This window comes from Aminobacterium sp. UBA4987 (assembly GCF_002396985.1).
In the GTDB taxonomy this organism is placed as follows: Bacteria; Synergistota; Synergistia; order Synergistales; family Aminobacteriaceae; genus Aminobacterium; species Aminobacterium colombiense.
Map to the genome: position 1 here is coordinate 1 of NZ_DGZF01000008.1, position 57,671 is coordinate 57,671.

Below are 57,671 nucleotides of genomic sequence, written 5' to 3' on the forward strand. Positions count from 1 at the left end.
GCCAGGGATCTTTTTTTGTGCCTTCATATGTTTTCCTTTCTTTGAAGAACCCCTTTAAACTAATAAAAACCCTCCTTTCCCCTTCTTTTCTTAGCAAATGCAAGCTTATATGACGTTAGAAGATAAAAAATAGCACTAAATGTTAACTTTCCTATCCTATTCTTTGAGATCGCTTTTTTTGCATCTGAAAGACACAAATATCTATGGTATGGTCATTGTGACGTTTTTGACTATAAAATATATTTGTGGTGATGCTTATTGATTGTTTTAAATTCAGAGAATATGTGGCAAAAGTTTTATGCTCTTCTTTTGCAACATAAGGAATTTAAATTTTTCATTGAGAAAAGAAGTTCTTTTGAGATTAATATAAAAAAGCCTTTCCCACTTGCTCGCCTACTATTGCAACACTTTCCTGATAAAGAAGATGAAATCTTGTCTTGCATAAAAGCAGCGACGCAGATTCCGCAAGCTTATCTACCCTTGTTTCCTATATTTATAAAAGGTACACAGTTTTTTTCTTTAAAAGAAATGAGTGCCTTAGGGATCATTCCCATTGCCTTTTCTGAGAAGGAGAAACTTTTGGCTATCGCTCTTTTTGACCCTTTCTTCTCCAGCGACTTGAAAAAAAGATTCAAAAAAACAGGGGTAAGGATAGTTCCCTTTTTGTCACCACTTACGAGTATTCGCTCTTGCATTGACATGCTTCATCTTACCAATGCAGATGATTATGACGCAGCCTTTCCCGCAAAGGATATTGTAGATTTTGTAGATCGTATAATTAATGAGGCCGCAAAAAATGGTGCTTCTGACATTCATATAGAGGGGTTGTCGGCATGGAGCAGGGTAAGGTTTCGCATAGATGGATATTGTCGTGCTGTTTACTCCTTTTCTTTGCATTTTCATCCTGCTATAATCTCGCGAATTAAGATAATGGCATCTATGGATATTTCTGATAAAAGGCGTCCTCAGGATGGCCAATTTAACATAAAGACTGGTTTACAAGATTCTTTAGACGTACGTGTATCATCACTTCCTACCGTGGATGGCGAAAAAATTGCTTTGCGCCTCCTCGATTCTTCCAGGATTCCCGATAACATTTATCAATTAGGATTTGAGCAAAGAGACATGGAACTTCTTGAACAACTTCTTTCTCAAAAGGAAGGGCTTATATTGGTGACTGGCCCCACAGGGAGTGGCAAGTCTACCACACTGCATGCGCTGATAAAGAAAGTAAACGTCCTTACTCTTAATGTGACGACCATTGAAGATCCGGTAGAGAGATTCCACGAAGGTATAAATCAGGTTGAGGTCGATGAAAGGGCAGGTCGAACTTTTGAAGTGGTCTTACGCTCGTTACTTCGCCAGGATCCAGATATTATCCTTGTCGGAGAAATTCGAGATTCTGAAACTGCCCATCTTGTAATGCGGGCAGCACTTACTGGTCACCTGGTCCTTTCAACTTTGCACACTGACGATGCGGCTAATGCTCCTTTAAGGCTCATAGAGATGGGAGTTCCGCCTTTCTTAATTGTCTCTTCACTTAAAGCAGTTGTTTCCCAGCGACTTATTCGATTATTATGTCCACTCTGTAAAAAACCGGATTCAAACAGTCCTGTGGGGTGCTCTTATTGTGGGGGGAGGGGATTTCATGGAAGGGTGGGGGTGTTTGAATATCTCCCTATAACTGAGAGAGTGCAAGAGCTTTTGCTTCACAAAGCCCCAGTTCAAAAGATACGTACTCAAGCACGCAAAGAAGGGATGAGAACTCTCGTAGAAAATGGCATGCTTAAAGTTGAAAGGGGACTTACTACCTATGAAGAGATCTTAAGCATTTCTTCTGGAAGGACGGGGATTTAACGAGGTGATTAAATAAATGCTCTATTTCTATTCTGCTCGTACAGTTAGGGGGGAAAAGATAAAAGGGAGTTTAGAGGCTGGTTCTCAATATGAGGCCCTTTCTATGCTTTTTGAAAGGGGACTTATTGTTGTATCTCTACAGGAAAAGAAAAAAAGTGAAAACATGAGGCTCTTCCCATCAAGAAGAAAAATTCTTTCGTTAGAAGATCTATGTTTATTCTTCACCCATTTATCAGCGATGATTTCCATGGGAGGAACTTTGTCTGACTCCCTTTACATAATGGAAAGTGAATTGCCCCAGGCAACTTTGCGTTCCATTTTGCAAAAAATCCAAGATGAATTGAGAGGAGGAAAATCCTTTAGCGAAAGTCTTGGGTTGAGCGGAGACTGGCCTCCGGGAGTTTTAGCTATGGTGAGCGCAGGAGAAGAAAGCGGAGAGCTCTTAAAGATGTTGCGTTATCTTTCTTCTTACTTCATGCAAAGGAGGGTTTTTAGAAAGAAACTTATTGGCGCGTTGGTTTATCCTGCTTTTGTTGCGATTGTTAGTGTGGTTGTGCTGAACATTCTGTTCTTTAAGGTTTTTCCACAAATAGAAGCGGTTTTAGCCGATTTGGGCATAGCTCTTCCTGCCTCGACTCGTTTGTTTCTTTCTTTCTCGAAGTTTTTCCTTACCGTTGGGATAGGGACCATATGCGGCGTTTTGGGAATGCTTTCTTTTACAAATTGTTTTTTAAAAAATTCTTTGTGGGATAAGATATTTTCTAAAAATAAGCTTTGGAAAGAAGTCTTTCTCTCAAGGAGTTTTCAAACACTCGCTGCTCTCCTGAATTCTGGCGTGCCTCTTCTTGAAGCTATTAAGCTTTCGGGATCTGTGACGGGAAACAAAAAAGTAGAAAGAAGCTTTTTTACTGTAGCAGAGAATGTTGAAAAAGGCCTGTCCTTAGGTGAATCTTTGCGTTCCCAGGAAGATTTTTATAGTCCTCTTATAGTGCGCATTTTGTCTCTTTCTGAAAGATCGGGAACACTAAGACAAACTTTGCCACTTGTCAGTGATCGCCTTAAAGAGGAGGCGCAAGACAGAATGAAGAGAATAGAGGTACTCGCCGAGCCCATAATGATTTTTTCCCTTGGCGGTATTGTTCTTATCTTCGTGGGTGTGTTATTTTTCCCGTTATTAAATGCTTTTCAAAGAATCTCATTATTTTAGAAAGGAGCTGTAAGAGTGAAATTGAGCACTCGAAAAGAAAAAGGATTTTCTTTGATTGAACTGCTAGTTGTGCTTATGGTTATCGGCCTTCTTTCTGGAGGAGTGGTTATCGCAGCCACTAGAACCATTGCTTCGGCAAAAGCTGTCCGTGTCCTTTCCGATCTAAACTCGATAAGGTTTGCTTATATTATGTATTCTGTTGATGAAGAAGACCTAGACGGAGTCCTTTCAGATATAACTCTTCTCGATCCTTTTCTTGATTCTAGTCTCTTGAATGGGAAATATTCAATTTGTGAAGAAGAAGATTCAATTTATGTGGGGACAGGCCCCCTTGATAAAAAGGTACTCCTTCGACTTGCTAAACATTCATCAGAGAGCGGACTTTACAGTTCTCTAACAGCTGCTCCGCCAATAACCTCTTATGACAGCGAAACTGGGAAATGGGTATGGTTAAAGGTTCAATGATAAAAAAGTCAAAAGGTGTATCTTTGCCAGAAATCCTTACAAGCGTAATGATCGCCTTGTTTTTATTGACAGGAGTATGGCGATTTTTATATGTATTGGGAGTAACTCTCACAACAGGCAATAGATATTTCATGGCAAGTCTCGCAGCTCACTATCGAGCGGAGAGCAATTTGCCAACAGAGCTTTGTAACGGCCTAAAATTAAAAGAAGAAAGCACCCTGGAAGAGAACATAAAAACAGTTCATGTCATGGCATTGGATCCCTGTCTTCCCAATGAGGATAAGCCTATTTATGAGATTACTCTTTGGCGCGAGTAACCAGAAGGGCAAGATCGTCTTCTCGCCTGGCCGAACTCTTATAGAAGTAATAATAGCCCTTTGTGTTTCGCTTATCCTTGGAGGGATTTTTTTTCAGGGGGTACAAAGGGTAGTATTGTTAAGGTCTTACATATCCCATGGCCATAATATGGAAGTAAAAGTTTCTCATGTCTTTTCTATAATGATGCCTCAAATTCTCAATGCAGGGCAAGGCATTCCAGCTTCTCTCGACTTCGAAAAGCTCTTTGAGGAAGTCACTTCTATTGCTCATTGGGGGAGGGCGCTGAATGTGGTTCCGAATTTTGATGCAGAGATCATGAATAAAGATTGGGGAAATGAATTGAGATGTGTTTATACCCTTCCATCTCTTTTAAAAGTGATCTCAATTGCTCCCTCTCTACAGGAAGTAACCCTCTCAGGCGTGCCAAAGTCAAGCAAAGTGGAGCCTACGTATGGTGGTAAAGCGAGGAAGACTCTCAATTGGGTTGTTTTTCCAGGAGCAACGCGACCCTTTAGGGTGGCGTATATTTCAGGGACAAAGGTAAAACTTGCAGAGTCTGCACAAGACGTTGAATCAATTCCTATTGGCTCCTTTCTGCACTTTTTACGTGCATCGAGGTTCTATGTGAAAAGAGGTCCCCGAGAAGGAATGGATGCCCTTTATTTTCATGATGTTACTAAGCAGAGTGCACAGCCGGTGGTTAACGGAATTTCTCGTATGGAATTCACTTATCATAAGCAGGAAGGAGTTTTAGAAGTGTGTATAGAGATAGAAAGCAGAGGTAAAAGATCAAAGGTGGTAACGGCATTTCACGCTCGAAACATGTAAGGGCAAAAAGGGGTTTTGTGTTAATTTTTGTGCTTATTTTCATGTCTGTTCTACTTGCGTGTCTTCCATGTTTTTATACTTTAATGACAGAGAAAATATCAGTAATCCGAAACCTCGAAAGAACAGTCAGACTTCATCACGCAGCAGTTTCTGGAATAACGGCAGTTTCCAGCTGGCTAGAAAAAATTTTTCCGGAAATAGAAGGTGTAAATGAAGCAGTTGTCAATGAGCAAATGCCATCTCATATCAAAGCATTCCAGATAAATGATGTTGATGTCATAACTAATATTTCTTTCTTAATATCCTTGCAAAAAGACAGAATAATATACCTTATCAGTTCAAAAGCTTCTCTAAAAAACATCAGTTACTCGGTGGGATGCGTTATTGATTGTTTTTCAAATGCTGATAAAGAGTGGTCATTTTATTTGATCAACGAATAATAAAGGTGGGAAAGAAAAGCAATGCATAAAATTTTTTCTCAGCATTCAAAAAAGAAAATTCCCTTAGCAGGTCTGTCTGTTGAAAAATCGTGGGTCCGGTGTGTGGTTCTAGGTTGGGAGAAAGGGCATTTGAGTGTTAAAAAAAATATAGAGTATCCGGTCCCTGAAGAAGCGAGCCTATTTGAATCTTTTTTTGATTGGGTGAAGCTTTTAAAAAACCTAGTGGAAGAAGCTTCCTTTCCCAAAAATGTATTGATTAACTGTACTCTTCCCATTACCCATATATTTCTTGAAACGCTACACTTTCCAGAATTGCCACAAAGAGAGCTGGAGAAAGCATTAGAATGGGAGGTTAAACGACGTTTTAAAGTGGCATGGGACAAAATATGTTGTGATAGTTTCCGTTACGAAAGCAACGAGAGATCTTCTACCCCAAAAGTAAGCTTTCTCGTTTCAGCGGCCCTAAACCAGGTTATTAAGCGCTTTTTAAGGATATTGCATCATTCTCGCATAGGTGCTGCATGTATAGAGCCTCCCCAAGTTAGTCTTTTAAGAGGTGTAGGGGGGCCCTATGGATCAGATTACAGGCCGGTTACTCTTTTTTACGCAGACGGTACAATTCTCCACAGGCTAATGGTTTCTGAGGAAGAGTATATTTTTACAGACACAGTTTCGTCAGTTCTGGGCATGGACAATGAGAGTATTGGAATAGATAGTCTTTTACTCAAAGACAACCATTGGTTTTGGGCAGGAGGGGAGAGCGGAACTGCATTGGAAATAAGAAAAAGAATGGCTCCGGAAATGAAAGAACTCCCGCCCCTCAATCATATGTGGAATATAAAAGGCCATGCCTTGTCGCTTAAAGGGTGGGAAATCCCCTTTGGCCTGGCATTGAGAGAGTTACAATGGACATTAAATTAGATTTGCTGCGCTCTTATTATAAAGGTGGTCATGCTTCATTACTCTTCCGTATAAATAAATGGGGTTTTACAGCTTTATTGGTATGTTTCTTACTAACAGGAGGGGGGGCTATTTATTGTTGCCATCAGAAGGCAATTGAACTTGACAGTCAAATAGCGGCGAAAAGGCAAAATATAAATAAAGTTTTGTCTGTTAAAAAGAACTTGGCAATGAAACAGAAAGATCTCATTAAAACATGTTCTTTACGTCTTGAGGCATCAAGTTGCCACAAAAATAACCATTCAGAAGTGTTGCGGTTTTTGATAAATTCCATTCCAGATAGTGTTGTGTTAGACCAAATACAATTTAAAAGAGAAGAAATGCTCCTCAGTGGGGAAGGCGAGGGTAGGGAGATTTTTATTTGGGGAGAAGAGTTGTATAAAAATCTTTACCTTCAGGACATAAACTATCCGCATTTTTCTAAAAATGGAGAACGATCCAATTTTAAATTAAGATTGCTTTTCGTTAAATTGGAGGAATAGTTATGAAAAGACAGAGAATTATTTTTCTGTCCTTCTATCGTGCAGGTATCCTAGCCGTACTTTGTATAGTTATAGGGCTATGTTTTTTGTGTAACGATCTGCGTTTCATGAAAAATAAAATTACCAGGCTTTTAGAAAAAGAACAGCATATACAAAATGACGCTTCCCTTTTGCTTAAAGACAACAACCTTTTTAAGGAAGTTCTGGCCCGCCATGAAAAAGAAATAACACAGTCTTGTTTAGGAGAGAGAAAATCCTCTCTAGAGTGGTTATCTGATATCACCGATAAATGTAGCCTGATTCTTTTAGATCTGCGACAAGATTCTTCTGCAGGTGAAGTTGTTATTTTAAGTGCAGAAGGCCCTTATCGCGAGTGTGTTTCCTTTATAGAGGAACTTGAGGCTTTCAGTTCACCATTCCTCATTCATTCAGGAGAGCTCTCCAAAGGTGAAAACGGAGATCGTCTAAAACTTTATTTAGAGTGCAAAAAGAAGGACGAGAAGAATGTCTAAAAAACATTTTTTTATAAAAATTGCCATTCCAGCTTTTCTTCTAGCAGGAATTTGTTGTTTTATTTGCTGCATAAGTGTATGGTTGCCCTCTTTATCTCTTGCTCCTTACAGTGAAACACATACTTTATCTATGGACGAGACCACTTTAGCGCAGCATGAATATAATATAAAACTTGCCAGAAATTTGCAGGCAGTTCTTGAGGGAGCCCAGGTGCCTAAAAAAGATGAGGATTCTTCTTTGCTCTTTGCTGTCCCCCGCAGGAGTACTCCATTTTTTCATGATGCAAAAGAAACAGACGCCATAGAAGAAGACTTAGAGACACCTTTGATTCTTAAAGGGGTTATAGTAGGGCAAACGGGTAGATTTTCCCTTCTTGACGAGGAAGGCGGAGAAAAAGGACTCCTCGTGAAAGAAGGGGATGTTCTATATGACGGAAAAGTAAAAGTGACACATATTTCACTAGATGTTATGAATTTGGAAATAGAACAAAAATGTACCCAGAAATTGAAAATAGGAGGAACGTCTAATGAATAGAAATCGCCTCCTTCTTCGTATTTGGGGAACGTTCATATTGATAGTGCTTTTGTGCGTTGTAAAGAACAGTCAGCTTTATGGAACGGAGAAGGGAACTATGACAGGTGTATCTGTAGAGCAAGCTCAGCATGATAAGGTCACCGTTTATGTTGGGGGACAAAATTTGCCTAAACCAGAAATAGTGGAGATAAATAAACAAAAAACAATTTTGAAGTGGAGAAATGTTGTTCTTCCCTCTACCACATGGAATCGTGATTATGAAGGGCCACTTCTGTTAAGCATCAATGTCATGCAGAAAGAAGGATACATAGAAATGAGCGTCTTGCACAAAACAGGATTAAAACTTAATCTCCATAAAGCCGATGGGGAAAAGCGGTCCTCCAGTTGGTGCTTTACATTGCAAAGAGAGGGGACAGGGGAGCAAGGCTCTTATAGGGGAAAAAGACAATATCATGAGTTGCAATCAGGGGAAGGAGCATTTTTGCCTATATCCGAAAAAATGGCCTCTGAGCCTGTCTCTCTTTCTCTTCGCGATGTTTTGCTGCCTGACGCGTTTCGCCTCTTTGCCGAATATTGGGATATGAACCTTATCTTGGATGATTCCGTCCCCGAGAGAAAAACCACAATAATTTTAAAAGAAATTTCAGCCAGCCAGGCTTTTTTTTATCTCCTCCGTTCAAATGACCTCCGATTTGTTGCTTTGGGCGACAAAACTCTTTGGGTAGGAAAAAAAGAAAATTTAGGGGAAATATTAGGTTTGACAGAAACAAAATCTTTCAGGCTGGCCTACAGCGATATCGCTAGCACCGCAAAAATGGTCAAACAGGCTACTGGGGTTCAAAAAATTGTGGAAGATGAAAGATTAAACACTCTTTATGTAACTGCTGATAGAGAGCAACTTCTGAAAGTGGAGCGATACGTTGAACTTATAGACCGTCCAGGGAAGCAGGTTATGATCGAGGCCAGGATTGTTGAGATAGCAGACCGCGCCTCACATGAGGTTGCGTCGTGCCTGGAATCAATTTATAAACACTGGATGCTGGAATATAAAGGCAGAGGGACTCCTGGTCGAATAGGGTACAGTGATTCTTACAGCGAAGGGATGTTTGGTGAAGACATAACTTCCCTTTCTGGTACAGTAAAAAAATTGGACGCCTTAATATCAACCCTTGAAAAGGAAGAAAAGGGGCACATTCTTGCAGAGCCGTCAGTTATAACTATCGAGGGAACGAAGGCAAGAATACAGCTTGTTCAAAAGTATCCATACGTATCGACACGTGATGAGGCGGGCAATCCTACATATGTTTCAGAGGAAGTAGGGCCTCAACTTGAAATAACTCCTTTTGTAGGAAGGGATGAGATCATAACTATTAAGCTTGTTATAAAAACGGGTGAGGTTGTTTCATGGAGGGAGGGAGCCAGAGGCGAAACATATCCGGAGACAAGTACAAGGCAAGTGGAAACCCAGGTGCGAGTTCGAGATGGGGAGCCTTTCGTCATAGGAGGATTATTTAAAGAACTAAAAAGGGAAAACCAATATAAGTTTCCCCTTCTTGGGGATATTCCCATTTTAGGTTCGTTGTTTTCGACTCAGTATACAGAAAAAGAAAAGAACGAAGTGATTATAATTGTTATACCCCATATACTGTCTATACAGACATGATTACATGGGCCGCTTACAACGACATGTAGTCAATCCCTTGACAGAACTTAAAGAGCTCCTTATAATGTCTGAGTGCTGGCCGGGCTGGCGGAATAGGTAGACGCACGGGACTTAAAATCCTGGGGACAGAAAAGTCCGTGCGGGTTCGAGTCCCGCGTCCGGCACCACAATGTACTTAATTTGGGTTTTAGTTATGTCTATATAGATCGCGGGGTGGAGCAGTCAGGAAGCTCGTCGGGCTCATAACCCGAAGGTCGCAGGTTCAAATCCTGCCCCCGCAACCAATTTGGCGGTGTAGCTCAGATGGCTAGAGCATGCGGTTCATACCCGCAGTGTCACTGGTTCGATTCCAGTCACCGCCACCAAATATGAATTCATAGGCGGGGGACCCATCTCCCGCCATTTTTGTTTCACCTCTTTTCTGGGAGGTGGCTGAATGGTTGAAATGAAAGGTTTAGAAAAACAACTTCCATATGAATTATCACTTCCATATTTAAGGGATCAATTCTGGGCTGTAGCCAGAAAACAGGGCTGGGCAGAAAAGATAGGACCAGCTGTAGTTGCCGTTTCTGGTGGCAGTGATTCTGTTGCTCTGCTCTGGTTCTTTGTGCAATTCTGGCCTGGAAAGGTTATCGTGGCTCATTTGGAGCATGGCATTAGAGAAATAAGTTCAATAGAAGACGCGGCTTTCGTAAAAAAGCTTGCAGAGGCATGGGGTTGCGAATTCGAGATAGAGCATGTTGTTGTCCCACGCCTTTTACGCAAGGGTGAGAGTCTAGAAGAAGGAGCCCGAAGGGTTCGCTACGATTTTTTTGAGCAGATAGCGGCTTCAGAAGGAGCAACAGTTGTTGCGCTTGGCCATACAGCTGATGATATAGCAGAAACACTGTTATTCAATCTTTGCCGTGGGTCAGGTCCCTTCGGACTTGTGGGCATACCCGAGGTCCGGGGACAATTTATACGCCCCCTCTCTGGATGGTGGCGAGAAGACTTAAGGCGTCTTTTGCAGGCTCGCGGAATTAGTTGGAGAGAAGACCCTACAAACCTTGACACGACCTACGTCAGGAACCGCATCCGTCATGAAATCATTCCATTGCTTGAAAGAACAATAAATTCCTCTACGCGTCAGCATTTTGTCGATTTCGCACAGGATATGCAGGAATTCCGCCGACGTGAAGAGGAGCAGGGAGAGTTGCTTGTTCAATGGGGCAAAGAAAATGTCCCTTTCTCTATGTATGGGACGGCACTTTCATTTGTTCGTTCCCTCTCAGAGCAGGAACAGGCATGGTTTATACGGGCTATTGGAAGAAAGTTGAGTCTCAAAACATTGACAAGGAATCGCCTTACATCCCTGATTGCAACTTTAAAAACTTCTGGTCGGTGGTTATTTCAATGGGAAAATAAAGCTTTTATTTGTTGTGGTTCAGGTTTTATGGTATGGATAAATCCAAAACTCTTGTATAATACTCACGCTATATCTAAAGAGATTGTTTTTAAAGGAGACAGGGGTGTGTTTTTATGGGGCTACTGGAAGGTGCATTGGGAAAAGAAACAGCACTTTTCAGGATCCTTGACGTCTTCTACAGGAAGGTTTCAAGAGGCTTTCCCTTTGGAGCTGGGGAGCAGCCTCATTGTTTCACCTGCAGATAGTGAGTCTTCTAGCCTGAAAAATAGGAAAATGAAAAAAATACCCTGGTGGTTACAGAAAATATGGCCGGTTTTTTCAAAAAGTGAAAAATGGCAGTGGATACCTTTTGAAGGCACTTTTTCTGACAAAGAGTATCATGGAGGAGCACAGATAATTTTGAGGCTTGAGCCTGTGGCATCGGCGCTGGAGGGAGTACAATAGAATGGAATATGTTGTTTCAGACATACTTCTGTCAGATGAAGTTATACAGAGTAGGGTAAAGGAACTTGCTAAACAGATAAGCAAAGATTATGCTGGGAAAGAGCTTGTTACAATAGGCATATTGAAAGGTGCGGTTATTTTCCTTTCAGATCTTATCCGTTACATAGATCAAGATGTAGACGTAGTCATGGACTTTATGGCAGTTTCCTCCTATGGTGATTCCACCAAAACGAGTGGTATTGTTAAAATAACGAAGGATATTGATATAAACATAAGGGGAAAAAACGTGTTGATCGTAGAGGATATTGTGGATAGTGGTTTAACCTTGTCTTATCTCATTCGTATGATGGGAGAGCGAGAACCGGAGAGTATACGGGTGTGTGTGTTGCTTGACAAAGAGGAACGGCGCAAGGTACCGGTCAATGTAGATTATAAAGGATTTGACATCCCTGATAAGTTCGTGGTGGGGTATGGTCTGGACTATGCAGGGAAATGGCGGAACTTGCCATCGATCCATATGGTTGATATATATATGAATAGCCCCGAAGAGGGAAAATCAATGAGAGGCGGCGATATTTAGTGGGCCGATTGATCAAGAATCTCGGGTTGTACCTGATTCTCGTAGTACTTGTAGTAAGCCTTGTAAACGTTTTCTTATCACCAGCTCAAAGTCCACAGCAGGCGGAAGTAATCACGTACTCCGAGTTCCTGACTGCAGTAGATACAGGACAAATTAAAAGCGTTACGATAAAAGAAAACACCGTATCCGGCCGCTTTATTGACGGCAGAAGTTTTCAGGCTGAGGTTGTAGGGACAGGAGATCTTGCGAAAGAAATAGCAGGGAAAAATGTTAATGTCCAGGTAGAACCACCACAGAAAACCCCATGGTGGGCGACAATGATTTCTTCTTTCTTCCCTACGTTGCTGTTAATAGGAGTGTGGATATTCTTCCTCTACAACATGCAGGGCGGCGGGGGGAAGGTCATGAATTTCGCAAAAAGCAAGGCGAAGCTTTTTCTCGATAACCGTCCTAAAGTCACCTTTGACGACGTGGCTGGATGCGATGAGTCCAAAGAAGAACTGAGTGAGGTCATCCAGTTTCTTCGAGATCCTGGAAAATTCAGGGCCTTAGGGGCGAAAGTGCCTAAGGGAGTGCTTCTTCTCGGACCTCCTGGTACGGGGAAAACATTGTTGGCTCGCGCTGCCGCAGGAGAGGCCGATGTTCCTTTCTTCAGTGTGAGCGGCTCGGACTTTGTTGAAATGTTCGTAGGTGTTGGCGCAGCCCGAGTTCGGGATCTTTTCGAGCAGGCACGGAAATATCAGCCATGTATTATTTTTATAGACGAAATGGATGCTGTGGGCCGTCATCGTGGGGCTGGTCTTGGTGGCGGTCACGATGAAAGGGAGCAGACGCTGAACCAGCTTTTGGTTGAACTGGATGGATTTGATGAGTCTACGGGGATTATTCTCATCGCAGCCACAAACAGGCCGGATATCCTTGATCCTGCGCTTTTACGGCCGGGACGTTTCGATCGTCACATTGTCGTGGATCGCCCAGATGTAAAAGGAAGAGAAGAAATATTGGCTGTCCATGTGAGGAACAAGAAGATAGCCGATGATGTGGATCTGGGGGTGGTGGCTCGTAGAACCCCTGGTTTTGTGGGAGCGGATCTTGCGAACCTCGTCAATGAAGCGGCCCTTTTGGCAGCTAGAGCTGGCAAAAGCCTCATTACCATGGCTGAGTTTGAAGAAGGGATAGATCGTGTAATCGCTGGACCTGAGCGTAAGAGTCGCCTTGTTAGCGACAAAGAGCGAAGGATCATCGCGTTTCATGAAACAGGGCACGCTTTGGTGGCGAAGTATTTGCCCAATTGTGATCCCGTACATAAGATATCGATTATACCGCGAGGTCATATGGCTTTAGGGTATACGCTTCAGCTGCCTGATGAGGATCGTTTCCTAATGTCCAAGACGGAACTGACAAATCAGATTACAGTACTTCTGGGAGGCCGTGTGGCAGAAGAGCTCACCTTTGGTGACGTGACTACTGGTGCTGGGAACGATCTTGACAGAGCTACTCAAATTGCAAGAAGGATGGTAACGGAATTTGGCATGAGCGATGCTCTTGGTCTCGTGAAGTTAGGACATAAACATCAGGAAGTCTTTTTGGGGCGGGACATCGCGGACGATAAAAACTATAGCGATAATGTTGCATACATGATAGACCAGGAAGTAAAGGCCATTATTGACGGCTGCTACGAAAAGGCCAAGCAGATTCTGACAGAAAAGAAAGAGCAGGTCGAAATGGTCGCTGAGACCCTTCTAGAAAAAGAAGTCATTGAAGGGAAAGAACTTGATGAACTTCTGGGTTTCGTTACAGAGGAAGAGACCGAAGAGCAGGAAGAAAGATTGCTCCATGGCGACGTTAAAGAGAGCAAAAAAGAAGAGTTGAGACGAAAGGGAAGTACGAAGCCTGAAGTGGCAAGTAATCTTGCATAACAGTACCATCTGATAATCTCTAAGCGTGCCCGCTTTTGTGGGCACGCTTTTTTACTTTTCTAACGAATGATAGACTAGAGGGGTAACAAGAGGAGTTGAAACGTCATGTCTGGAATTTTTAATTTGAAAGCAGATTGGGGACCTTCTGGAGATCAGCCTGAAGCTATAGAAAAACTTGTTGAATCCCTTAAAAATGGAACACGTTTCCAAACTCTCTTAGGAGTTACGGGGAGTGGAAAAACCTTTACTGTGGCAAATGTACTGGCCCAGTTTGATCGTCCCGTTCTTGTTCTGGCTCATAATAAAACATTGGCAGCACAACTTTATACTGAGTTTAAAACATTTTTCCCCCACAATGCTGTCCATTATTTTGTAAGTTATTATGATTATTACCAGCCGGAAGCCTATATTCCCTCGAGTGACACTTATATAGAAAAAGATGCCTCTATCAATGACCGTATAGAGAAATTGCGTCTTGCAGCAACGAAAGCTCTTGTTGAACGAAGGGATGTTATTGTTGTAGCTAGCGTATCTTGTATCTATGGCCTTGGAAAAAAGGAAATGTACGAAGAAGTTATATTTCCCTTTGCTGTGGGGGAAAAATGGGATCGTAGAGGTTTTATGGAGCGGCTAATAGATAATTATTACGCTCGGAATGACATGCTTCTTGAAGCAGGAAAGTTCAGGGCACGAGGAGATGTTCTTGAAATCTATCCATCCTATAGTGAAACGGCACTCAGAGTCGCTTTTTTTGACGATGAAATTGAACGCATTGATGAAATTGATCCCGTGAGTGGCCATACACTGAAACAGCTTCCTAAAGCTTCTATTTTCCCTGCCCAGCATTATGTTACAAGTCGAGATGCCATAGATAAAGCTATGGGGCAAATACAGCAGGAACTTGATGAGCAGCTTCACCTATTGAAAAAACAGGGAAAACTTCTCGAGGCACAACGTTTAGAGATGAGGACCCGATATGATATGGAGATGCTTGCAGAAGTGGGCTACTGCTCAGGCATAGAGAATTACTCGCGATATCTTGATGGCCGCAATCCTGGAGAACCCCCTGGAACTCTTCTTGATTTCTTCCCCGATGATTTTATTATGGTAATAGATGAGTCTCACATTACCCTTCCTCAGGTGAGGGGCATGTATAACGGAGATAGGGCCAGGAAGACTACCCTCGTGGAAAATGGTTTTCGCCTCCCTTCATGTCTTGACAATAGACCTCTCAACTGGAGGGAGTTTAAAAAATATCTTCGTCAAGTTATTTTTATCTCAGCTACTCCTGGGGATTGGGAACGAGAAGTTTCCACCTGTGTAGCGGAACAGATAATTCGGCCCACTGGAGTGGTGGATCCTGAGGTAGTGGTGAGTCCTGCAACTGGACAGGTTGATGATCTCGTTGATAGACTGCGAGGTATCACAGCAAGGGGAGAACGGGCACTTGTAACGACATTAACAAAAAAATCGTCAGAAGATCTAGCTGAATACTTGGCAGATCTGCAGTTCAAAGTAAAATATATCCATTCGGAATTAAATGCTTTTGAGCGAGCAGAACTCATACGTGATCTTCGAAGCGGAGAAGTTTCTATTCTTGTTGGTATTAACCTGCTGAGAGAGGGGATGGATCTTCCTGAGGTGTCGCTGGTGGCTATCCTTGATGCTGACAGAGAAGGCTTTCTCCGTTCTCATCGGTCGCTTATACAGATCATGGGGCGAGCGGCGAGAAACACGCGGGGGCAAGTCGTACTTTATGCCGATGTGGAAACTGAGAGTATTAGGACTTCTGTACAAGAGACTCGCAGGCGAAGAGAAATACAGATGCTTTTCAATGAAAAGCATGGCATTATACCTCAAACTATTAGTAAAACAGTACAAAACCTTCTTCCAGAAGAACTTACTTCCGATGCTGTAAAATTAGAGAGCCGCAGAGGGAGAAGAACAAAAGAAGTTCAGGAATACACCCATAGTGATCTAGAACGCCTCATGTGGGAAGCAGTAGAAAAACTTGATTTTGAAAAAGCTGCGCAAATTCGTGATATATTGACAGACTCAAAAGGGAAGGAGTGGCAGCGTGTTGCATCTTATCAGCATAAGAGGAGCAAGAGAGCACAATCTCAAAAATATAAACGTAACACTTCCAAAAAATAAACTTGTGGTTATTACAGGGCCATCAGGTTCCGGGAAGTCATCCCTGGCTTTTGATACACTATATGCAGAGGGTCAGCGCCGGTATGTAGAATCCCTTTCTGCCTATGCCCGACAATTTTTAGGAATACAAAAAAAACCTGATGTGGATGACATTTCAGGATTATCTCCAGCTATTTCAATAGAACAGAAAGGTACATCCCATAACCCTCGCTCAACAGTGGGTACCGTAACGGAGATTTATGACTATCTGAGACTTTTGTATGGTAGGCTAGGAGTTCCATACTGCCCATCGTGCGGGAAGGCCGTCATTCGATATTCCCTTGATGAAATTGTGGACGTTATATTCAGGAACTACCCGGACCAGCGGCTTGAAATTCTTTCCCCTCAGGTTCGAGGGAAAAAAGGGGAGTTTAAAAATCTTTTTGCCCAAAATAGGGAGAAGGGATTCATGCGCGTAAGGGTGGATGGAACTATTTACTGGTTAGAAGAAGAGATTGCCCTTGATAAGAATAAAAGACACACTATTGAAGTGGTAATTGATCGACTGAAAGTCCTGGACGACCGGAAAGGGCGTATTAGCGAAGCTGTAGAGGCAGCCTTGAGCCTCTCTGGAGGATATGTGCTCCTTGTCACAGAGGGGGGAAAAGAGCAGCTTCTCACAGAAAACTATGCCTGTCCTGACTGTGGCATCTCCCTTCCGGAAATAGAGCCGCGGCTATTTTCATTTAATAACCCTTACGGAGCCTGCCCTGATTGTTCTGGTCTTGGCAGCCACGAACACTTTTCTGAAGAGCATGCCATAGACCCCGTCCGCTCAGTGGAAGAGGGCGCTCTTCTTCCCTGGAAAAAAAAGCACTACATGCTGAGCAAGCTGTACACTTTCTCTCAGTCGAAAGGATGGGATTTGACTCAGCCATATGGAACGCTGCCAAAGAATGTACAGAACTTTATCCTTTATGGGAGCGATGAAAGACTTCCCATGTTCTTCTCTGACCGCGGAGAACGGCATCAGTATATGGGGCGATATGAAGGGCTCCTTCCATGGTTGGAAGGGAGATGGAATGAAACGGAATCTGAGAATGTCCTAGAAGAGTTAGCCGGATATCGTGTGGAAGATATATGTCAAACATGTCATGGTTACCGTCTACGTCCTGAAGCTCTTATGGTTCAATTAAACCACCACACTATTGATGAGCTGGTGGAAATGCCTGTGGATAGACTGTTACCCGTGCTTAAAGAAATGGAATTCACTGAAAATGAACAAAAAATTATGGGTCAAGTGATGATAGAGCTTGAAAAGAGACTCTCTTTTCTTGTCGATGTGGGCGTTGGATATCTGTCCCTTATGCGTCGCGCAGATACTTTAAGTGGCGGTGAGAGTCAGCGTATTCGTTTGGCTACTCAGATAGGTTCAAAGCTCAGCGGGGTTCTCTACGTTCTTGATGAACCGACCATTGGCCTTCATTCCAGAGATACCGATCGTCTTTTGCGTACCCTTCGCTCCATTCGAGATCTTGGCAACACTGTAGTAGTCGTGGAACATGATCGTGAAACAATGCTTGCAGCTGACGCTATTGTAGAAATGGGGCCTGGTGCAGGAGAGCAGGGTGGAGAAATTGTTAATGCAGGAACAGCTGAAGAGGTGCTCAATACCAATGCTTTAACTGGTCCCTATTTGCGAGGGGAAGTTTCAGGATGTATTAGAAGAAGAGATGTGCGTAATACTTCTCATTGGCTCACATTACGGAAGGTTGCCCATCACAACCTTAAGGAAATTGATGTAGCAATACCTTCACGTGTTTTCTCCTGCATCAGCGGAGTCTCGGGATCTGGAAAGAGCAGCCTCTTGTATGATGTGCTATATAAGGGTATGAAACGTATTCTGGACAAAGATTTCAGAGAGAGAGCCGGGAAACATCTAGGCATTGATGGGGCAGAGCAATTTAGAAATGTGGTGCTTGTGGATCAAAGTCCAATTGGTAGAACTCCAAGGTCAAATCCAGCAACATACACAGGTCTCTTTACTCTCATCCGCGAACTTTTTGCAGAGCTTCCAGAATCAAAAATACGTGGATATGCACCTGGCAGGTTTAGTTTCAACGTAAGGAGTGGACGATGTGAAGCTTGCAGCGGAGCTGGATCTGTTAAAGTTTCCATGCTTTTTTTGCCCGATGTTTACGTGGACTGTGAGGTTTGCGGAGGAACAAGGTATAACAGAGAAACTCTTGAAGTTCGTTATAAAGGGAGAAACATTGCTGATGTTTTGAATATGACAGTAGATGATGCTTTTGAGTTTTTTAAGGAAATTCCCCGCATTGCATCAAAACTGGCCTTAATTCAAGAAGCAGGTCTCGGATATATTCGTCTTGGTCAATCGGCCCTCACCTTGAGCGGGGGAGAAGCACAACGGGTTAAACTTGCAAAAGAGCTGAGTAAACGCTTCACCGGTCCTACTCTGTATCTTCTCGACGAACCAACAACAGGTTTATTTTATACAGATGTGAAGAAGTTGCTTCACATTCTCCATCGCATCGTGGATCAGGGAAATACTGTGGTGACCATCGAGCATAATCTGGATGTACTTCTATCGTCAGATTATATTATCGATCTAGGCCCCGAGGGAGGAATGGAGGGCGGTTCTATAGTAACCCAGGGAACGCCAGAAGAAATAATCAAAAGCAGACAAGGGTATACTTCTGCCTATCTTCAGGAATATGCCAGGCAGCTTGAAAGGGAGGACCACTATGAGCGCAAAACAGCGTCGTGATAATAGTAAGCCAGATAGCAAAAAACCATATAGTAGAAAAATGGAGAATAAAAAGAGAGAGAATCAGAAACCATATGGCAAGAAACCTTATATCAAAATGCCAGATGTGAGGAAACAAATTGATGAAGATCTTATATGGGGACGCCAGCCAGTTTTAGATCTTCTCCAATACTCACCACAGAAATGTTTAAAAGTCTGGATCTCAGAAAGGGCCCATCCTTCCTTTTCAGGAGAAGTAATGACCCTTGCCCGTTCTGCTAAGGTCCCTTTTCAAAAAGTGGCGTCAACTTTGGTTGATGAAATGTGCCCCGGAGAGAACCACCAGGGGGCAGTGGCAAAAATAACAATGGTGGAACAACTGGATATGGAAGATTTTCTACCCACCTTAAAAACAAAGGAAGGGCCGATTCTTCTTGTAGTTCTTGATCACATACTTGACCCTCACAACTTGGGAGCTATTATACGTACGGCAGAGGCTGCTGGAGCTACGGCTGTTGTTTATTCAAAACGCCGCTCGGCCTTACCTGGCGGAACGGTAGTGAAAGTGAGTGCTGGGGCAGCGTTGCGAGTACCCATGATATCCGTAACGAATATTGCACAGACGATAACCCGGCTTCAGGAGGAAGGCTTCTGGGTGGTGGGACTTGACCATAATGCGCCCCAATCCCTTTGGGGGGCAACATACCCAGACAAGTCCTCAATTGTTGTTGGAGCAGAAGGTGAGGGGTTGTCCCGTCTCGTTGCCCAGCGGTGCGACATGTTGCTTCGCATCCCTATAACAGGGAAAACAGGTTCGCTCAATGCAGGTGTCGCTGCTGCCTTAGGAATGTTTGAGTGGGCCAGGGCAAAAGGAGTAGATGTTCATGGTGAATAAAAAAAGATGTACCATTGCTGTTATCGGAGCGGGAATGCTTGGCAGTTCTGTGGCCAGGGGATGGGTGAAGGAAAATTGCACAGTCATAGCCTACGACAAAGATAGACAAAAGGTGGAATCCCTCGAAGAACTGGGTATTTGTTATGAGGAAAGCAACGAAGCTATAGCAAGGGCAGACGTGGTGGTTTTTGCGCTGAAGCCTCATATTCAACTTCCCGTGGTGGCTTCTCTGGCGCAAAATCTGACAAACAAGCTATGTTTTTCTATGGCAGCGGGTATTCGATTAGAGCAGCTTGCAGAAGCAGCCCCCCATGCAAGATGGATTCGGGGAATGACAAATATATGTGCCGCTGTTAATGCTGCTTTTACGGCCTATACGCCTTCTGAAAATGTGACAGAAGAAGATATGAAAAAAACCAAACTTCTTTTCGGCCTTCTTGGAGAAAGTGAAGAAACAGCAGAGCCAAATCTTGACGCCATAACGGGCATTTCAGGATCAGGGCCCGCCTATATGTTTACAGTGCTTGAGGCATTGACCTACGGGGGCCTCCGAGTTGGAATTCCGAAAGATTTGGCACTAAAGGCCTCTGCCGCGACGATGATCGGGGCAGCAAAACTTGTTTTGGAAACAGGAAAACATCCAGCGGAACTGAAAGATGGTGTGGTTACCCCTGGTGGTACCACTATCGAAGGGCTTTATGAATTGGAGGAAGGAGCGGTCCGTGCGTCCTTTATCCGGGCTATTGCAGAGGCAACCCGACGCGGTAAGGAATTAGGGGAGCAAAAGACCAACAAAAAGAAGTAGGGGTTTTGATTGTCTTGCAGTTATTGACATTTCGCACTTAGACCTGTAGAATACCGAGTCGTTGGGTGGTTAGTTCAGGGGGAGAACGCTTCCTTGACGCGGAAGAGGTCAGAGGTTCAATTCCTCTACCACCCACCATTGAGAACACAAGGGTCCCGGCATAATGCCGGGACCCTTTTTTAATGCCTGAACTCCATATGTACTCATATAGGTTTGCCGTAGCAACACTTAGAAAGTATTAAAGAAGCTATAGACTTTGTACATTACCTTGTATTTTTCCCCAAAGGACACCTGACCCTATCTTTAAGTGTCTCTACATCGTAAGAATAGATCCATCCAGTAATTACAGCGGTAATAGGTGCAATCAAAACTAAGCCTATACTCCCAGCCACAGTTCTCAATATTTCTGCCGCAATCATTCTATAATTTATAATCCGTACAAAATCTGTATTCTGTCTTGCAAACAACATAAGCAACGTTAAATATCCACCAGAGTAGGCCAGCAAAAAAGTAGTCGTCATAGTTCTGATGACAGCACGCGAGAGAGATCTTTCAGAAGCCGTCTACTCCTTCCTTCTGGCAGGTGCCATTACGTACTTCCAAAGAAATACTATAAAAGATTCAGGAGCACCAACATGATACAGAGGCTCAACGAGGAGATCCGTCTAAGAGAAAAAGCTGTTCGACGATGTATCCGTTATGAGACTTATAGGCTTGTTATTCCTTGAAAAGGACGAAGAAGAACGTTCCGGAAGAACGTATCCGGACATAAAGGAATGCAGGAAGACCATTCGCTCCTGTAGAAAACTCAACGAAACGGCAGTAAAACCAGAGGCGAAGATACCCTGACGATTCAAGTTGAATAAAATTATATTTATCGAAAATGAAATTACAGTAGCCTTGAGACTTGTGTCGCTGATCAATTCTGTGAAATTTGACAAAAAAATAAATTATAGTAGTCTTACTTTAGAATCTTGATTTACTCGCAATATTAAATATTTCGACTCGAATGATGTGTTTCTATCCCTGCCTCACATCATGATGGAGTTGTTGGCGAAAATTGTATAGAGCCGTTGATGCGACTCCGTAATAATACAAGTAAAGAGACCCCCTTGCGAAAAGAGTGATTTCCAATTGCTCAAATAGAGAGTAGGTTATACTTAACGATTTGCTAACTATCACATAAACGTGGCGTGTCACGCTGACGATGATTAATTTCGTCACCGTTATGCTTGTTGATGCGCCAATAAAGGAAGGTATTGGCATGATAAGATATATTTTAAAAAGATTCATATTTGTTATCCCCGTTTTACTCGGAGCTACATTCCTTGTGTTTGCTATTATGAATTTCACACCTGGTGATCCGGCAAGAATAATTGCGGGAAATGACGCTACGGAAATTGATCTTCAAAATATTAGAGAAAAAATGGGCCTTAATGACCCTTTTTTGGTTAGGTATGGCAGATTCATTGTTAATGCGATTCGAGGGGATCTCGGCACATCGTATAGAAACAATTTGGAAATCTCCTCTCAGATAATTATAAGATTGAAAAACACCATGATACTAGCAGCCTCAGCAGTTTTTATAGCTATAATAATAGGAATACCGGTGGGGATCATCTCAGCAATAAAACAATATTCCACCTTTGATAATATCGTGATGGTAGTAACGTTATTTTTGGCCGCCTCCCCGGTTTTTTGGATGGGGTTAATCTTAGTTCTTGTTTTTTCGTTAATGCTTGGAATTCTTCCAGCCGCTGGGATGCAGACTGGTTTTCCTGGCATGTTGAAAAGCCTTATACTTCCGGCATTTACCCTTTCTACCAATACCTTAGCGGTAATAGCACGAACAACCCGAGCGTCAATGTTAGAAGTTGTGCGTCAAGATTATATTGATACAGCAAGAGCAAAGGGATTAAAAGAAACAGCCATAACTATCAAACACATGCTTCCGAATGCGTTAATCCCCATACTCACAATCATCGGAATTAATTTCGGTAGTTTACTCGGGGGATCGGTCGTTACGGAGTCAATTTTTGCGTGGCCTGGAGTTGGCAGATTTATTGTTGAGTCGATTAGTTTTCTGGATACACCTTCTATATTAGCTTCAGTCGTTATGTTGTCGGTTTTTTCCACGTTCATTAATTTATTTGTAGATTTACTTTATGCGTATGTCGATCCACGGATCAAATCACAATACAAAGCCAAGAGGTAATAGTAATGAATGCTAATATCACATTAACTAAACCACATCAATCCGAACGAGACAGAACTTTGCTTCAGCAGGCCTGGCGCCAGTTTAAGTACAATAAAAGGGCCATGGTTGGTTTATTTATTATCGCCACACTACTTTTGATAGTTGTAGCAGTCGTTGCAATAGATTTCTTTACTGACAACTCTATTTATAATGAGTACATTATTAAGCAAAATTTGAGAAATAAATTAGCGAAACCAAGCTTGCATCATATATTTGGATGTGATGAGTTTGGTAGGGATGTGTTTTTAAGGATCCTATGGGGCACGAAGTATTCGTTAATGCTTGGATTCAGTGCTGTAACATTATCATTTTTGATGGGTGGCCCGCTGGGAATAGTGGCTGGATTCTATGGCGGGAAAATAGATAACATTATCATGCGCATAATGGATATTTTTATGGCATGTCCGTTCATTTTACTTGCTATGGCAATTGTGGCAGCACTTGGCGCAAACACAGTTAACTTGTTAATAGCACTTGGCGTTTCGCGTATGGCCGCTTTTTCGCGTATTTCCAGAGCAGCTATTATGTCTGTTAAAGAAAAAGAATTTATTGAGGCAGCGCGGGCTGTAGGGGCTAACGATTTTACTATAATTCTGCAGTACATACTTCCTAATGCCATGGCTCCTATTCTTGTTCAGTTTACACTTCAGATTGGTACGTCCATATTACTTGTGGCGGGGTTGTCATATATAGGGTTGGGAATTCAACCGCCAACTCCCGAGTGGGGAGCCATTCTTACATCAGCTAAGGTTTATATGCGTCATGCATGGCACATCTCGGTTTTCCCTGGGCTTTTTTTAGTAATTACGGTAGTTGCTTTCAATTTATTTGGTGATGGACTACGCGATGCTTTAGACCCCAAAATGAAAAAATAAACTATCATAAGGTAAGGAATGAGCATTATGGGAAAAATACTTGAAATAAGGAACCTAAGAGTGAGTTATGAAACTGAAGATGGTACTGTTGAAGCTCTTAATGGGATTGATCTTGATTTAGATGAAGGTGTGACTTTAGGGATTGTTGGGGAAACAGGAGCAGGCAAAACAACGTTAGCTAAAAGCATTATGAGAATTATACCTACCCCTCCCGGTCATATTGAGTCAGGAACGATACTTTATAAAAATAAAGATATTTTAGGTATGACGAGTTCTGAAATCAGAAAAGTTCGTGGTGAACAAGTCTCTATGATTTTTCAAGACCCGATGACATCCTTAAACCCCATTATGATAGTGGGAGATCAAATAGCGGAAGCCATCAAAACGCACATGCATGTTTCATCAGCAAAGGCAACAAAGAAAGCATCAGAAATGATGGAGTTAGTCGGTATTGATCCAGTTCGAATGAGCGATTACCCACACCAATTTTCTGGAGGAATGAAACAGCGCGTTGTTATTGCTATGGCACTGGCATGTAATCCCAAGGTGCTTATTGCAGATGAACCTACTACCGCTTTAGACGTCACTATACAGGCTCAAGTTCTGGAAATGATGAATGAGTTAAAAAAGAAATTTAATATGGCTACGATACTCATAACTCATGACTTAGGGATAGTTGCGCAGACTTGCGAAAAAGCAGCCGTGATTTATGCTGGTGAAATAGTAGAGTACGGATCAGTTCATGAAATATTCAAAAACATGAAACATCCATATACCATAGGGTTGATGAATTCAATACCTAAGATTGGTATTGAAGAGAATCGTCTAAATCCAATTGATGGATTGATGCCTGACCCCATGAACTTACCTAAGGGATGCAACTTTTGGCCTAGATGTAAGTTGGCTACAGAAAAATGCAAGCATGAATCCCCTGCTGTGACTCATATTGACGGTGAGCATTTTGTTAGATGTTGGTATAGTTAGCGCATAGAGTACTAAGGTTTCAAAGGTCCCAAGATAGACAATCACGGTTAATGAGATCGATGAAATAAAGGCTAGGATGTGGTTTTATGAGTAATGACACTCTTTTAAAAGTAGATCATCTAAAAAAACATTTTTACACTCCTTACGGAACATTGTTTGCTGTTGACGATGTCTCGTTTTCTATTAAAGAAGGCGAGACGCTTGGAGTAGTAGGAGAGTCAGGATGTGGAAAATCAACACTTGGTCGCGCGGTTTTAAGGCTTTGCGAACCGACATCTGGAACGGTCTTCTTTGACGGAGAAGATGTATTAAAATTCAACAAAGCTAAGATGAAAAAAATGAGATCCCAAATGCAAATAATTTTTCAAGACCCCTATGCATCGTTAAATCCAAGGATGACGGTTAGTCAATCTATTGCGGCGCCATTAATTATACAAGGTGTCTATAAATCCAGTGAAAAGGATAAGATACAGAAAAAAGTTGACCAAACGATGGATTTAGTCGGTCTTGCCAAAAGATTTGCGAATTCTTACCCTCATGAATTAGATGGTGGAAGACGTCAACGGATTGGTATTGCTCGTGCTTTGACTTTGAATCCTAAATTTATTGTTTGTGATGAGCCAGTGTCTGCTTTAGATGTTTCTATACAAGCTCAGATTTTAAATCTGATACAGGATCTCCAAGTCCAGTTTGGATTAACATATTTATTTATCACTCATGATCTCAGTGTTGTTAAGCATTTGTCCACAAATATCATGGTGATGTATTTGGGACAGGTAGTAGAGTTAGCTGACTCTAAGAAATTATTTAAAAATCCTGTTCATCCTTATACTAAAACTCTTTTGTCTGCTATCCCTATCCCTGATCCAGATATAAAAATGAATCGAATTGTTTGCAGGGGAGAGATTACTTCTCCTATCAATGTCCCTGACGGATGTAGATTTGCTAAACGTTGTGTTTTTGCAAAAGATGATTGTGAAGCAAAAAAGTTAAGTCTAAGAGAAGTTGAACCAGGGCATTTTGTGTCATGCCATGTGTTTGGTTAGGAGTGTTTTTGGGGACCATTAATTATGAGATGGGGGGAAAAGTTTTCTACCGTTTTTTATTACGAAATATTAGGAGGGACACCTATGAAGAAATTTGTATTTATCATTTTGGCCGTTTGTATTTTGTTTGCTCCAGCCGCTTCTGTTGATGCTAGTAGTCGTAAAATCAAAGAAGAGATTGTTTTTGCTCAGAGTGCTGATCTAACTACTATGAACCCTTGCTATGGAACTCAGGAAAGAGCGTTCTCTCTTACAAACCATATGTATGACACACTCTTAACTTATGATAGTGATATGAAAGTGCAATTTGCTTTGGCGGAAAGTTATGAGTGGTTGGACGACCTTAGACTTCAGTTTAACCTTAGAAAGAACGTAAAATTTCATAATGGGGACGTGCTTACTGCGAAAGATGTTGTGTTTACCTTTGAGCAGAGAGCTATTCGCGGGGGCGGCTTTACCACCTATATAGATGTGAACAAATTGGAAATCGTGGACGATAACACCCTTATTGTCCATTTTAGCACGCCACACCCCTCGTTTATCTATCAATTAACTGATCCTGGATGGGGTATTATGCCAAAGGATTACTTTGAGGCTCATGGAGCTGAATATTTTGCGTCACATCCAATTGGTTGTGGTCCATACAAGATGAAGGAATACGTTACGGGCGATCATTATACACTTGAGCGGTTTGATGATTATTGGGGTGGACCTGCAAAAACTAAGTATCTTACAATGAAGATAGTTCCTGAAGCAGGACAGCGGACCATTTTGCTTGAAACTGGCGGGATAGATGTGGCATATGAGATTCCCTATATCGATATTGATAAGATCAAAGATAACCCTAATTTGCAATTTTTAAGTACCCCCTCCATGAAAATAGTGATGTTTTACGTTAACACTCAATCTTCTACGCCTTTAAAAAACAAGCTTGTTCGACAGGCAATGGAGTATGCGATAGATAAACAGCTTATAGTTGACAGTCTTTTGTATGGCTATGGAAAAGTGGCATACGCTGTTGTTCCAGATGTTGCCATTGAATATAAGGAAGTAAAGGTACCCCATGTTTATAATCTTGAAAAGGCTAAAGCTTTGATGGCAGAGGCTGGTTATCCTGACGGCTTTGAAACAGAAATTTGGACAAGTGCAATTCAGGATTACTCTGAACTAAGCCAGATTGTTCAGGATCAGTTGGCAGATATTAATATAAAGGCTAAAGTGCTTGTTCAAGATGCAAATACTATTGATTCACGCCTTAATGCTGGGGACGAATACGGAATGTCATTGCATTTCTACTCCTGTAATAGTGGGCATGTTGAATTTACATTATCCAACATCCTTCCCACAGGAATGCTTCGCAACAGCTCTAGGTTTAGCAATGCAGATTATGATGAAGCTTATTATAAATGGCTTGTAACTACGGATGAGGCAGAGCGTGATGTTCTGCTCACGAGAATGTTTGAAATTCAAAACGAAGAAACTCCTGTTATTCCTATATATAATGAAATAAAAGTACTTGGCGCAACAAAAAATATTGAGGGGATACAGTTAAGCAGAATTGGCGCTCATGAATACCAGAATGCTGTTGTTTATGTAGAGTAGTAAATAATAACTATAAGCCATATTGTTTTTTAGTTTAATACAGCGGGAGCCCGTGTACAATACACGGGCTCCCGCTGTTCGAGTGGTGCCTTACCTTAATGCTTGTATGATTTTTATCATGGTTTGAAATGCCACATTCGGTTTTGCTTGTTGGTTTATCGTTCCCGTTATGTAAAGCTTCTTATCGGGGACATAAAACGCTACAGAACCAGTAGAACCGCAGTGCCCAACCATATAAGGTACAGGGTGAAATGGTGAGAGGAGACGAGACAAAGAAAACTTTTGTATTCCGATGCCATATTGAAAGGGGAAAAATATATTATTCCACTTCTCCAGTTCATTTAACCTTTCTTTTTGAAAAAAATATCCGCTAAAGAATGCTTTTAAAAACGTCATTTGGTCCTTTGCAGTGGAAATAATATCATTTTGAGTAGAGTTGAGAAAATTTGGGATGTGCATTGTTGTCGATCTATGCCGAATGGGGACAAATTTTTCTGTTTTACCATTTTCATATACATACGTTTGTGTGAGTCTTAGTTCTTGAAAGAGACGGTTTAGGACTATATTGACAGGATCTCCAGTAACGGCTTCTACAATGAGACCCAAAATTTGATGGTTTGTATCGATATATTTTGCTTTGCCTTTTTCTCCTGGAGGAAAGTGTGTTTTCATCCTTTTTATTTCTTGAATGACTTTATCTATTGGCCAGGGTTGGTCGAAACCTGCTTCTAGCTCGGTCATTGCCTTTTTCCCATTGGCTTGTCTATCGAGCAGATAACAGGGGAGCCCTGAGGTTTGGGACATGAGATGGATGATGGAAAGGTCATAAGAATAGTCCTTGCCTTTGTGAATATGTAATCTCTGAATGATCTCATCTGGAAGGTATTTTGAAATTTTATCATGCAAGCTTAATTTGCTTCTCGTTACCAATCTTAGAATAATTGAGGATACAAAAAGCTTATTTATGCTGGCGATAAAATATCGGCTGTCTTCTTGTATATCTCCAGCAGCACTAATTGCGTCGATGCTGTTGTCATCAGTTGATACATAAAAAACAGCTCCGTAAATGTATTTTTGGGTAACAACAGAACTTACAACTTGATGGAGCATTGATTTGATCTGTGTATCATCCATTTCTGTTCCCCTCTCATTTCGCAAGCCACCCCTTGTGCTCCCCAAATATTTGCTATTGTAGTGATAAGATGCGGAATAATTGTCCCCTTTGTCACCACAGCCTTGGAGAGAAAAATTACATGGTTGTGTTCGTTATATGATTCACTTGTACGCAAAAAACATACTACTCCAATTATTCATAAAAGAAAAGATCTGTCTCATGAGGCTTATAAAAAATGATAGGGCTATTCATTTGGCTGCTTTTTTGTTTTATTAAAGCGAATTCTTCTGTGGCGTGGTATAAATGAATCGAAAGAGGAGGAGATCTTATATGATTAGAGGCGTAGGAGTGGATCTTTGTCGAATCTCCCGCATAGAGAGGCTCCTTCAGGATGAACACTTTTTAAAACGGGTTTTTCATGAAGAAGAGCGTGATTATGCCATGAAAAAGGCTAATCCTGCCCGCCACCTTGCGGCATCTTTCGCAGCCCGTGAAGCTTTTGCGAAAGCAGCAGGCCTTGATTTTTTTAAAGTTGTATTGCAGGGGATGTGGCTTCATAGAACCCCTGAGGGGCCTGTTCCCTGCTTTTCTGCCAACATAGAGCAGTGGATGGATGAACAGAAGTTGAAAGTCCACATCAGTCTTTCCCACGATGGCGATTATGCCATTGCCTTTGTAATTGTGGAGGTGTCTAGTCATGATAGATCTCTATGATCCCACAACGATTAGAGAAGCAGATTCCATGGCCATAGGAAAGTTCAAGGTTCCAGGTATTGTACTTATGGAAAATGCGGGACTTGAAGCCTCTTTGTGTGTCCAACGTCTTTTCCCTCAAGCAGAGAGGTTCCTTATCCTTGCTGGCCCCGGTAATAATGGGGGTGATGGTTATGTTATGGCGCGACACTTTGCAATAAGAGGGCTTCTACCAAAAGTCCTTTTAGCAGGGGCTCCTGAGAAAATAAAGGGCGACGCTTTGCGGAACCTTGAAATATTAAAAGAAATGAGCATCCCCATCCGTATCACGGAGGAAATGACAGTAGAAGAGATCACATTCCTAATGTCAGAAAGCCACGTTGTTATAGATTGCCTGTTAGGAACAGGCAGCAAGGGTGCTCCACAAGGAGAAATTCGACGGATCATAGAGCTCCTTGAAGGTCGAAATAATATAGTTTCTATTGATATTCCTAGCGGCATAAATGCTGAAACAGGGGAAGTCTATTCTCCCTGTGTGGCATCGGTTGCGACTATTACCATGCTTGCTATGAAGACGGGACTTGCTGCAATGCCGGCTGCTGCTAAAGCTGGTAAGATCGAAATCGTTTCCATAGGAGTTCCCCCTCACGAAGTGCTCCCTTCTCTTCCTTGCGCAACTCTTTGGGAGGAAGAGGACGCAATAGTTACTCTTCCTGAAAGAAAGTTGAACCTTCATAAAGGGGGGAGGGGAACTCTCCTTGTAGTGGGAGGCAGCAAGCACTATAGAGGCGCTCCGCTTTTGTCTGCTCTGGGAGCTCTTAAAAGCGGCTGTGGAGTAGTCATTGTGGCCAGTACTGATGATGTTTGCCGGGAAGGGATCTCCTTTTTGCCGGAAGCTGTTTTTCATCCAATAAAACCAGAGAATCCCCAGGATCTGCTTTGCTGGTCGGAACGCGGTACGGCTGCTGTTGTCGGACCAGGTCTTGGAAGGGACAGTCATGGTGCCTCCCTGTTTGAATGTATATGGAATGAATGGTGCCATCCTCTATTGGTTGATGGCGATGGCATCTTTTGGCTTAATGAATTAAAAAGCTCTTTAAAAAAACGCAATGATGTTATCATAACCCCTCACGAAGGAGAGGCAGCCAGATTGCTCGGTTTGACGGCGAAGGATGTAGCATCCTCACGTCTTTACGCAGCAAAGGAGCTGGCTCGGCAATGGGGTTGCGTTGTTTTGAAAGGACATGGAACTGTAATTGATACTATAAGCAGAACAGTAATAATTCGTGAGGGTGGACCAGAGCTGTCTGTCCCAGGGTCAGGAGATATCCTTTCTGGTGTGATAGGGACATTTTTAGCTCAACAAATTTCTTTAATAGACAGTGCGTCTCTTGGTGTATGGATCCATGGTAAGGCAGGACAATTTCTTGCTGAGAGAAAAGGGATAGATGGTATACTAGCGCGGGAAATAGCCATGGGAATTCCTTCAGTGCTTTGTTCTTTAAGAGAGAAGGAGAAGACGAAACATTGATTAATAAAAAGGAAGAAAAAGCGGACAGTATGGAAATTACCTCATTTTCGCCAGAACAGACGAGGCTCATCGGTGAATGTATGGCTCGTCATGTTTATTCAGGGTTGACTATTTTGCTCTATGGTGACCTAGGAGCAGGAAAAACAGTTCTTGTTAAAGGGCTTGGAGATGGTTTGGGGGCCCGGGGAGTTCGAAGTCCTTCCTTCACACTTATTAATGAATATGAAGGGCGTTTGCCCCTTGCCCATGTAGATTTGTACCGCCTCGAGAGGGGAGATGAATACGAGCTTGGTCTCTGTGAATACGCAGATGACGGCTTTGTATTGGTTATTGAATGGCCTGATCGCCTTGCGGAACAGCCAACTAAAGACCTATGGAAACTTTACTTTTGTAGAGACAGCGAAACGGTACGTCGCATTTCTTTTAAAGCTGAAGGCGAAAAAGCTGTAAAAACGATGGAACTTTTACTTAAAGATATTGGGGAGATAGGCCAATGAATTATGTTGTTTTAGGTGTTGACTGCTGTACTCGATGGACAAACATAGGTGTTTCTATTAATGGAAAAGTAGCAGCAGAGATGAATATGAACATAGGAAGAAATCAAGGGAGCAAGTTGCCCATTCTTGTTGAAACGCTCGTTTCTTCTTTGGGGATGGAGATTTCAGATATTTCCGCAGTCGCTATGACCATTGGGCCAGGCTACTTTACAGGAATTAGAGTAGGGTTGGCTTATGGCTGTGGTCTCGCAAAAGGATTGGGAGTGCCAGTTATTCCTATTTCAACACTTGAAGCCATGGGATATCTTGCTTCGAAGCTTGGACTTACTACAATTCCTTTGATTTGGGCAGGACGTGGGGGAGTGTATGGCGGTGCCTACAGAATGGAAGGTAATGTTTTTGAAGAAGTCTGGAGCCCCGCTTTTTTTACTGCAGAAGAAATCACAGTAAAATCTCGTGGATTGCAAAACAAAAAACCCTTATGCTGCATTTGTGATGATTTGGAGAGAGTGTCCGCTCTTTTTTCTGAAGGAGGAAAAACAAGCCCATTTCCTTTAGTGCAGGGAACAGTTTCGGGGGGAACTTTGGCATTGTTAGGGCATAAGTGGAAAGAGAGGGCTAAGAAATCAGACAAAATACGTCCCCTTTACCTTAGGGAGCCAGATTTTGGAACGTGTAAATTAAAACAATAGAGCGGTTTTTAATATACAAACCGCTCTTTAATGCTAGTAATATTTATCTTTTTTATTTCCTAAAAAATTAAAAAGAAAAAAGATAAATATTAATAAGAGCTTGAATAAAAAAACCGAAAACTATATGCTTGATCTGTTCGATTTTTTAAAATCAACAAATCCATTATTATGAACCCTTATCTCTTTGGGAGGTGTAGGTTTTGCCCAAAAAACATGAAGTAATTATTAATAGGGCTTGGTGCAAAGGTTGTGGATTATGCATCGAAATATGTCCTAAAAAAGTCTTAGGTTTTGACGATCAGCGTAAAGCTCAAGTCGAAAGAATCGAAGATTGTATTGGTTGCAGACAGTGTGAAAATATTTGTCCGGATTTTGCAGTGACGGTAAAGGAGGGAAAAGAGGATGCCTGAGGTTCGTTTTTGGCAGGGGAATGAAGCGTTAGCTTATGGCGCGCTAGCGGCCGGTTGTCGCTTTTTTGCTGGGTATCCAATTACACCTTCATCAGAAATAGCGGAAATTATGGCGAGTGAGCTACCACGCCTTAATGGTCGTTTTATTCAGATGGAAGATGAAATTGCAGGTGTAGCGGCTGTTATTGGAGCCTCTATCGCAGGCAAGAAAACGTTGACGGCAACATCAGGGCCAGGTTTTTCTTTAAAACAAGAGAATTTGGGGCTTGCATATATGGCAGAAATTCCCATTGTGGTAGTTGATGTAATGCGAGGTGGCCCTTCTACTGGCGTTCCTACGAAGATAAGCCAGCAAGATGTTATGCAAGCACGTTGGGGAACTCATGGAGACCACGCTACCATTTGTTATTCTCCATCTTCTGTGCAAGAGTGTTTTGAGCTGGCTATCAGAGCCTTTAACGCTGCTGAACGCTTTAGACAGCCTGTCCTTATTATGAGCGATGAAGTCTTAGGGCATATGCGGGAGAAAATAGTTCTCCCGGAGCCAGGGTCTTATCCTGTGGTAAACAGAAAGCGCCCTGTGGATGTTCCTGAGAAGTTTGTACCCTATCGCCCAGACCCTCAAGACGATTTGCCCTGCATGGCTTCCTTTGGGGATGGCTATACCTGGCATGTGACAGGTTTAACCCATAACGACTGGGGGTTCCCTACAAATAATTCAGAAGAAATAGAAAGAAAAATGCTTCGTCTTATGAGAAAAGTGGATCGTTTCAGAGATGACATCGTAGAGTATGAGACCGAAAATGTGGATGACGCCGATGTTATAGTGCTTTCCTTCGGAAGCGTTGCACGATCGAGTTTGCGCGCGGTAAGAGAGGCCCGCAGCAGAGGGCTCCGTGCTGGCTACTTTAGACCTATTACCCTTTGGCCTTTCCCTGATAAGGAGATAGAGCGCCTTGCCCGTAAAACAAGAACCATCATTGTTCCGGAGCTTAACTGCGGACAAATGGTTCTGGAAGTGGAGCGGGCAGTGCATGGGAAAGCCAAGGTGGTTCCTTTAAATCTAGTGAACGGAGAACTTTTCCACCCCGAAGACATTCTTTCTGCAATTGAGGAGGTGGCGTAGATGCCTAGTCAAGACGTTATGAGCTGGCTGAGAACGCGTTTTTTCCCTCACATCTGGTGTCCGGGATGCGGGCATGGGATTATTATGCATGCTCTGCTCCGTGCTCTTGTAGAATTAGATAAGAAAAAAAGCCAGACAGTGATTGCGTCGGGTATAGGTTGTTCAAGTCGTATGCCAGGCTATATCGATGCTTGCACAGTGCATACTACCCATGGCCGTTCTCTCGCTTTTGCCACAGGAATTAAATTAGCGAACCCTTCACTTACTGTTGTTGACGTTATGGGAGATGGGGATTGCTCTGCCATAGGAGGAAACCATTTTATTCATGCCTGTAGACGCAACATCGACATTACAGCCATTGTAATGAATAACAATATCTATGGAATGACAGGAGGACAAGCTTCTCCTACCACTCCCCAGGGAGCTTTGGCAACTACCACCCCATACGGGGCAATAGATCCGGCTTTTGATATTTGTCGGCTGGCAGAAGGCGCCGGTGCTTCTTATGTAGCAAGGGCAACCATTGCCAACCCCAAAATGGCTGAACAATATATAGCAAATGGCATAAAGAAAAAAGGGTTTGCTGTTATTGAGATCGTTTCGAGCTGCCATACTCAATTTGGGCGAAGAAACAAACGGCGTACCCCAATCGATAACATTAATTATTTTAAGGAAAACACCGTAACTATAGCGAGATCTAAAAACATGTCTTCTGAGGAGCTCGCTGGGAAAATAGTAGTGGGAGAATTTGTTAATAAAGACATTCCCGAATATACAGAGCAGTATCTCTCTCTCATAGAAAGTGTAAGGGGGAAGGATCATGAGTAGGTATGAGATTCGTTTTGCCGGTTCAGGCGGACAGGGAATAATTTTAGCTGCAGTTATAGCAGGAGAAGCTGCGGCCCTGTATGAGGAGAACCTCTATGTAGTGCAGACACAGTCTTATGGTCCTGAAGCTAGAGGCGGCAAATCCAAGGCCGAGGTTGTTATTTCTACAGTACCTATAGATTATCCAAAAGTAACAAGGCCAAATCTACAGGTGATCTTGACTCAGCAGGCTTGTGAAGAGTTTTCAGCTGATACACTTCCTGGCGGAAGAATAATTTTTGATGACAGCTTTGTCACAGATTTTCCACAGGTAGATGCCTATATATATCAGTTGCCAATTTCTAGAATCGCCCGGGAACAGCTTGGGCGTGAGCTTGTAACGAATATGGTGGCCCTGGGGGCAGTAGCTCGAGTTCTCGAGCTTGAAAATATTGTCCGGCCTGAGTCTGTAAAGAAAGCTATATTGGAAAAAGTACCGGCAGGGACAAAAGAGCTGAACGCAAAAGCTTTCGATGAAGGCTACCAGGTGTTCAAAAAAAGCTTACATTTGTAATCAACACACCCCTCGATAGAAGCAGGACTGCACGGGTTTTCCGGGCAGAATGACCAGCTGGTGAAATAATATCAGCTGGTCTTTTTCTTTTTTGATGTATTATATATAGAATTACGACCAATGTTAGGAGTGTATGCGATGCAGATGCTTGTTATAGTACTTAATAAGGTAGACAAGGTTGAAAGTCTTTTTAAGGAGTTTATTAACATCGGTATTCAAGGGGCTACAATTATTGATAGTAAGGGGATGGCACGTGTTCTTCATGAGGATATAGATAAAATTCCTCTTTTTGGCTCCATTAAGATGCTGATCAACGATCAGTATCCCTATAATAAAACCATTTTTGTTGTTTTAGAGGACGAACAAGTCCAACCGGCCATAGATGCTGTTAAAAGAGTAGTTGAAGATCTTTCTAAGCCTGATGTTGGAATACTATTTACCATACCTGTTAATTGCGTAGAGGGTCTTGCTTCCCGCCGTAACTAATCATTCATTTTGTTTTTCTTTTCTTTATGGGAGGCACAAAATATAATTTAAGGAGAGTCTATTTCTGTGCATGCATTGTATTATTTCGCCCTTGTCCTTCTTGCTGGAATTTTTATGGCTAAAGTTACAAGGAAGCTGAGACTTCCAAATGTGACAGGGTATATTTTGGCAGGAATTGTTATAGGACCTTCTCTTGGAAAGTTGATTCCCAAAGAAGTGGTGTCATCTTTTTTTATTGTTTCAGAAGTAGCTTTAGGTTTTATTGCCTATAGTATAGGCAGTGAGTTTAACTTGAAGCATATTCGAAAAATCGGGTTGTCAGTTGTATGGATTACTCTCATGGAATCCTTATGTGCGGTTTTTGCTGTGACGTTGGCCATGATATTCATTTTTAACCAACCTCTTCATTTCAGTCTAGTTCTCGGATCCATAGCGGCAGCTACGGCTCCTGCTGCCACCATTCTTGTCATAAGGCAATACAAGGCCAAAGGGGTGTTGGTAGATACTCTTCTGCCCGTAGTGGCTATGGATGATGCAGTTGCCATTCTTGCTTTTGGTGTTGCTGTGGCTTTCGCAGAATCCTTTGTTTCCAATAATTCTGCTATTCCCATGGCATCTGTTGTTTTGAGAGTCTTCAACGAAGTTTTTTTCTCATTGCTTCTTGGCCTGGTTCTGGGACTCTTCCTTTCGTTTATGTCGGGGCGCGTTAAGGGAGAGGATGCACTTCTTTCTCTGACGATAGGCTGTATTTTTTTAGGTATAGGTCTTGCGTCGAAATTCGGACTTTCGTCTCTCTTCGTAGCGATGATGATTGGGGCTGTAGTTTCAAATCTGGTTTATTCTAGTGACAGAGTCCTCTCTGTAGTAGATCGTTTCACACCTCCAATTTTTCTTGCTTTTTTTACTATCTCAGGTGCGGATTTGCAGCTGGGAATGTTGCCTAAAGTGGGTCTCATAGGGGTTGGATATGTTGTTTTTCGTGTAATAGGAAAAATTTTAGGAGCATATGCTGGAGCTCGAATGACCAATTCGCCCCCAACTGTACAAAAATATCTTGGGCTGACCCTCGTGCCTCAGGCTGGTGTTGCTATAGGCCTCTCTCTTTTAGCAGAACAAACCCTCCCTGGTATGGGGGTTGCATTGCGTAATATCATACTTGGGTCAACTGTAATATATGAACTTTTCGGTCCTGTAATCGCTAAGCAGGCCTTAGTAATGGCAGGAGAGATAAAAGAGTCCTAATAAATGCGTAGGGGAATTTAATAATGTGGCAGAGCCAGTGCCCATGTTAAGAAAAAGGAGTTTGTGAAGGATGCAAAAGTGTTGAACCAGTTTCATTCCTGCGGGCATGATGAAATAATTAACCTTAAAATTGAAACCATTAGTAGTGACGGGAGCGGCATCGCTCGACGCCCCAAAGATGGTCTTGTTTACTTTGTTCCAGGAGCCCTGCCGGAAGAAGAGATCAGGGTCAGAGTAACAAAAAAGAAGAGGGATTACGCTATTGGTGAGATACAGGAAATAATAGCACCCCATCCTCAGCGGGTTACGCCGTTATGTTCCTGGTATGGACAATGTGGCGGTTGTCAGCTTCAGCACTGTTCTTATGATAAACAACTTGAAATCAAAAGAACAATTGTAGAAGAAGCCTTTTCTCGCGTGGCACATATTCCCGTCAGAAATATTTTGGCACCTTGCATTGCAAGTCCAAAAGAATGGGGATACCGAAACAAGGCATCCTTCCCCGTGCGAAACAACGCAGGCAAGACTGATATAGGTTTTTTTAGAAGGCGCAGCCATTCTATTATTCCTATAGACACGTGCCCCGTTCTGGAACCAGCTCTTAATCATATGTTGAGTTACTTTATAGATTCTTTAGAGTGCATAAATCTGCCCCCATACGATGAAAAAAAACATTCGGGTCTGTTGCGTCACGTTATTTTCAGGTGTGGCAGTTTTTCCAAAGAATTATTAGCATGCCTTGTCGTACGCAAAAGCCTTTCTTCTTCAGAAATGAAAAGAGTAGAGCAACAGTGGCAAAGCTTTCAGTTTCCAGAGTTTTCCTTTGTAGGAATTTTAGAAAACAAGAATATCTCTCCTGGAAACACAATACTGGGGCAGAATTCGAGGAGCGTTCAGGGACGCGAGTGGCTGAGAGAGTTTCTTAATTCTAAAGAGTTTCATTTTGATGGTACGGCATTTTTTCAGGTTAACAGTTATCAGGCAGCGCAGCTTTTTACATATAGTGCCAACTGCTTTTCGGATAAAGGGCAGGGAAGGGCCCTTGAATTGTATTCTGGAGTAGGGGCATTATCTCTTTTTCTGGCCTCAAAATTTGATAATTTAGTGACAGTTGAGGATTGGCCTAGTGCTGTAGAAGCTATGAGGAAAAATCTGGAGCTTAACGATTTTCATAACGTATCTCCTCATACTGGCAGGGCTGAAGATGTTATTTTTCATTTAGACGGGCCATTTAATTCTGTGATTCTGGACCCTCCACGCAGTGGCTGCAACCGACAGGTCATTCAACGCATTTTAGAGTGGAAACCGCAACAAATACTTTACGTTGCATGTAATCCAGCTACTTTAGCCAGGGATATTGCGTTGCTTTATGAAGGGGGATACCGTTTGGAGAAACTTCAGCCTTTCGACATGTTTCCCCAGACTGTCCACGTCGAGTGCGTAGCGTTGCTGGAACATGTTGATAAGAAGTAAAACAAAAAAAGCCTTGGAAAATAGGGATTTCAGAGTAATAGCCACCCGCGGGAGCGATGCTTTAGGGTGGCTTTTTGCTGTTCGCCGGCCGTCATAAAATCTAAGCAACTTGCCCTGGTGGCTGTTATGTTATTGATGAAGTGTTTTCCCATTTTGGGGGATAGATGAAGATAAAAGTTATGGAATTACGGCATATTCTTAATTATTCGAGAAAGGGTCAGTTTCGTCTTTCTTTTAAGGTTAATACGACACGAATCATTTTAATTGGTATCATATCATAGTGGACTCATTAGCATAACGAGGTATTGCAAAAAGGGGATTACGCGTTTATAATGTCTCATCGATGGTGCGGACATAGCTCAGCTGGTAGAGCATTAGCTTCCCAAGCTAAGGGTCGCGGGTTCGAATCCCGTTGTCCGCTCCAGCTTATTTCAAAGAGAATCCCCCCAACAAACAATCCAGATAAATATAGAACGTAACCATCAGTGCTATTATTTGATGCTATTATGCCTTAAATAAATTTGATAATTTGCTAAGTTTGACACAAATTTTTATGAGTATTACAATAACTCCGGCTTTGTACCCGATTATAGCCTACGCTGATGAATACTTTCTTGTAGTGGGGAAGGGGGGTGGATGGCATGGCAACTAACTTGGCCGATGAAATCAAAAAGGCAGAATCAGATGCGAAACAGATAGTCAAAGATGCAAAGAATGAAGCGGCACGTTTGATAAGTGAAGCCAAAAATGAAGCAGAAGTTCGAATCAAAGAAACTAGACAACAGGCCTTCCGAAAATATCGTGACAATTTGCAGAAAGTCGAAGAGGAGGCTGAAGCTAGGGCGGGGGAAATAGTCCGAAAGGGAAAAGAAGGTGCTAAAGCATTTACAAATAGCCATCAGGGGCGTGTTAATAAGACCGCTGCCTGGATTGCGGAAGAGGTGATGGCTAGATATGGCCGTGGCTAGAATTAACAAACTCGAATTTTATATTCACAACTCAGTAATAGAGGATGTGCTGGCCATCCTTCAGAAAGCAGGTTCCTGCGAAATTATTTCTCGGCAGGATATGGATGATTCAGAGGATCATTCACCGTCTCGTCTACAACATATCGATAGTTTACTCAGCGAAATACGATTTCTTCTGCGTTTTTTAGAACCATATTTCAATGATAGCGTTAGCCCTATGGCACGAGCCTTGGGTGAAAGGCCAAACTATTCTGTACAGGATTTGGAAGACCTATCAAAGCAGACAGAAATAAAGAATTTTGCGGAAGAAATGCGTACACGTGAACGTAGGCTTGTAGAAATTCACTCAGAGATTACACAAATTGAGGGGGTAAAATCTATTCTTTCCCACCTTACCGAGTTGCCCTATGATTTGGATCTTTTATCTAACGGGACACAGACGGTTAAGGGTGTTGTTGGGACTATGCCTGTTGACAATGTGGCCAGCTGCAGACAGGCAATTGCAGATGTTCTTCGTGAAAATGGGGAGTGTTTTACCGCTTCTTTTGGGGAAAAAGACAAAGAGGCGTGGGTGGCAATTTTCTATCGAAGGGATCTGGAGCAGAAAGCTCTGGATATGTGTTCAAAGTTTAGTCTTTCACGCGTCGATATCCCAGGCCATCTAACTCTTAGTGTTGGGGAAGAACTTGTGAATTTTGATGCCCGGCGCGAGGCTTTAGAGCAGGAAGAAGAGAAAATCCTGGGAGAAGTTTCAAAAGTTGCGGAAGAATGGGTTCCTACAGTAAGAGCTTTAAGCGATTACTGGAACATTCTAAAATCTCGTTATGAAGCACTAGGAAGCAGCAAGTTCACAGAAAAGACAGTAATCCTTAAGGCATGGGCACCTGCAGACTCTGTTAAAAAATTAAAAGCAGAGCTTGCCCCGTACGAATCTGTCCTCGAGATGGTAGTTTCAGATCCTGCCCCGGAGGATGAACCCCCAACACTTTTAGTCAATAAGGGATGGAATCTTCCTTTTGAGACCCTTACCAAACTTTATGGAGTTCCTCAATATGGCGAACTTGACCCCACAGCATTTCTTGCCCCCTTCTTTTTTGTTTTCTTTGGCATGTGCCTGGGGGATGGAGGCTATGGGCTGGTTATGCTTGGCTTTTTCGCTTTCTTTTTGAAGAAGTTCAAGCGGATGCCTCAAGGTACTAAGCAATTTTTTAATTTATTTGTTTTATCAGGAGTTGCGACAGTCATAGTGGGAGCTTTGACAGGGAGCTGGTTTGGTGATCTGATCGATGTCTTTGGGGTATTTAAGTTTTTGCGTCCTCTCAAAAATATCCCAGTGCTGATCAATCCCATGGACGACCCAATGTCTATTTTGTTCGTTTCTCTTGCATTGGGCGTAGTCCAGCTATTCTTCGGCCTTTTCATATCCTTTTTTGACTGTCTTCGCAAAAAGGATTACATGGGAGCATTTGCTGACCAGGGCGGTTGGATTGTTTTCCTTGTTGGTCTCTTGCTTGTAGGCGGAGGGGTGAGCGGAAAATTATCCAGCAGTGTGGGCAGTATGGGCAAAACGCTAGCATTATTTGGAGCGGCAGTGCTTGTGCTTACTCAAGGAAGGGCAAAAACAAGCATAGCGCAAAAGGCCATTTCTGGTGTACTCAGCCTATACAATGTGACATCGTATCTCGGGGATGTGCTGAGCTATAGCCGATTGCTGGCTCTTGGCCTTGCCTCCGCAGCTATAGCTTCAATAATCAATATGTTGGCAGGTCTCGCTGGAGGGATTCCTTTTGTAGGGTGGATTATAGCCCTTGTCCTTGTTTTAGGGGGGCACTTGTTTAGCGTTGCAGTTAATGTGCTAGGCGCATTTGTTCACTCTTTACGTCTCCAGTACGTTGAGTTTTTTAGCAAATTCTACTCTGGTGGCGGGAGAAGTTTTATGCCGCTAACGTATAAAACTCATTTTGTTTCTATTTCAGAAACAAAAAAATCTTAATAACATATAAAGCTCATAGAATGAGGGGAGTGTTTGTAAGTATGAATCTTCTCGGAATTATGTTGTCAGTTTTTGGTGCGGCTTTAGCCGCAGGTTTTGCAGGGGCAGGATCAGCAATAGGCGTTGGCATTGCAGGTGAGGCAGGTGCTGGTGTAATGACTGAGGATCCAGGTAAGTTTGGTCTGGTTTTGTTACTTCAGGCATTGCCAGGAACTCAGGGCATCTATGGTCTTCTTATTGCTTTTTTTGCAATCTTGAAAATAGGCCTTCTTGGCGGAGCAACTGTTGATTTAAACGTGTGGCAGGGACTTGGCATCATGTTTGCGTGTCTTCCAGTTGCGATAGGTGGATATTTTTCTGCCATTGCTCAGGGGAAGACCTCTGCGGCATGTATTCAGATGATTGCTAAAAGACCTGAAGAAACCGGTAAGGCTGTTATTCTGCCTGCCATGGTTGAAACGTATGCCGTGCTTTCTCTTCTTATGAGCATTATTCTGCTCAACGGAATTCAGATTTAACCGTTGAGTCAGAGGTGAATGGTAATGTCTTTGGCTGATATAAAGGTAAAAATCGAGGCAGACGCAAAGAAAGAAGCCGAAAAAATTCTTGAGAACGCAAGACTAGAAGCAGATGAAATTCAAAAAGACGCTGATGCTGAAATCCAGAAAATCAATGCATCTTATATTGAGCGGTTTAACACAGAAAAGCCGGAAATACTCAAGCGGCGCGAAATAGTTGCTAACCTCGATGTTAAGAAAATCATGTTGGGAGCTCAGCAGGATCTTATAGCCCTTGCTTTTAACGAAGCATTGAAAACTTTAGCTTCTCTTCCTGCTGATAAGTATTTGGCCTTCTGTGAGGCTCTTCTCGAGAAAGCAGTCGAGACTGGTGATGAATTCCTTCTTGTTTCACCAAAAGAGAAAAACCTCAACGAAGAGTGGCTTAAGAGGTATAACGAAAAACATAAGACCTCTCTCTCTTTAGAAAAATCAGCATCCCCTTTTTCTGGTGGTTTTATTCTCAGGAAAGGGGATATAGACACAGACTGTGTTTTTGACATGCTGATTACGTGGAGTAGAGAAGATATCGAGGCAGACGTTGCAAAACGGCTGTTCTCAGAGTAGACGGGGGGTGAGGCAGCATGGCTACAGCAGAGCGGTATGGATATACAGTTGCACGCCTGCGGGCTATGGAAAGCCGCCTTCTCGATGATAGCGTGCTGCAGAGACTCATCGATTGTGAAGACCTTGATAGCGCCATGAAGGTTCTCGGAGAAACAGTCTATGCATCCTGGCTTGTTGAACTTAAGACAAACGCTGAATTTGATAAGGCTATAGAGTCTGAGCTGAATTATGTTTATAAAGAGGTTTCTAAATTTGCACCAGACTCTGCGTTGGTTGAGATATGCAGATTGCCTTATGATTTTCATAATGTGAAAGTTCTTTTAAAAAGCCAGATTCTTCAGCGCGAAAGTGGGGAACGTCGCTTTGAACTTTTAACATCTTTGGGAAACATTCCTACAGATGATCTCATTATGGCTGTGGAGTCAGAAGATTTCAGATTGCTGCCTTATAGCCTTCATAGTGTTTTCCCAAGAGCCCTCGCTCTCTGGGAACAGACTCGCAACATTCTTGAGGTAGAGTGTTACCTAGACGAGATACTGTTCCAGGAGATGTTGAAGATGGCACGTAAACTGGGATTCGATACTCCTCTTTTGTGGGTGCGGGGCAAAATAGACGCAGAAAATTTGCGAAATATGCTTCGCCTGAAAAGAATGGACAAAGACACTGCAACAGTTGAACCCTATCTCCACAATGGTGGCTTTGTGTCGATCGAAAGACTGTTAGCAATACTTTCTGAACCAGTGGAAGGCTGGATCAGGGTTCTTTCTTACGCTGACATTGGAAAAGTACTGTCCAATGTACAGGACGGATCAGACATGAACGCTCTTCTGGTAGAAATGGAGAAGGTTCTGGATGATTACATAACAAGAATCCTGGAGACAGCAAAGTATGGTGCTTTTGCTCCCGAAAATGTCTTAAGCTATTTATGGAGAAAAGAGATAGAAGCAAAAAATCTGAGAATTGCTCTTGTTTCTGTGGCAAATGGCATGGACATGGACCTGACGAGGAGGTTGATGCGTCGTGGCTAGAGATATGAACCAACCTATGGCAGCCATAGGCGAATACGAAACCGTTCTTCCTTTTCAGGCAGTGGGAGTCAGGCCTTTCGTTATTTCTGAAGAAGAAAGCAACACCTTTGAATCTCTTCTTCTGCGGCTGGCCAAAGAGAAGTATGCGGTTGTTTTTATACAGGAGTTTCTCTTCGTAAAATACATGTCTATGGTAGAAGAGATCAACGAGGAATACCCTGTAAGCGTGTTACCTATCCCAGGGCTTAAAGGCAGTTCTGGAGCAGGATTAGAATCTATCCGCAATAGTGTGGAACGGGCTGTTGGGATGGATATCTTTGCTGTGAAATAGACTTTTTATGCTGGAGGCGATTGATTGTGGCCACGGAAAAGGTCATTAGAGGGACCATAGAAAAAATATCCGGACCGCTCGTCGTCGCGAAGGGTATGTATGGCGCCAGTATGTACGACGTGGTACGAGTGGGCAATATAGGGCTTGTCGGTGAAATTATCGAATTAAAAGGTGATTTAGCTTCGATTCAGGCCTATGAAGAAACATCTGGCCTTATGCCTGGTGAACCTGTCGTAAGTACTGGAGAACCCCTTAGCGTCGAGTTGGGACCCGGAATTATAGAGCAATTTTATGACGGAGTACAGCGTCCTTTGAACCTCATTGAAGATGCTGCGAAGAGCCACTTTATTTCTCGTGGTATAGATGTTCCAGCCATTGATAGAAATAAGAAGTGGAAATTTGAACCTCGAGTCAAGGCCGGAGATAGAGTTCATGCGGGGGATATTCTAGGAACTGTAAAAGAAACGGTCCTTGTCGAACATCACATTCTGGTTCCCTATGGCGTAGAAGGAACAGTTTCTGAAATTAAGGAAGGCGAATTTACAGTTATAGAAACAATCGCTGTTATTAAGAATGAAAGCGGTGAAGAGAAGAACGTAGTTATGTTACAGCGCTGGCCTGTCCGTAAACCAAGACCAGTGGCTCGACGCTTGCCACCTATTATTCCTCTGACAACAGGACAGAGGGTAGTTGACGCTTTCTTCCCTATAGCTAAAGGTGGGACAGCCTGTGTTCCAGGCCCCTTTGGTTCAGGAAAGACCGTCATCCAGCACCAGCTGGCAAAATGGGCTGAGTCGGATATCGTTGTTTATGTAGGGTGTGGCGAACGTGGAAACGAGATGACAGACGTTCTCCTTGAATTTCCTGAGCTGGAAGACCCACGATCAGGGGAGCCATTGATGAAACGTACTGTTCTTATCGCGAACACTTCTAATATGCCTGTTGCAGCACGGGAAGCAAGCATTTACACAGCTATAACAATGGCCGAATATTATCGTGATATGGGGTACTCTGTGGCCTTGATGGCAGACTCAACAAGCCGCTGGGCAGAAGCTCTCAGAGAAATGTCAGGACGACTTGAAGAGATGCCTGGCGAGGAAGGTTATCCTGCCTATCTGGGGACACGTCTTGCCTCTTTCTATGAGAGAGCCGGCCGGGCTATTTGCCTTGGTTCCGACGGAAGAGAAGGATCGGTTACAGCCATTGGAGCAGTTTCACCTCCTGGCGGTGACCTTTCTGAGCCTGTTAGCCAGAATACTCTTCGCGTTACAAAGGTTTTCTGGGGTCTTGACGCAAGTCTGGCTTACCAGCGTCACTTCCCGGCAATTAACTGGCTTCTCAGCTACTCTCTGTACACTGACACTCTCGATAAATATTGGGATTCTCAGTTTGACGATGAATGGAGCGCACTGCGCGTAGAGGGCATGTCCCTTCTGGAAGAGGAAGATCAACTTCGCGAAATAGTGCGCCTCGTTGGAGTTGACGCTCTTTCCAAGGAAGAACGTATGGTTCTTGAGACTTCGAAGTCATTGAGAGAAGACTTTCTTCACCAGAACGCCTTCCATGAAGTGGACACATACGCTTCTATGGAAAAGCAGTTCAAGATGTTGAAGAATATTCTTATTTTCCATCACCTTGGCATGGATGCTCTGAAACGGGGAGCTTCAATGAGTGAAGTGTTCAATTTGCCAGTACGGGAAAAAATAGCACGAATGCGCTATATTGACGAAAAAGAGATCTCTCAGCTTGATAATCTTGATGGAGATATGAAAGCGGAGATCAACGCACTAATACCAGTGGGGGGCGATAGTGATGCTGCCTAAAGAGTATAGTACCATCACAGAAGTGACTGGCCCGCTCCTGGTTGTAGAAAAAACCAAGGATGTGCGCTATGACGAGCTTGTAGAGATAGAACTGGCAAGTGGCGAGATGCGCCGAGGCCGAGTTCTTGAAATAACGTCTGACAGAGCTCTTGTTCAGGTGTTTGAAGGAACGGACGGCATTGATATTAAGAATACGAAATTGCGCTTTCTTGGCAAGGTTCTTACCCTTCCTGTGAGCCGAGATATGTTGGGGCGTATTTTTAATGGACGCGGCGAGCCCATCGATGGGGGAGCTCCGATCCTTCCTGATGCAAAGCTGGATATTAACGGTATGCCTATGAATCCCTTTTCTAGGGACTATCCTTCTGAGTTTATTCAGACCGGAATTTCTACAATTGACGGAATGAATCCCATGGTTCGTGGACAGAAGCTTCCTATCTTTTCGGGAAGCGGGTTGCCCCATAACCGAATGGCAGCCCAGATAGCTCGTCAAGCAACAGTTATCAGTGGTCACGAAGATTTCGCAGTAGTCTTCGCAGCCATGGGTATCACCTTCGAAGAAGCGTCTTTTTTCATGGAGGACTTTAGAAGAACAGGTGCTATCCAGAGAACTGTAATGTTTGTTAACTTGGCGGATGACCCTGCAATAGAGCGTATTACCACTCCTCGTCTTGCTTTGACAGCTGCAGAATACCTTGCTTTCGAACAGGACATGCATGTTGTTGTCATCCTGACAGACTTGACGAACTATTGCGAAGCTCTGCGTGAAATATCCGCCGCACGAAAAGAAGTTCCGGGTCGGCGGGGCTATCCTGGATATCTTTACACTGACCTTGCTACCATGTATGAGAGAGCTGGCCGTCTGAAGGGCAAAAAAGGCTCTATTACACAGATCCCTATCCTGACTATGCCTGAAGACGACAAGACTCACCCTATTCCTGACCTTACAGGGTATATAACAGAGGGGCAGATCATATTAAGCCGCGGTCTTCACAGAAAAGGCATTTACCCGCCAGTGGACGTAATGCCGTCTCTTTCTCGTCTGAAAGATAAGGGTATCGGTAGAGAAAAGACAAGAGAAGACCATGCAGACCTTATGAACCAGCTTTTTGCGGCCTATGCTCGTGGAAAAGAGGCAAAAGAACTTGCTGTCATTCTTGGTGAAGGTGCTTTGACAGAAGAAGATAAAGCCTTTGCGAGTTTTGCAGATAAGTTTGAGGATACGTATGTGCGACAGGGAGAGTATGAAAACCGTACAGTAAAAGAAACTCTTGAATTAGGCTGGGACCTGTTGACCATGATACCAGTCAAGGAACTAAAACGTGTCCGAGATGCGTATATCGAGAAATATCTCAACCCGAGGCTGCACGTAGAGGAGACAAACAAAGAAGCAGTTTCTGCTACAGAGTAAAGGGGGGGACGAAATATGGCTCGGTTGAACGTCAACCCCAACCGGATGGAGCTATCACGTCTCAAAAAACGTCTTGTTGTTGCAAAACGCGGGCATAAGCTTCTTAAAGACAAACAAGATGCTTTAATAAAAGCATTCCTTGAACGAGCTCGAGAAGCAAAGGCACTTCGCGAGGAGTTAGAGTCAGAATTGATGGCATGTTATCGTAGTTTTCTTCTGGCTCGTGCCCAGACGTTGCCAGTGATGCTGGAACAGGCGCTTATGATCTCAGGTACGCACTGTAATATCAGCGTTGCAAGAAAAAATGTTATGAGCGTTGTTGTGCCGGAATACACAGTGGAACAAGAAGGGGAATCCTTTAGCTATGGTCTTGCCACCACTCAGGGGAGTCTTGATGTAGCCCTTGAAAGGTTCTCAATATTGCTCCCGAGGCTCATCGCACTCGCAGCCAAAGAAAAGGCTATTCGCCTTATGGCATCTGAGATTGAAAAAACAAGACGCCGTGTCAATGCTCTTGAGCACGTAATGATTCCAAACTTTAACGAAACAATTCGTTATATAACTATGAAGCTCGATGAGCAAGAACGCTCCACTCTTAGCCGGTTGATGAAGATCAAAGATATTGTACGATCGCACTAAACTTTAGAGAGCAGAGGGTTAACCCTCTGCTCTCTAAAGTTTTAAAGAACAACTATCTTTAAATCGTGCTAAAATAAAAAAGGAGTATTTTAGATAATCGCTGTGCCTTTAATGGTATGGAGGAAAGTCCGGGCTCCGCAGGGCAAAGCGCTGGATAACGTCCAGTTGGTGCGAACCAAAGGAAAGTGCCACAGAGATATACCGCTTCTTTCGAGAAGTAAGGGTGAAAGGGTGGGGTAAGAGCCCACCAGGTGCCAGGTGACTGGTACGCTTGGCAAACCCCGCTTGGAGCAAGACCGAATAGAGGGGGATGAGGCTGCCCGCTGACCCCTGGGTACGGTCGCTTGAGAAGTACTGTAAAGTCCTTCCAGATAAATGATTATCTTTTACACAGAACCCGGCTTATAAAATGCTCTTTTTATTTTAAATTAATGAAGATAAGCCCTAAGACCCATATTTAAGTATTAAACAGGGGTCTTAGGGCTTATTTATTTTTTTAAAAGGGTGTTAATGTGGGAGAAAGTGGAGGGAAATGTCATAAAGTGGGAGGAGTCCCCATGCTAATGGGAACCTATGAACACAAGGTCGATTCAAAAGGGAGAACAGTCCTTCCTGCAAAGTTTCGGCAGGAGTTAGGCCAGTGTGTGGTTGCCACTATAGGCATTGACCAATGTGTATCAATCTACCCTATGAACCATTGGAGCCGAGTCCTAGAGAAACTTCAAGAACTTCCTTTCTCTAAAAGTAAATCAAGAGGTCTCATGCGCGTCATGTTAGCAAGTGCCCACGAACTTCCAATAGATAATGCCGGTCGAATATTGATTCCCCAACTTCTGCGGGATCATGCAAATCTTCAGTCAGATGCTCTTTTTGTTGGAGTCAGCGATCACATAGAGCTTTGGGATAAACAGCTATGGGATGAGTATAGCCTGCAGGTCATGGAAGCGCTACCTGCTATTGCGGAAGAGATAGAGGGATTCTAATGGTAGAACATATTCCTGTTATGTTAAAGGAAGTCATTGAAAGTTTAAAAAATGTAGAATCTCCTCAAATGATAGTGGATGCCACCTTGGGGTTAGGGGGTTACGCAGAAGAAATACTGAATGTTTTTCCGGCAACGCTGTTAGTAGGCATTGATAGAGACGAACAAGCTATTTCTTTAGCTCAAAAACGGCTCGTCTCCTTTGCAGAGCGGGTGCATATCTACAATAGTCCCTTTAGTGCTATTGCAATGGTGTTATCAAAGGAAAATGCAGAACCAGATGGAATAGTTTTCGATTTAGGGGTTTCTAATCTCCAGCTTAGCTCACCAGAACGGGGTTTTTCTTTTCAGAATGACGGTCCATTGGATATGAGAATGGAAGGAACTTCTGGAGAAAGCGGATATTCAGCTGCACAAATAGTAAATACCTTTTCAGAAAAAGAGCTTGCCGATATTTTCTGGAAATATGGAGAAGAGCGATATTCAAGGCGCATTGCCACCGGCATAGTAAGATTTCGCGAAAAAAATGGGCCAATACAGCGGACATTTCAGCTGGTAGAAGCTATCAGGTCATCGCTACCGGCTCCTGTGCAGCGAAAAATGGGAGGGCATCCTGCTCGAAAAGTTTTTCAGGCATTACGCATTTTTGTAAATGATGAACTCCAGGAGCTTGAAAAGGGGCTTCAAGGGGCACTCGAGAGCCTTGCTCCCGGAGGGGTTATTGTAGTTGTTAGCTACCATTCACTTGAGGACCGTATAGTTAAGTATGCAATGAAGGACTGGAAAACATCAGATCATGGTGATCTTTTAACAAGGCGGCCTTTAAAACCATCTGAAGAAGAAGTAGAAAAGAATTACAAGGCAAGAAGCGCAAAACTTCGTGCCTTTAGAAAAAAGTATTAGAGAGAAAGTTCTAAAGGGGAGGTGGATTGACCGTGTATAACACTCAGGCATGGGACCTAAGATGTGATTCAAAGGTAAAAGTAAGTCCGTATTTTGTGGTGTTTGTTTTTATTATGGTAGTTTCATTTGTAGGATTAGGAGTTTTGAGACTTTACGCTAACAGGCTTGAGGCCCGTCTTAATGAAATTAATTTGCAAATAGAAAGCTACGAAATGCAAGAGGTAGATATGCGGCGTGCACTTTCCACTCTTACATCTCCGGAAGCCATTTACGGATATTCACAGAAAAAATTAGGTATGATAGCAAATGTCCGTAGCGAGAAAGTTCACGTAGCGATGTCTCCCCCTTTACACCAATCTCAGAAAACTATGGCTTCTTCTGTCCGGAGAGAGCATCGGCTGGGATTTCTCTTTTCTTTGTTCTCGTCCCAAGCTACTGCTAAAGAATAGTAGTATTCTTGTCCTTTGTAGTTAATAAAGTAATATGGAAACGATAAGATGAAAAAAACCTTTTTTTTTAACCCTTGGTTCGCAGTATTTATCGCTTTTACGACGGTTCTGGTTCGTCTTTTTTTTGTTCATTGTCTGCCCGACAGCAGAGTAGTCCGCCAGGCACAAAGGCAGTACTGGAGTGAAGTTCCTGTTAGTACAACCAGAGGATCTATTGTTGATATTTATGGTAACCCTTTATCTATGTCGGTGCCAGCCTATAGTTTTTTTATTGACCCGGCTTTTTGGGACCCTTCAAATGCACAGGCACTAAACAAACATCTTCCTTCTGCAACAATTAAAAAATTTTCGTCCCCTTTATCTGGGCGCTTTCATTGGGTGGCACGGAAACTCAATCAGGAAGATGCTAATGCTATTGCAGCATTGAGATTACCTGGTCTTTACAGACTGCAAGAAAAAAAACGCATTTACCCCCAAAACAATCTCTCTTCACATGTTTTAGGCTTTTGTGATATTGACGATAGGGGACTTTCTGGAATTGAATTCGTTTGGGATCAGGCCCTATATTCTCCCCCGGGAATAAAGCTTTTTATTAAAGATATTTCAGGCCGTGCCATTGATGTTTCTACTCGGTTGTCGGACCTTGAAAAAATAGAGCACAAAGGAAAAGTTCGACTTACCATGGACATGCGAATTCAGTACATCGTTGAACGACGTCTTCAGGAAGCAGTAGATCAGCATAATGCGCACTGGGGAACTGCTATTTGCATGAACCCGCATACAGGGGAAATTCTAGCCCTATCCAGCATGCCAACTTTTGATCCTAACAATAGGACAGAGCTGCTTGACACAAAAAAAATATTTAATAATGCTGTGAGCCGGGTATATGAGCCAGGATCAACCTTTAAACCCATTGTCGTTGCGATTGCTCTTGAGAGGAAGGCAACGTATCCCTCAGAAATCATAAAAACTCCTCATAAGATCAAGGTTGCTGATGGGTCTATTTCCGAGTCAGGAAATCATAGCTGGGGAAAACTCTCTTTAGGGGATATCGTGGTAAAATCTTCCAATGTTGGAATGGCTCAAATAGGATTACGTATTCGCCCTTTTAATATGTACAACTGCCTTAAAGAATGGGGGTTTGGCCAGACTCCGGGCATAGAGCTCAATGGAGCAGAAGCAGGACTTTTACCTTCCCCTGACCAGTGGAGAGGAGTTGTACCAGCAAATATTGCTATAGGACAAGGAATAGGGGTAACACCTCTTCACCTTCTCACCGCTATAAATGCCATAGTAAATGGGGGGGAGCTTTTGCGTCCTTACATTGTGGCAGAAGTAACAGATACGAAAGGAAAAACTGTGTATAAAGGACAGAGAGAAAATGTTCGAACAGTGGTGACTCCAGCTATAGCAGCCTGGCTGAGAAAGATAATGAGAGAAGCCGTGATTAATGGCACTGGCAGGTCGGCGAATACTGCTGTAACTTCTGTCGCAGGAAAAACGGGAACAGCACAGGTAGCAGAAAAAGGGGTCTATGCGAAAAAAAAGTGGGTCGCCTCGTTTGTGGGGTTTTGGCCTTACGATTCTCCACAGTATGTCATGCTCATAGTTATAGGAGAGCCATCTAAAGGCAGATATTATGGCGGCGATGTGGCAGGGCCGGTTTTCAAAGCAATAGTAGAAGATATGGCTTTGCTTAACCTGTAGAAAGACAAGTGATAGAGAGGGGCATATATAATTTATGTCGACTTTACAGTTGGTTCTCAAGGCCTTAAAAGAAAAAAACTTGTTAAAAGAGGCACGAAACATTTCAAATCCATCTCTTGTTCTCTGGGACGTGTTTAATAAGAGCCACCAATGTGAAGAGAACAGCCTTTTTTGTTGCATCCCAGGTGAAAAACATGATGGGCATAGTTTCGCTTCAGATGCAGTGCAAAGAGGAGCAGCGGTTTTGCTTTGCCAGCATGCCCTACCTCTCCAAGTGCCGCAGATTATAGTTGAAAACTCCCGTTGGGCTATGGGGTTTGCCGCGGCAGCTGTGTATGGTTTTCCATCTAAACAAGTTTCTTTATACGGCATTACTGGTACTAATGGTAAAACTACGTCTTCATATATGATCCGAAGCATACTTGAAGAAGCTGGTGAAAAGTGCGGATTGATGGGGACTATTGTCTATGCAGATGGGGAAAAGGAGCAGGAGGCAGATCGGACAACCCCTGAAAGCTGTGACGTTCAAAGACTTATTGCCCGCATGAAAAGAAATGGCTGTACAAGCGTTATTATGGAAGCCTCTTCCCACGGGGCAAACCAGGGGCGCTTAAATGGTTGTCTTTTCCAAGGGATGGTCTTTACCAATTTAACCCCAGAACATCTTGATTACCATAAAGATATGGAGCATTATTTTGAGGCAAAGAAAAAGCTCTTCGAAGAGTATGTTTCAGAAAATTGGTGTGGGGCAGTGAATAGTGACGATGAATATGGTAGAAGGCTGCTCAGAATCTATGGAAAGAAATGCCTTTCTTTTGGTCTAGACTCCACAAGACACCACGACGTGCAACTTCAGAATTTTTATATGACACTATCGGAGCTTTCTATGAAAGTGCAGTTTTTCAACTCAGACCCCATAGATATTACTTTGCCTTTAACAGGACGTTTCAATATATACAATGCTTTAGGCGCTATGGCTATTTGCTATAAAATGGGAGTAGCCCCCCTTGTTATAAAGAAAGGGCTAGAGTCTATGCCCCAGGTTCCTGGCCGATTGGAAAAGTACTTTTTTGAGAACGAAGTTTGTGGAGTGGTGGACTATGCGCACACACCAGATGCTTTAGAAAATGTCCTCTCTGCCCTGAGAGAGGTTTGCCATGGTAAAATTATTTCTGTTTTTGGCCATGGAGGCGAAAGGTACCAGGCCAACCGCCCGCTTTTAGGGCAAGTTGCAGCCAGGCTAGCCGATATAATTATTGTAACCATGGATAATTCGCGGAGTGAGGATCCTGCTAAAATAGCGGAAGCAATAGAACAGGGCATAGCAAGTGTTGTTGAAGCTCCACCCCATTACCGCATTTTAGATCGGAATGAAGCAGTTCGGACCGCTCTCTCCATGGCTAAGCCCGGTGACGTGGTTGTCGTGACAGGTAAAGGGCCCGAACGTTTTATTGTTATGGATAATAACAAAATAGAATACAATGACTCGCATGCTATTCAGCAGTGGGCCCTAGATGTGGGATTGAGGTGGAGATAAAGTGAGATGGCAGTTATGGAAAGTTTCTGATCTGGCAGAATCTGTCGGTGCTTCGTGGTGGGGAGAAGACATTATCCTTCCAGACTTTTTTACTGCCGACAGCAGGGAAGTTCGGCCGGGAGCTGCTTTTGTAGCGATACGCGGCAATGCTGAAGATGGGCACGATTATATTAAGGATGCTTTACATCAGGGGGCTTCTCTCATCATTGCTGAAAAAGGACGGATCCCCCAAGGACTGTCAATTCGGGATAGAGCAGTTATTGAAGTGAATGACTCTGTTGTGGATTTAGCACGCATGGCTTCGGCTTATCTTTCTGCGTGTTTGCCAGATGAAGTGATAGCTATTACAGGAAGTGTGGGCAAAACTACCACAAGAGAAGTATTAAAGAAATGCTTTGAGGGAATGCCACTTGTTTTCGGTGCTGAGAAAAGTTTTAACACTCTCATCGGATGCTCTCTTACAATCCTTGCGATGCCGGCAGGGACGAATGTCCTCATACTGGAGATGGGAACAAATAAACCTGGGGAAATAGAAGAGATGGTTCAGTATTTTCCTCCAACAAGGTGCATTATTACAGAAGTAAGCTCTGCCCATCTGGAAGGTTTGGTAACATTGGAAGGAGTTATAGCAGCCAAAATGGAGATTACCAGGTCTCCTCATTTAAAAACCCTCATTTTTAATGCTGATAATGAAAACCTCGCCAATGCAGCAGGACAAGTTTATGGAACCTGCAAGAAGATTGGAGTAGGAGTTCGAAAGGGCGAAGTTCGAATTTGCCAATCTACTTTTGATTTGGTAGAAAATCTGCCACGCCTAAAAACTACAATTCGATGGGAAGATGGCGTTATTTCAGATCTGTATTGCGGCCTATGGGGAACCCATAATTCCCTTTCTCTAGTTTACGCTTTAACCCTTTATAGGGAGTTGGGGTACCCTCTTGAAGAGGCATTGAGAAACCTGGAGACCATGACTTCACTTCCAGGCAGAGGAAGGGTCTTTTCAACAAGAGCTGGAGCGGTCATCATTGATGATTCATATAATGCCAATCCCTCTTCCATGAAAGCATCTTTGAACACCTTTTCCACTGTAGAGGTCAAGGGGCGCAAATTGGCGATCCTTGGCAGTATGAAAGAGTTAGGGAAGGAAGAAAGCGTACTTCATGAAGAAATATTAAGGAGCACTCATTTTTTAGATGCTCTTTTCCTGGTAGGAGAAGAATGGAAAGTGCCGCTGGAGAAAATGCCAGAACATGAACGGAGTAAAATAGTTATTGTATCAAAAGTGCAATCCTTTGCTGTAGAACTGGCTAAAATGATAAGGTCTGGGGATGGGGTGCTCATCAAAGGGTCCCATAGCCACCATCTGGAAAAGGTCGTATTAATTCTTATGGAGGGGCAAGAGTCGTGAATTCGCTTTTTCTCTTCGGTGTTGTTTTTCTATGTGCATTTTTCTTAGAAAGAGATTGGATAGAACGTTCTAATTGCTGGAATATGACCCAGGTACAAAAGGAATATGGGCCACAAAATCATATTGAAACGAAAAGCAAAACGCCTTCTATGGGTGGGGTTATGTTTATATTAGCTTCTCTTATAACCCTTATAGTCATAGTTGTGATGGGATGGGCCGCTTTTTGGGATGTCTTTATAATATGGCTTTTGCCCTGGGGGGCTGCCTTAATAGGATTTGCTGACGACTGGATCAAATTTAAGAGCCGCAGCAGTGAGGGGTTCCCGAGTCTTGTTAAGCTTGTCATTCAGATTATTATTGTTGTCCCCTGGGCTATTCTAATGTCATGGAAGCAGGGAGTGAGCCTTTGTCCAGGAGTTCTGCTTCCATGGTGGTTTGCCGTTCCTTTTTTAGCTATCCTAACTATCGGAATGCTTAACGCTGTAAATGTAACTGATGGGCTTGATGGGCTGGCTATTGGCGCTACGATCATTTCTCTTGTAATGTTTTTAACATGGTTTCCTGGAAATTCGGCTGTACGGGGTTGCGCACTTGGCACTCTCTCTATGAGTCTGGCTTTCCTTTGGTATAATGCCTACCCTGCAGCAGTTTTTATGGGTGATGTGGGATCCCATTTTTTGGCAGGAATGCTTGTTTCTCTATGTGTCTTTAGTGATTTTATAATTGCTGTTATCCCATTAGGTTTTTTGTTTGGTATAGAAATACTTTCAGTATCCATACAACTTGTAGCTATACATAAATTTAAAAGAAAGGTCTTTAAGATGAGTCCCCTTCATCATCATTTTGAACTTTCGGGATGGAGCGAAATCCAGATCGTAACACGCTTCTGGCTTATTCATGGACTTGGCGCATGGGCCTTAATTTACATTTTTTTACAGTGGTGAGCTGAAGAATTCGCTTGAAAGAAGGCATGGTTATGAAGGAAAGCAACCAGGATATAGCCGGGAAAAAGATTACAATTCTTGGTGCTGGAGTAAGTGGAAAGGGGCTTGCGATATTAGCAAAAACCCTTGGAGCCCATGTCTTTGTGACAGAAAAAAAGGACACTCTTTCTCCCGAAGTAGAAGAGGCTTTTAAATTACAGGACATTCAGTGGGAAGTTGGAGGGAATAGCTTAAGAGCACTAGATGCGGATTGTATTGTTGTCAGTTCAGGTATTTCTCCTCAAGCTTCCGTCGTTAAAAAGGCTCAGGGTAGAGGAATACCGGTAATTGGAGAAATTGATTTTGTTGCTCCCCATATAAAAGGGAAAGTTATTGGGGTAACGGGGAGTAATGGAAAAAGCACGACCACAATGCTTATTGGTCATCTTCTGAAAAAATACGGATACAAGACGGCTGTGGCTGGAAATATCGGAAACCCTCTTTCTTTGCATGCCAGTCAGAATTTGGATTTTATAGTGATTGAATTGAGCAGTTTCCAACTTTACTGGGCCCATCTCCTAAAAAGCCACGTAGCTATAGTGACTAATTTGGCACCTGATCATATAGATTGGCATGGTTCTTTCACGAATTATTTGAAAGCAAAGGCGCGTCTTGTCCGTTTGCAGGAACCGGGGCATTGGGCCGTGGTTCAAAACAGAGACGTCGACGCTCTTCAACTCTCGGGCAAATCGGCTGTTGCTTCTCTTTATTGGGAAGGGCAGGAGCCGGTTCATAAGACAGATGCCTATATTTGCATGGGAGAACAGGAAGCCTGGCTTTCCTACAACAAAAAAGAATTACTTTTTGATTATAGAGATGTGGATCTTATCGGGCGGCATAACCTTGAAAATTTAGCTATGACTGCTTCTGCTCTCATTCTCGGGGGCGTTCCTTGTTCGAACCTTACAAAACAACTTTCGGATTTTATACCTCTTCCTCATCGGTGTACTTTTGTGGCTGAAATTGATGGCGTTCGTTATATTGATGATTCAAAAGGAACGAATGTGGCGGCAAGTGCAACTGCCTTAACTTCAATACATGGCCCCAAGGTTGTTATTCTTGGCGGTCAGGGGAAAGGAGAGGATTACTCTCCCCTTGCGGAAGCGGTAAAAAAAGAAGCCAGAGTCGCTATTGTTCTTGGGGCAGAAAAGAAGCCTATCGTTACTGCTCTTGAGGGGGCAGGCTTTGCGCGGCATATTGAAGTTGATTCCATGGAAGATGCTGTGAAAGCAGCGATGGCTCTTTCTCTTCCAGGCGAAACCGTCCTTCTTTCGCCAGCGTGCACAAGTTGGGATATGTACCCCAGTTATAAGAAGAGGGGGGAACATTTCCAGCACCTTGTCAATAAATACGGAGGATTGTTGTGAGCGAGAAGGCACAGCGCGTGGATCCTCTTCTTTGGATCATTCCTCTTGTGCTGAACTGTTTGGGAATCGTTATGATAGTATCTCTCACTTCGCCACAATCTATGGAATCGTGGGGATCTCCTTTTATTATTGGGTTCAAACAGGTTCAGTGGAGCTTTTTAGGGCTTTGTGCCATGTTTATCATGTACTTGCTTCCCATTTCACTATGGAAGAAAGTGAGCGGCCCTCTCTGGGTGTTTGGTTTCTTCCTCTCCTTTAGCACTCTAATACCGGGACTGGGAATAGAGGCAGGGGGAGCAAAACGCTGGATAGATGTAGGAGCCCTTCAATTTCAACCTTTAGAGCTTTTACTCTTGGCTACGGTTATTCATTTATCTAAATGCCTCACTCGATCAGAGCTTTCTTCATCTAGGAAGTTTTGGACTATAACAATGGCAATGATTTTTTTCTCTGCCCTGCCTCTTCTAATGCAGCCGGACATAGGAGGAATGCTTCTTCTGGCTGTGATTTGTATGGGAATCCAAGTGGAAAATCAAGGATGGTGCTACCCTTTGATTATTGGTATTGGGGGTATATCTCTCCTTTTCCCCATATTAATAAAAGAAAGCTATCGTCTTCGTAGATATGTAGCATTTCTTGATCCATGGAAAGAGCCCCTTGACAGTGGTTTCCAGGTTATACAGGGCCTTGTCGCCTTTGCGAACGGCGGACTTATTGGAGTTGGAATAGGGAAAGGCCTTCAGAAAATGAACTATCTTCCGGCAGCACATACGGACTATATATTTGCTGCAATAGGTGAGGAGTTTGGATTTATTGGAACTGGTCTAGTGGTTTTCCTTTTTACTATCTGGGTTGTTAGGTGTTACAAAATATACAGACAGGCGCAAGACCCCTTTATGAGAACCCTTTTATGGGGGCTTGTGATATCAGTACTAGTTCCTTTCTTCATTAATGTAGGAGGAGTTTTGAAATTAATGCCACTTACTGGAATGCCCTTGCCTTTTATAAGTTACGGGGGGAGCTCTCTGTTAATGATGTGGGTACGAGCCGGTCTCATTGTTCGTATAACAAAAGAGATTGCAGGTGCACAGTCATGAAAAAATTGTTTTTTGTAGCGGGAGGAACAGGAGGACACATTTTTCCAGCTATTTCTCTTGGGCAATGGATCGAAGAAAGAGAAATGAAGAACGTAAAAATAGAATATATCTGTGGTTCAAGGCCCCTGGAATGGGAAATATTCAGTCAGAATAACATTGCCCCAACGGTATTGCCCATAGAAGGCTCTCCCCTTGGGATTTTAAAAGCAGGGAAGGTCATTCGCCGATTGGGGAGTCTTTTTTCCGCTTTTTTGCAGTCCGTTTCCCTGATCAGGGAAGATCGTCCCGATGTTTGTG

At 43.0% G+C, this 57,671-nt stretch carries 55 protein-coding genes, 5 tRNA genes, 1 other RNA gene and 1 pseudogene (1 of these 62 running past the window's edge); 60 read left to right on the forward strand and 2 right to left on the reverse strand.

Annotation, left to right across the window (positions count from 1 at the left end):
• Positions 1 to 528: 528 nt before the first annotated feature.
• From B2U56_RS03420 to B2U56_RS03525, 22 genes are all read left to right on the forward strand, one after another.
• Entirely contained in the window at positions 529 to 1,857 is a 1,329-nt protein-coding gene (locus B2U56_RS03420; RefSeq protein WP_349679257.1) for a GspE/PulE family protein, read from the forward strand.
• A 16-nt stretch (positions 1,858 to 1,873) separates the two neighbouring features.
• Positions 1,874 to 3,064, forward strand: a complete 1,191-nt coding sequence (locus B2U56_RS03425) for a type II secretion system F family protein (RefSeq protein ID WP_213701015.1) — start codon at positions 1,874 to 1,876, stop codon at positions 3,062 to 3,064.
• Between the two features lie 15 nt (positions 3,065 to 3,079).
• Positions 3,080 to 3,529 (forward strand): type II secretion system protein, encoded by a 450-nt coding sequence (locus B2U56_RS03430; protein ID WP_013048167.1) that lies wholly within the window; start codon positions 3,080 to 3,082, stop codon positions 3,527 to 3,529.
• A gap of 23 nt (positions 3,530 to 3,552) precedes the next feature.
• Positions 3,553 to 3,846, forward strand: a complete 294-nt coding sequence (locus B2U56_RS03435) for a hypothetical protein (RefSeq protein WP_213701014.1) — start codon at positions 3,553 to 3,555, stop codon at positions 3,844 to 3,846.
• Positions 3,821 to 4,675 (forward strand): hypothetical protein, encoded by an 855-nt coding sequence (locus tag B2U56_RS03440; protein WP_286952338.1) that lies wholly within the window; start codon positions 3,821 to 3,823, stop codon positions 4,673 to 4,675. The genes B2U56_RS03435 and B2U56_RS03440 overlap by 26 nt, the downstream gene beginning before the upstream one ends.
• A gap of 17 nt (positions 4,676 to 4,692) precedes the next feature.
• The gene (locus B2U56_RS03445) at positions 4,693 to 5,115 is read left to right on the forward strand and encodes a hypothetical protein (RefSeq protein ID WP_286952340.1); all 423 of its coding nucleotides are present in this window, start codon (positions 4,693 to 4,695) and stop codon (positions 5,113 to 5,115) included.
• A gap of 129 nt (positions 5,116 to 5,244) precedes the next feature.
• The gene (locus B2U56_RS03450) at positions 5,245 to 6,036 is read left to right on the forward strand and encodes a hypothetical protein (RefSeq protein WP_286952342.1); all 792 of its coding nucleotides are present in this window, start codon (positions 5,245 to 5,247) and stop codon (positions 6,034 to 6,036) included.
• Entirely contained in the window at positions 6,021 to 6,557 is a 537-nt protein-coding gene (locus B2U56_RS03455) for a hypothetical protein (protein WP_286952344.1), read from the forward strand. Before B2U56_RS03450 ends, B2U56_RS03455 begins: the two co-directional genes overlap by 16 nt.
• A gap of 2 nt (positions 6,558 to 6,559) precedes the next feature.
• Positions 6,560 to 7,069, forward strand: a complete 510-nt coding sequence (locus B2U56_RS03460) for a hypothetical protein (protein ID WP_286952346.1) — start codon at positions 6,560 to 6,562, stop codon at positions 7,067 to 7,069.
• Positions 7,062 to 7,604 carry a hypothetical protein gene (locus tag B2U56_RS03465; RefSeq protein ID WP_286952348.1) on the forward strand — a complete coding sequence of 181 codons (543 nt, stop codon included), beginning with the start codon at positions 7,062 to 7,064 and terminating at the stop codon, positions 7,602 to 7,604. The genes B2U56_RS03460 and B2U56_RS03465 overlap by 8 nt, the downstream gene beginning before the upstream one ends.
• Complete coding sequence (locus tag B2U56_RS03470) at positions 7,597 to 9,267, forward strand: type II secretion system protein GspD (protein ID WP_286952350.1); 1,671 nt, start codon at positions 7,597 to 7,599, stop codon at positions 9,265 to 9,267. Before B2U56_RS03465 ends, B2U56_RS03470 begins: the two co-directional genes overlap by 8 nt.
• 78 nt (positions 9,268 to 9,345) lie before the next feature.
• Positions 9,346 to 9,434: transfer RNA gene (locus tag B2U56_RS03475), tRNA-Leu, on the forward strand.
• Positions 9,435 to 9,474: 40 nt separating this feature from the next.
• Positions 9,475 to 9,551: transfer RNA gene (locus B2U56_RS03480), tRNA-Met, on the forward strand.
• A 4-nt stretch (positions 9,552 to 9,555) separates the two neighbouring features.
• Positions 9,556 to 9,632 (forward strand) — tRNA-Met (locus tag B2U56_RS03485).
• Between the two features lie 71 nt (positions 9,633 to 9,703).
• Entirely contained in the window at positions 9,704 to 11,116 is a 1,413-nt protein-coding gene (gene tilS / locus B2U56_RS03490; RefSeq protein ID WP_286952352.1) for a tRNA lysidine(34) synthetase TilS, read from the forward strand.
• 1 nt (position 11,117) lies between these two features.
• On the forward strand, positions 11,118 to 11,696 hold the full coding sequence (gene hpt, locus B2U56_RS03495) for a hypoxanthine phosphoribosyltransferase (RefSeq protein WP_286952354.1): 579 nt from the start codon (positions 11,118 to 11,120) through the stop codon (positions 11,694 to 11,696).
• Entirely contained in the window at positions 11,696 to 13,615 is a 1,920-nt protein-coding gene (ftsH, locus tag B2U56_RS03500; RefSeq protein ID WP_013048178.1) for an ATP-dependent zinc metalloprotease FtsH, read from the forward strand. Before hpt ends, ftsH begins: the two co-directional genes overlap by 1 nt.
• A gap of 105 nt (positions 13,616 to 13,720) precedes the next feature.
• Positions 13,721 to 15,769, forward strand: coding sequence for an excinuclease ABC subunit UvrB (gene uvrB, locus B2U56_RS03505; protein ID WP_286952356.1), 2,049 nt, complete (start codon positions 13,721 to 13,723; stop codon positions 15,767 to 15,769).
• A complete protein-coding gene (gene uvrA, locus B2U56_RS03510; protein ID WP_286952358.1) occupies positions 15,693 to 18,536 on the forward strand; it encodes an excinuclease ABC subunit UvrA in 2,844 nt (947 codons plus the stop codon). The genes uvrB and uvrA overlap by 77 nt, the downstream gene beginning before the upstream one ends.
• Positions 18,514 to 19,410 carry a 23S rRNA (guanosine(2251)-2'-O)-methyltransferase RlmB gene (gene rlmB, locus B2U56_RS03515; RefSeq protein WP_286952360.1) on the forward strand — a complete coding sequence of 299 codons (897 nt, stop codon included), beginning with the start codon at positions 18,514 to 18,516 and terminating at the stop codon, positions 19,408 to 19,410. Before uvrA ends, rlmB begins: the two co-directional genes overlap by 23 nt.
• Positions 19,400 to 20,215, forward strand: coding sequence for a pyrroline-5-carboxylate reductase (gene proC, locus B2U56_RS03520; protein WP_013048182.1), 816 nt, complete (start codon positions 19,400 to 19,402; stop codon positions 20,213 to 20,215). Before rlmB ends, proC begins: the two co-directional genes overlap by 11 nt.
• Positions 20,216 to 20,278: 63 nt before the next feature.
• Positions 20,279 to 20,353, forward strand: a tRNA-Val gene (locus B2U56_RS03525).
• A 125-nt stretch (positions 20,354 to 20,478) separates the two neighbouring features.
• Here B2U56_RS03525 and B2U56_RS03530 read toward each other — a convergent pair.
• Positions 20,479 to 20,760: pseudogene (locus B2U56_RS03530) on the reverse strand (YibE/F family protein); the annotation flags it as partial.
• A 154-nt stretch (positions 20,761 to 20,914) separates the two neighbouring features.
• Here B2U56_RS03530 and B2U56_RS03540 point away from each other — a divergent pair.
• The 6 genes from B2U56_RS03540 (at position 20,915) to B2U56_RS03565 (ending at position 26,979) form a co-directional block, all read left to right on the forward strand.
• On the forward strand, positions 20,915 to 21,064 hold the full coding sequence (locus B2U56_RS03540; RefSeq protein ID WP_286677044.1) for a hypothetical protein: 150 nt from the start codon (positions 20,915 to 20,917) through the stop codon (positions 21,062 to 21,064).
• Positions 21,065 to 21,479: 415 nt separating this feature from the next.
• Positions 21,480 to 22,430, forward strand: a complete 951-nt coding sequence (locus B2U56_RS03545; RefSeq protein ID WP_213701010.1) for an ABC transporter permease — start codon at positions 21,480 to 21,482, stop codon at positions 22,428 to 22,430.
• Between the two features lie 5 nt (positions 22,431 to 22,435).
• The gene (locus tag B2U56_RS03550; protein ID WP_286952363.1) at positions 22,436 to 23,347 is read left to right on the forward strand and encodes an ABC transporter permease; all 912 of its coding nucleotides are present in this window, start codon (positions 22,436 to 22,438) and stop codon (positions 23,345 to 23,347) included.
• 27 nt (positions 23,348 to 23,374) lie between these two features.
• On the forward strand, positions 23,375 to 24,331 hold the full coding sequence (locus B2U56_RS03555; RefSeq protein ID WP_286952365.1) for an ABC transporter ATP-binding protein: 957 nt from the start codon (positions 23,375 to 23,377) through the stop codon (positions 24,329 to 24,331).
• Positions 24,332 to 24,417: 86 nt separating this feature from the next.
• Complete coding sequence (locus B2U56_RS03560; RefSeq protein ID WP_013048186.1) at positions 24,418 to 25,377, forward strand: ABC transporter ATP-binding protein; 960 nt, start codon at positions 24,418 to 24,420, stop codon at positions 25,375 to 25,377.
• 84 nt (positions 25,378 to 25,461) lie between these two features.
• Positions 25,462 to 26,979, forward strand: coding sequence for an ABC transporter substrate-binding protein (locus B2U56_RS03565; protein WP_286952366.1), 1,518 nt, complete (start codon positions 25,462 to 25,464; stop codon positions 26,977 to 26,979).
• 90 nt (positions 26,980 to 27,069) lie between these two features.
• Here B2U56_RS03565 and B2U56_RS03570 read toward each other — a convergent pair whose 3' ends face one another.
• Positions 27,070 to 28,113 carry a serine hydrolase domain-containing protein gene (locus tag B2U56_RS03570; protein ID WP_286952368.1) on the reverse strand — a complete coding sequence of 348 codons (1,044 nt, stop codon included), beginning with the start codon at positions 28,111 to 28,113 and terminating at the stop codon, positions 27,070 to 27,072.
• A 310-nt stretch (positions 28,114 to 28,423) separates the two neighbouring features.
• Between B2U56_RS03570 and acpS the strand changes: the two genes are divergently transcribed.
• The 32 genes from acpS to B2U56_RS03730 all read left to right on the forward strand — a co-directional run.
• Positions 28,424 to 28,807: a holo-ACP synthase gene (gene acpS, locus B2U56_RS03575; protein WP_286952369.1), complete on the forward strand. Its 384-nt coding sequence runs from the start codon at positions 28,424 to 28,426 to the stop codon at positions 28,805 to 28,807.
• Positions 28,791 to 30,317, forward strand: coding sequence for an NAD(P)H-hydrate dehydratase (locus B2U56_RS03580; protein ID WP_286952371.1), 1,527 nt, complete (start codon positions 28,791 to 28,793; stop codon positions 30,315 to 30,317). Before acpS ends, B2U56_RS03580 begins: the two co-directional genes overlap by 17 nt.
• Positions 30,314 to 30,814, forward strand: coding sequence for a tRNA (adenosine(37)-N6)-threonylcarbamoyltransferase complex ATPase subunit type 1 TsaE (tsaE, locus tag B2U56_RS03585; protein WP_013048191.1), 501 nt, complete (start codon positions 30,314 to 30,316; stop codon positions 30,812 to 30,814). Before B2U56_RS03580 ends, tsaE begins: the two co-directional genes overlap by 4 nt.
• The gene (tsaB, locus tag B2U56_RS03590; RefSeq protein ID WP_286952373.1) at positions 30,811 to 31,506 is read left to right on the forward strand and encodes a tRNA (adenosine(37)-N6)-threonylcarbamoyltransferase complex dimerization subunit type 1 TsaB; all 696 of its coding nucleotides are present in this window, start codon (positions 30,811 to 30,813) and stop codon (positions 31,504 to 31,506) included. The genes tsaE and tsaB overlap by 4 nt, the downstream gene beginning before the upstream one ends.
• Before the next feature lie 200 nt (positions 31,507 to 31,706).
• Entirely contained in the window at positions 31,707 to 31,916 is a 210-nt protein-coding gene (locus B2U56_RS03595; RefSeq protein ID WP_013048193.1) for a 4Fe-4S dicluster domain-containing protein, read from the forward strand.
• Positions 31,909 to 33,042, forward strand: a complete 1,134-nt coding sequence (locus B2U56_RS03600; protein ID WP_013048194.1) for a 2-oxoacid:acceptor oxidoreductase subunit alpha — start codon at positions 31,909 to 31,911, stop codon at positions 33,040 to 33,042. Before B2U56_RS03595 ends, B2U56_RS03600 begins: the two co-directional genes overlap by 8 nt.
• Complete coding sequence (locus B2U56_RS03605; RefSeq protein ID WP_286952376.1) at positions 33,043 to 33,870, forward strand: 2-oxoacid:ferredoxin oxidoreductase subunit beta; 828 nt, start codon at positions 33,043 to 33,045, stop codon at positions 33,868 to 33,870.
• Positions 33,863 to 34,423 carry a 2-oxoacid:acceptor oxidoreductase family protein gene (locus B2U56_RS03610; RefSeq protein ID WP_013048196.1) on the forward strand — a complete coding sequence of 187 codons (561 nt, stop codon included), beginning with the start codon at positions 33,863 to 33,865 and terminating at the stop codon, positions 34,421 to 34,423. Before B2U56_RS03605 ends, B2U56_RS03610 begins: the two co-directional genes overlap by 8 nt.
• A 138-nt stretch (positions 34,424 to 34,561) precedes the next feature.
• Entirely contained in the window at positions 34,562 to 34,909 is a 348-nt protein-coding gene (locus tag B2U56_RS03615) for a P-II family nitrogen regulator (protein ID WP_286952377.1), read from the forward strand.
• Positions 34,910 to 34,975: 66 nt separating this feature from the next.
• Positions 34,976 to 36,151 (forward strand): cation:proton antiporter, encoded by a 1,176-nt coding sequence (locus B2U56_RS03620; RefSeq protein ID WP_286952379.1) that lies wholly within the window; start codon positions 34,976 to 34,978, stop codon positions 36,149 to 36,151.
• 63 nt (positions 36,152 to 36,214) lie between these two features.
• Entirely contained in the window at positions 36,215 to 37,624 is a 1,410-nt protein-coding gene (gene rlmD / locus B2U56_RS03625; protein ID WP_286952381.1) for a 23S rRNA (uracil(1939)-C(5))-methyltransferase RlmD, read from the forward strand.
• A gap of 348 nt (positions 37,625 to 37,972) precedes the next feature.
• A tRNA-Gly gene (locus tag B2U56_RS03630) sits at positions 37,973 to 38,048 on the forward strand.
• A 217-nt stretch (positions 38,049 to 38,265) separates the two neighbouring features.
• A complete protein-coding gene (locus B2U56_RS03635; protein WP_013048200.1) occupies positions 38,266 to 38,592 on the forward strand; it encodes a cell envelope integrity/translocation protein TolA in 327 nt (108 codons plus the stop codon).
• Positions 38,579 to 40,585 carry a V-type ATP synthase subunit I gene (locus B2U56_RS03640; RefSeq protein ID WP_286952384.1) on the forward strand — a complete coding sequence of 669 codons (2,007 nt, stop codon included), beginning with the start codon at positions 38,579 to 38,581 and terminating at the stop codon, positions 40,583 to 40,585. The genes B2U56_RS03635 and B2U56_RS03640 overlap by 14 nt, the downstream gene beginning before the upstream one ends.
• Before the next feature lie 41 nt (positions 40,586 to 40,626).
• Positions 40,627 to 41,103: a V-type ATP synthase subunit K gene (locus B2U56_RS03645; protein WP_013048202.1), complete on the forward strand. Its 477-nt coding sequence runs from the start codon at positions 40,627 to 40,629 to the stop codon at positions 41,101 to 41,103.
• A gap of 24 nt (positions 41,104 to 41,127) precedes the next feature.
• On the forward strand, positions 41,128 to 41,709 hold the full coding sequence (locus tag B2U56_RS03650) for a V-type ATP synthase subunit E (protein WP_286952387.1): 582 nt from the start codon (positions 41,128 to 41,130) through the stop codon (positions 41,707 to 41,709).
• Between the two features lie 17 nt (positions 41,710 to 41,726).
• A complete protein-coding gene (locus B2U56_RS03655) occupies positions 41,727 to 42,737 on the forward strand; it encodes a V-type ATPase subunit (RefSeq protein WP_286952389.1) in 1,011 nt (336 codons plus the stop codon).
• A complete protein-coding gene (locus tag B2U56_RS03660; protein ID WP_013048205.1) occupies positions 42,730 to 43,068 on the forward strand; it encodes a V-type ATP synthase subunit F in 339 nt (112 codons plus the stop codon). Before B2U56_RS03655 ends, B2U56_RS03660 begins: the two co-directional genes overlap by 8 nt.
• A 26-nt stretch (positions 43,069 to 43,094) precedes the next feature.
• Complete coding sequence (locus tag B2U56_RS03665) at positions 43,095 to 44,891, forward strand: V-type ATP synthase subunit A (protein WP_013048206.1); 1,797 nt, start codon at positions 43,095 to 43,097, stop codon at positions 44,889 to 44,891.
• A complete protein-coding gene (locus B2U56_RS03670; RefSeq protein ID WP_286952391.1) occupies positions 44,881 to 46,302 on the forward strand; it encodes a V-type ATP synthase subunit B in 1,422 nt (473 codons plus the stop codon). Before B2U56_RS03665 ends, B2U56_RS03670 begins: the two co-directional genes overlap by 11 nt.
• A 15-nt stretch (positions 46,303 to 46,317) precedes the next feature.
• Complete coding sequence (locus B2U56_RS03675; protein ID WP_013048208.1) at positions 46,318 to 46,941, forward strand: V-type ATP synthase subunit D; 624 nt, start codon at positions 46,318 to 46,320, stop codon at positions 46,939 to 46,941.
• An 81-nt stretch (positions 46,942 to 47,022) separates the two neighbouring features.
• Positions 47,023 to 47,361, forward strand: an RNA gene (gene rnpB, locus B2U56_RS03680) — RNase P RNA component class A.
• A gap of 137 nt (positions 47,362 to 47,498) precedes the next feature.
• Positions 47,499 to 47,924 (forward strand): division/cell wall cluster transcriptional repressor MraZ, encoded by a 426-nt coding sequence (gene mraZ / locus B2U56_RS03685; protein ID WP_013048209.1) that lies wholly within the window; start codon positions 47,499 to 47,501, stop codon positions 47,922 to 47,924.
• Positions 47,924 to 48,826, forward strand: a complete 903-nt coding sequence (gene rsmH / locus B2U56_RS03690; protein WP_013048210.1) for a 16S rRNA (cytosine(1402)-N(4))-methyltransferase RsmH — start codon at positions 47,924 to 47,926, stop codon at positions 48,824 to 48,826. Before mraZ ends, rsmH begins: the two co-directional genes overlap by 1 nt.
• A gap of 32 nt (positions 48,827 to 48,858) precedes the next feature.
• A complete protein-coding gene (locus B2U56_RS03695; RefSeq protein WP_013048211.1) occupies positions 48,859 to 49,275 on the forward strand; it encodes a hypothetical protein in 417 nt (138 codons plus the stop codon).
• Positions 49,276 to 49,323: 48 nt separating this feature from the next.
• Positions 49,324 to 50,982, forward strand: a complete 1,659-nt coding sequence (locus B2U56_RS03700; RefSeq protein ID WP_286952394.1) for a peptidoglycan D,D-transpeptidase FtsI family protein — start codon at positions 49,324 to 49,326, stop codon at positions 50,980 to 50,982.
• 34 nt (positions 50,983 to 51,016) lie between these two features.
• Positions 51,017 to 52,519 carry a UDP-N-acetylmuramoyl-L-alanyl-D-glutamate--2,6-diaminopimelate ligase gene (locus B2U56_RS03705; RefSeq protein WP_013048213.1) on the forward strand — a complete coding sequence of 501 codons (1,503 nt, stop codon included), beginning with the start codon at positions 51,017 to 51,019 and terminating at the stop codon, positions 52,517 to 52,519.
• A 1-nt stretch (position 52,520) separates the two neighbouring features.
• Positions 52,521 to 53,927, forward strand: a complete 1,407-nt coding sequence (locus B2U56_RS03710; RefSeq protein WP_286952396.1) for a UDP-N-acetylmuramoyl-tripeptide--D-alanyl-D-alanine ligase — start codon at positions 52,521 to 52,523, stop codon at positions 53,925 to 53,927.
• The gene (gene mraY, locus B2U56_RS03715; protein WP_013048215.1) at positions 53,924 to 54,871 is read left to right on the forward strand and encodes a phospho-N-acetylmuramoyl-pentapeptide-transferase; all 948 of its coding nucleotides are present in this window, start codon (positions 53,924 to 53,926) and stop codon (positions 54,869 to 54,871) included. Before B2U56_RS03710 ends, mraY begins: the two co-directional genes overlap by 4 nt.
• A 32-nt stretch (positions 54,872 to 54,903) precedes the next feature.
• Positions 54,904 to 56,277, forward strand: coding sequence for a UDP-N-acetylmuramoyl-L-alanine--D-glutamate ligase (gene murD, locus B2U56_RS03720; protein WP_286952397.1), 1,374 nt, complete (start codon positions 54,904 to 54,906; stop codon positions 56,275 to 56,277).
• Positions 56,274 to 57,374, forward strand: a complete 1,101-nt coding sequence (locus B2U56_RS03725; RefSeq protein WP_286952399.1) for an FtsW/RodA/SpoVE family cell cycle protein — start codon at positions 56,274 to 56,276, stop codon at positions 57,372 to 57,374. Before murD ends, B2U56_RS03725 begins: the two co-directional genes overlap by 4 nt.
• A protein-coding gene (locus B2U56_RS03730) for a UDP-N-acetylglucosamine--N-acetylmuramyl-(pentapeptide) pyrophosphoryl-undecaprenol N-acetylglucosamine transferase (protein ID WP_286952401.1) crosses the window boundary here: on the forward strand, positions 57,371 to 57,671 show its 5' end (the start). Its footprint extends 788 nt past the window's final position; the window shows 301 of its 1,089 coding nt (coding positions 1-301); its start codon is at positions 57,371 to 57,373; the stop codon falls past the right edge of the window. The genes B2U56_RS03725 and B2U56_RS03730 overlap by 4 nt, the downstream gene beginning before the upstream one ends.

What these genes read in the sequence shown, in the direction of transcription:
- mraZ (WP_013048209.1), top strand. Translation starts at nt 47,499, where the DNA reads ATGCTAATGGGAACCTATGAACACAAGGTCGATTCAAAAGGGAGAACA.
- B2U56_RS03550 (WP_286952363.1), top strand. Translation starts at nt 22,436, where the DNA reads ATGAATGCTAATATCACATTAACTAAACCACATCAATCCGAACGAGAC.
- uvrB (WP_286952356.1), top strand. Translation starts at nt 13,721, where the DNA reads ATGTCTGGAATTTTTAATTTGAAAGCAGATTGGGGACCTTCTGGAGAT.
- B2U56_RS03605 (WP_286952376.1), top strand. Translation starts at nt 33,043, where the DNA reads ATGCCTAGTCAAGACGTTATGAGCTGGCTGAGAACGCGTTTTTTCCCT.
- B2U56_RS03565 (WP_286952366.1), top strand. Translation starts at nt 25,462, where the DNA reads ATGAAGAAATTTGTATTTATCATTTTGGCCGTTTGTATTTTGTTTGCT.
- B2U56_RS03700 (WP_286952394.1), top strand. Translation starts at nt 49,324, where the DNA reads ATGAAAAAAACCTTTTTTTTTAACCCTTGGTTCGCAGTATTTATCGCT.
- B2U56_RS03580 (WP_286952371.1), top strand. Translation starts at nt 28,791, where the DNA reads ATGATAGATCTCTATGATCCCACAACGATTAGAGAAGCAGATTCCATG.
- B2U56_RS03555 (WP_286952365.1), top strand. Translation starts at nt 23,375, where the DNA reads ATGGGAAAAATACTTGAAATAAGGAACCTAAGAGTGAGTTATGAAACT.
- B2U56_RS03610 (WP_013048196.1), top strand. Translation starts at nt 33,863, where the DNA reads ATGAGTAGGTATGAGATTCGTTTTGCCGGTTCAGGCGGACAGGGAATA.
- B2U56_RS03645 (WP_013048202.1), top strand. Translation starts at nt 40,627, where the DNA reads ATGAATCTTCTCGGAATTATGTTGTCAGTTTTTGGTGCGGCTTTAGCC.
- B2U56_RS03425 (WP_213701015.1), top strand. Translation starts at nt 1,874, where the DNA reads ATGCTCTATTTCTATTCTGCTCGTACAGTTAGGGGGGAAAAGATAAAA.
- B2U56_RS03600 (WP_013048194.1), top strand. Translation starts at nt 31,909, where the DNA reads ATGCCTGAGGTTCGTTTTTGGCAGGGGAATGAAGCGTTAGCTTATGGC.
- B2U56_RS03460 (WP_286952346.1), top strand. Translation starts at nt 6,560, where the DNA reads ATGAAAAGACAGAGAATTATTTTTCTGTCCTTCTATCGTGCAGGTATC.
- tsaB (WP_286952373.1), top strand. Translation starts at nt 30,811, where the DNA reads ATGAATTATGTTGTTTTAGGTGTTGACTGCTGTACTCGATGGACAAAC.
- B2U56_RS03440 (WP_286952338.1), top strand. Translation starts at nt 3,821, where the DNA reads ATGAGATTACTCTTTGGCGCGAGTAACCAGAAGGGCAAGATCGTCTTC.
- tilS (WP_286952352.1), top strand. Translation starts at nt 9,704, where the DNA reads ATGGTTGAAATGAAAGGTTTAGAAAAACAACTTCCATATGAATTATCA.
- B2U56_RS03465 (WP_286952348.1), top strand. Translation starts at nt 7,062, where the DNA reads ATGTCTAAAAAACATTTTTTTATAAAAATTGCCATTCCAGCTTTTCTT.
- B2U56_RS03705 (WP_013048213.1), top strand. Translation starts at nt 51,017, where the DNA reads ATGTCGACTTTACAGTTGGTTCTCAAGGCCTTAAAAGAAAAAAACTTG.
- B2U56_RS03455 (WP_286952344.1), top strand. Translation starts at nt 6,021, where the DNA reads ATGGACATTAAATTAGATTTGCTGCGCTCTTATTATAAAGGTGGTCAT.
- B2U56_RS03560 (WP_013048186.1), top strand. Translation starts at nt 24,418, where the DNA reads ATGAGTAATGACACTCTTTTAAAAGTAGATCATCTAAAAAAACATTTT.
- acpS (WP_286952369.1), top strand. Translation starts at nt 28,424, where the DNA reads ATGATTAGAGGCGTAGGAGTGGATCTTTGTCGAATCTCCCGCATAGAG.
- B2U56_RS03675 (WP_013048208.1), top strand. Translation starts at nt 46,318, where the DNA reads ATGGCTCGGTTGAACGTCAACCCCAACCGGATGGAGCTATCACGTCTC.
- B2U56_RS03640 (WP_286952384.1), top strand. Translation starts at nt 38,579, where the DNA reads ATGGCCGTGGCTAGAATTAACAAACTCGAATTTTATATTCACAACTCA.
- B2U56_RS03540 (WP_286677044.1), top strand. Translation starts at nt 20,915, where the DNA reads ATGAGACTTATAGGCTTGTTATTCCTTGAAAAGGACGAAGAAGAACGT.
- B2U56_RS03545 (WP_213701010.1), top strand. Translation starts at nt 21,480, where the DNA reads ATGATAAGATATATTTTAAAAAGATTCATATTTGTTATCCCCGTTTTA.
- rsmH (WP_013048210.1), top strand. Translation starts at nt 47,924, where the DNA reads ATGGTAGAACATATTCCTGTTATGTTAAAGGAAGTCATTGAAAGTTTA.
- proC (WP_013048182.1), top strand. Translation starts at nt 19,400, where the DNA reads ATGGTGAATAAAAAAAGATGTACCATTGCTGTTATCGGAGCGGGAATG.
- B2U56_RS03470 (WP_286952350.1), top strand. Translation starts at nt 7,597, where the DNA reads ATGAATAGAAATCGCCTCCTTCTTCGTATTTGGGGAACGTTCATATTG.
- B2U56_RS03655 (WP_286952389.1), top strand. Translation starts at nt 41,727, where the DNA reads ATGGCTACAGCAGAGCGGTATGGATATACAGTTGCACGCCTGCGGGCT.
- murD (WP_286952397.1), top strand. Translation starts at nt 54,904, where the DNA reads ATGAAGGAAAGCAACCAGGATATAGCCGGGAAAAAGATTACAATTCTT.
- rlmB (WP_286952360.1), top strand. Translation starts at nt 18,514, where the DNA reads ATGAGCGCAAAACAGCGTCGTGATAATAGTAAGCCAGATAGCAAAAAA.
- B2U56_RS03570 (WP_286952368.1), bottom strand. Translation starts at nt 28,113, where the DNA reads ATGGATGATACACAGATCAAATCAATGCTCCATCAAGTTGTAAGTTCT.
- B2U56_RS03420 (WP_349679257.1), top strand. Translation starts at nt 529, where the DNA reads ATGAGTGCCTTAGGGATCATTCCCATTGCCTTTTCTGAGAAGGAGAAA.
- B2U56_RS03635 (WP_013048200.1), top strand. Translation starts at nt 38,266, where the DNA reads ATGGCAACTAACTTGGCCGATGAAATCAAAAAGGCAGAATCAGATGCG.
- B2U56_RS03615 (WP_286952377.1), top strand. Translation starts at nt 34,562, where the DNA reads ATGCAGATGCTTGTTATAGTACTTAATAAGGTAGACAAGGTTGAAAGT.
- hpt (WP_286952354.1), top strand. Translation starts at nt 11,118, where the DNA reads ATGGAATATGTTGTTTCAGACATACTTCTGTCAGATGAAGTTATACAG.
- B2U56_RS03670 (WP_286952391.1), top strand. Translation starts at nt 44,881, where the DNA reads ATGCTGCCTAAAGAGTATAGTACCATCACAGAAGTGACTGGCCCGCTC.
- B2U56_RS03650 (WP_286952387.1), top strand. Translation starts at nt 41,128, where the DNA reads ATGTCTTTGGCTGATATAAAGGTAAAAATCGAGGCAGACGCAAAGAAA.